Annotated in this window: 54 protein-coding genes (2 of these 54 cut by a window edge); 10 read left to right on the forward strand and 44 right to left on the reverse strand. The window is 70.6% G+C overall.

The annotated features are described in order from the left end of the window. The 13 genes from gltB to hisI all read right to left on the reverse strand — a co-directional run. Nucleotides 1–3,439, reverse strand: the 5' portion of a protein-coding gene (gltB, locus tag NGB36_RS12985; RefSeq protein ID WP_255920380.1) for a glutamate synthase large subunit. Its footprint begins 1,145 nt before the window's first position; 3,439 of the gene's 4,584 nt are visible here — the first part of the coding sequence; it begins with the start codon at nucleotides 3,437–3,439; the stop codon falls past the left edge of the window. Between the two features lie 325 nt (nucleotides 3,440–3,764). Continuing rightward, a complete protein-coding gene (locus NGB36_RS12990) occupies nucleotides 3,765–4,517 on the reverse strand; it encodes a VIT1/CCC1 transporter family protein (RefSeq protein ID WP_255920381.1) in 753 nt (250 codons plus the stop codon). A gap of 197 nt (nucleotides 4,518–4,714) precedes the next feature. Next, nucleotides 4,715–5,650: a prolipoprotein diacylglyceryl transferase gene (gene lgt / locus NGB36_RS12995; protein WP_255920382.1), complete on the reverse strand. Its 936-nt coding sequence runs from the start codon at nucleotides 5,648–5,650 to the stop codon at nucleotides 4,715–4,717. Nucleotides 5,651–5,695: 45 nt separating this feature from the next. After that, entirely contained in the window at nucleotides 5,696–5,920 is a 225-nt protein-coding gene (locus tag NGB36_RS13000; RefSeq protein WP_255920383.1) for a hypothetical protein, read from the reverse strand. An 83-nt stretch (nucleotides 5,921–6,003) separates the two neighbouring features. Then, nucleotides 6,004–6,819: a tryptophan synthase subunit alpha gene (gene trpA, locus NGB36_RS13005; RefSeq protein WP_255920384.1), complete on the reverse strand. Its 816-nt coding sequence runs from the start codon at nucleotides 6,817–6,819 to the stop codon at nucleotides 6,004–6,006. Further along, entirely contained in the window at nucleotides 6,816–8,078 is a 1,263-nt protein-coding gene (gene trpB / locus NGB36_RS13010) for a tryptophan synthase subunit beta (RefSeq protein ID WP_255920385.1), read from the reverse strand. Before trpB ends, trpA begins: the two co-directional genes overlap by 4 nt. Before the next feature lie 229 nt (nucleotides 8,079–8,307). Continuing rightward, nucleotides 8,308–8,493: a tryptophan biosynthesis modulator TrpM gene (gene trpM, locus NGB36_RS33420; protein ID WP_255920386.1), complete on the reverse strand. Its 186-nt coding sequence runs from the start codon at nucleotides 8,491–8,493 to the stop codon at nucleotides 8,308–8,310. Nucleotides 8,494–8,497: 4 nt separating this feature from the next. Further along, complete coding sequence (gene trpC / locus NGB36_RS13020) at nucleotides 8,498–9,307, reverse strand: indole-3-glycerol phosphate synthase TrpC (RefSeq protein ID WP_255920387.1); 810 nt, start codon at nucleotides 9,305–9,307, stop codon at nucleotides 8,498–8,500. 237 nt (nucleotides 9,308–9,544) lie between these two features. Further along, nucleotides 9,545–10,006 (reverse strand): DUF2752 domain-containing protein, encoded by a 462-nt coding sequence (locus tag NGB36_RS13025; protein ID WP_372509423.1) that lies wholly within the window; start codon nucleotides 10,004–10,006, stop codon nucleotides 9,545–9,547. A 46-nt stretch (nucleotides 10,007–10,052) separates the two neighbouring features. Next, entirely contained in the window at nucleotides 10,053–10,286 is a 234-nt protein-coding gene (locus NGB36_RS13030; RefSeq protein WP_255920388.1) for an HGxxPAAW family protein, read from the reverse strand. A 109-nt stretch (nucleotides 10,287–10,395) separates the two neighbouring features. After that, nucleotides 10,396–11,109 carry a TIGR02234 family membrane protein gene (locus NGB36_RS13035; protein WP_372509424.1) on the reverse strand — a complete coding sequence of 238 codons (714 nt, stop codon included), beginning with the start codon at nucleotides 11,107–11,109 and terminating at the stop codon, nucleotides 10,396–10,398. 57 nt (nucleotides 11,110–11,166) lie between these two features. Then, nucleotides 11,167–12,717 carry an anthranilate synthase component I gene (locus tag NGB36_RS13040; RefSeq protein WP_255920390.1) on the reverse strand — a complete coding sequence of 517 codons (1,551 nt, stop codon included), beginning with the start codon at nucleotides 12,715–12,717 and terminating at the stop codon, nucleotides 11,167–11,169. A gap of 11 nt (nucleotides 12,718–12,728) precedes the next feature. Next, nucleotides 12,729–13,097, reverse strand: coding sequence for a phosphoribosyl-AMP cyclohydrolase (hisI, locus tag NGB36_RS13045; protein ID WP_255920391.1), 369 nt, complete (start codon nucleotides 13,095–13,097; stop codon nucleotides 12,729–12,731). A gap of 89 nt (nucleotides 13,098–13,186) precedes the next feature. On the opposite strand from hisI, the gene NGB36_RS13050 reads away from it, so the two are divergent. Next, nucleotides 13,187–13,744, forward strand: a complete 558-nt coding sequence (locus NGB36_RS13050) for a hypothetical protein (RefSeq protein ID WP_255920392.1) — start codon at nucleotides 13,187–13,189, stop codon at nucleotides 13,742–13,744. A gap of 33 nt (nucleotides 13,745–13,777) precedes the next feature. After that, the gene (locus NGB36_RS13055) at nucleotides 13,778–14,407 is read left to right on the forward strand and encodes a TIGR03085 family metal-binding protein (RefSeq protein ID WP_255920393.1); all 630 of its coding nucleotides are present in this window, start codon (nucleotides 13,778–13,780) and stop codon (nucleotides 14,405–14,407) included. 17 nt (nucleotides 14,408–14,424) lie between these two features. Here NGB36_RS13055 and hisF read toward each other — a convergent pair whose 3' ends face one another. Genes hisF through hisD form a run of 8 tightly spaced genes read right to left on the reverse strand, consistent with a single transcriptional unit; the run spans nucleotide 14,425 to nucleotide 20,274 of the window. Beyond that, the gene (gene hisF / locus NGB36_RS13060; protein ID WP_255920394.1) at nucleotides 14,425–15,195 is read right to left on the reverse strand and encodes an imidazole glycerol phosphate synthase subunit HisF; all 771 of its coding nucleotides are present in this window, start codon (nucleotides 15,193–15,195) and stop codon (nucleotides 14,425–14,427) included. Further along, nucleotides 15,192–15,629, reverse strand: a complete 438-nt coding sequence (locus NGB36_RS13065; protein WP_255920395.1) for a RidA family protein — start codon at nucleotides 15,627–15,629, stop codon at nucleotides 15,192–15,194. Before NGB36_RS13065 ends, hisF begins: the two co-directional genes overlap by 4 nt. After that, nucleotides 15,626–16,378 carry a bifunctional 1-(5-phosphoribosyl)-5-((5-phosphoribosylamino)methylideneamino)imidazole-4-carboxamide isomerase/phosphoribosylanthranilate isomerase PriA gene (gene priA / locus NGB36_RS13070; RefSeq protein WP_255920396.1) on the reverse strand — a complete coding sequence of 251 codons (753 nt, stop codon included), beginning with the start codon at nucleotides 16,376–16,378 and terminating at the stop codon, nucleotides 15,626–15,628. The genes NGB36_RS13065 and priA overlap by 4 nt, the downstream gene beginning before the upstream one ends. Before the next feature lie 13 nt (nucleotides 16,379–16,391). Next, nucleotides 16,392–17,027, reverse strand: a complete 636-nt coding sequence (gene hisH / locus NGB36_RS13075) for an imidazole glycerol phosphate synthase subunit HisH (protein WP_255920397.1) — start codon at nucleotides 17,025–17,027, stop codon at nucleotides 16,392–16,394. A gap of 39 nt (nucleotides 17,028–17,066) precedes the next feature. Further along, nucleotides 17,067–17,219, reverse strand: coding sequence for a CG2302 family histidine operon protein (locus NGB36_RS13080; protein WP_255920398.1), 153 nt, complete (start codon nucleotides 17,217–17,219; stop codon nucleotides 17,067–17,069). Between the two features lie 3 nt (nucleotides 17,220–17,222). Continuing rightward, nucleotides 17,223–17,813: an imidazoleglycerol-phosphate dehydratase HisB gene (gene hisB / locus NGB36_RS13085; RefSeq protein ID WP_255920399.1), complete on the reverse strand. Its 591-nt coding sequence runs from the start codon at nucleotides 17,811–17,813 to the stop codon at nucleotides 17,223–17,225. Beyond that, the gene (locus NGB36_RS13090) at nucleotides 17,810–18,931 is read right to left on the reverse strand and encodes a histidinol-phosphate transaminase (RefSeq protein WP_255920400.1); all 1,122 of its coding nucleotides are present in this window, start codon (nucleotides 18,929–18,931) and stop codon (nucleotides 17,810–17,812) included. The genes hisB and NGB36_RS13090 overlap by 4 nt, the downstream gene beginning before the upstream one ends. Then, complete coding sequence (gene hisD / locus NGB36_RS13095) at nucleotides 18,928–20,274, reverse strand: histidinol dehydrogenase (RefSeq protein ID WP_255920401.1); 1,347 nt, start codon at nucleotides 20,272–20,274, stop codon at nucleotides 18,928–18,930. The genes NGB36_RS13090 and hisD overlap by 4 nt, the downstream gene beginning before the upstream one ends. Nucleotides 20,275–20,465: 191 nt before the next feature. On the opposite strand from hisD, the gene NGB36_RS13100 reads away from it, so the two are divergent. The 4 genes from NGB36_RS13100 to NGB36_RS34125 all read left to right on the forward strand — a co-directional run bounded on the left by NGB36_RS13100 (nucleotide 20,466) and on the right by NGB36_RS34125 (nucleotide 23,495). Further along, the gene (locus NGB36_RS13100) at nucleotides 20,466–22,016 is read left to right on the forward strand and encodes an oxidoreductase (protein ID WP_255920402.1); all 1,551 of its coding nucleotides are present in this window, start codon (nucleotides 20,466–20,468) and stop codon (nucleotides 22,014–22,016) included. A gap of 71 nt (nucleotides 22,017–22,087) precedes the next feature. After that, on the forward strand, nucleotides 22,088–22,807 hold the full coding sequence (locus tag NGB36_RS13105) for an LON peptidase substrate-binding domain-containing protein (protein ID WP_255920403.1): 720 nt from the start codon (nucleotides 22,088–22,090) through the stop codon (nucleotides 22,805–22,807). A gap of 21 nt (nucleotides 22,808–22,828) precedes the next feature. Further along, on the forward strand, nucleotides 22,829–23,341 hold the full coding sequence (gene ybaK / locus NGB36_RS13110) for a Cys-tRNA(Pro) deacylase (protein ID WP_255920404.1): 513 nt from the start codon (nucleotides 22,829–22,831) through the stop codon (nucleotides 23,339–23,341). Between the two features lie 79 nt (nucleotides 23,342–23,420). After that, nucleotides 23,421–23,495: a hypothetical protein gene (locus NGB36_RS34125; RefSeq protein WP_504979623.1), complete on the forward strand. Its 75-nt coding sequence runs from the start codon at nucleotides 23,421–23,423 to the stop codon at nucleotides 23,493–23,495. A gap of 2 nt (nucleotides 23,496–23,497) precedes the next feature. On the opposite strand, the gene NGB36_RS13115 is transcribed toward NGB36_RS34125, so the two are convergent. The 4 genes from NGB36_RS13115 to NGB36_RS13130 all read right to left on the reverse strand — a co-directional run bounded on the left by NGB36_RS13115 (nucleotide 23,498) and on the right by NGB36_RS13130 (nucleotide 27,446). After that, nucleotides 23,498–24,187 carry a DUF2567 domain-containing protein gene (locus tag NGB36_RS13115; RefSeq protein ID WP_255920405.1) on the reverse strand — a complete coding sequence of 230 codons (690 nt, stop codon included), beginning with the start codon at nucleotides 24,185–24,187 and terminating at the stop codon, nucleotides 23,498–23,500. Between the two features lie 93 nt (nucleotides 24,188–24,280). Continuing rightward, nucleotides 24,281–25,087 (reverse strand): ABC transporter permease, encoded by an 807-nt coding sequence (locus tag NGB36_RS13120; RefSeq protein WP_255920535.1) that lies wholly within the window; start codon nucleotides 25,085–25,087, stop codon nucleotides 24,281–24,283. A 32-nt stretch (nucleotides 25,088–25,119) separates the two neighbouring features. Continuing rightward, nucleotides 25,120–26,145 (reverse strand): ABC transporter ATP-binding protein, encoded by a 1,026-nt coding sequence (locus NGB36_RS13125; protein ID WP_372509425.1) that lies wholly within the window; start codon nucleotides 26,143–26,145, stop codon nucleotides 25,120–25,122. Between the two features lie 65 nt (nucleotides 26,146–26,210). Beyond that, entirely contained in the window at nucleotides 26,211–27,446 is a 1,236-nt protein-coding gene (locus NGB36_RS13130; protein ID WP_255920406.1) for an NYN domain-containing protein, read from the reverse strand. Between the two features lie 284 nt (nucleotides 27,447–27,730). On the opposite strand from NGB36_RS13130, the gene NGB36_RS13135 reads away from it, so the two are divergent. After that, nucleotides 27,731–27,913, forward strand: a complete 183-nt coding sequence (locus NGB36_RS13135; protein WP_255920407.1) for a hypothetical protein — start codon at nucleotides 27,731–27,733, stop codon at nucleotides 27,911–27,913. Between the two features lie 63 nt (nucleotides 27,914–27,976). Here NGB36_RS13135 and dnaE read toward each other — a convergent pair whose 3' ends face one another. Continuing rightward, nucleotides 27,977–31,534, reverse strand: coding sequence for a DNA polymerase III subunit alpha (dnaE, locus tag NGB36_RS13140; protein WP_255920408.1), 3,558 nt, complete (start codon nucleotides 31,532–31,534; stop codon nucleotides 27,977–27,979). A 249-nt stretch (nucleotides 31,535–31,783) separates the two neighbouring features. Here dnaE and NGB36_RS13145 point away from each other — a divergent pair, with 249 nt between their 5' ends. After that, a complete protein-coding gene (locus tag NGB36_RS13145) occupies nucleotides 31,784–32,440 on the forward strand; it encodes a hypothetical protein (protein WP_255920409.1) in 657 nt (218 codons plus the stop codon). 54 nt (nucleotides 32,441–32,494) lie between these two features. Beyond that, nucleotides 32,495–33,283: a thioredoxin domain-containing protein gene (locus tag NGB36_RS13150; RefSeq protein ID WP_255920410.1), complete on the forward strand. Its 789-nt coding sequence runs from the start codon at nucleotides 32,495–32,497 to the stop codon at nucleotides 33,281–33,283. A gap of 7 nt (nucleotides 33,284–33,290) precedes the next feature. Here NGB36_RS13150 and NGB36_RS13155 read toward each other — a convergent pair whose 3' ends face one another. The 4 genes from NGB36_RS13155 to NGB36_RS13170 form a co-directional block, all read right to left on the reverse strand. After that, complete coding sequence (locus NGB36_RS13155) at nucleotides 33,291–33,932, reverse strand: dienelactone hydrolase family protein (RefSeq protein ID WP_255920537.1); 642 nt, start codon at nucleotides 33,930–33,932, stop codon at nucleotides 33,291–33,293. A gap of 20 nt (nucleotides 33,933–33,952) precedes the next feature. Continuing rightward, nucleotides 33,953–34,894 carry an RluA family pseudouridine synthase gene (locus NGB36_RS13160; protein WP_255920411.1) on the reverse strand — a complete coding sequence of 314 codons (942 nt, stop codon included), beginning with the start codon at nucleotides 34,892–34,894 and terminating at the stop codon, nucleotides 33,953–33,955. A gap of 22 nt (nucleotides 34,895–34,916) precedes the next feature. Beyond that, a complete protein-coding gene (gene lspA / locus NGB36_RS13165) occupies nucleotides 34,917–35,489 on the reverse strand; it encodes a signal peptidase II (RefSeq protein ID WP_255920412.1) in 573 nt (190 codons plus the stop codon). Nucleotides 35,490–35,578: 89 nt separating this feature from the next. After that, the gene (locus tag NGB36_RS13170; protein ID WP_255920413.1) at nucleotides 35,579–36,529 is read right to left on the reverse strand and encodes a TraR/DksA family transcriptional regulator; all 951 of its coding nucleotides are present in this window, start codon (nucleotides 36,527–36,529) and stop codon (nucleotides 35,579–35,581) included. Nucleotides 36,530–37,144: 615 nt separating this feature from the next. On the opposite strand from NGB36_RS13170, the gene ileS reads away from it, so the two are divergent. Next, nucleotides 37,145–40,279 carry an isoleucine--tRNA ligase gene (gene ileS, locus NGB36_RS13175; protein WP_255920414.1) on the forward strand — a complete coding sequence of 1,045 codons (3,135 nt, stop codon included), beginning with the start codon at nucleotides 37,145–37,147 and terminating at the stop codon, nucleotides 40,277–40,279. A gap of 146 nt (nucleotides 40,280–40,425) precedes the next feature. Here ileS and NGB36_RS13180 read toward each other — a convergent pair whose 3' ends face one another. The 14 genes from NGB36_RS13180 to NGB36_RS13245 all read right to left on the reverse strand — a co-directional run. After that, on the reverse strand, nucleotides 40,426–41,562 hold the full coding sequence (locus NGB36_RS13180) for a DivIVA domain-containing protein (protein ID WP_255920415.1): 1,137 nt from the start codon (nucleotides 41,560–41,562) through the stop codon (nucleotides 40,426–40,428). Nucleotides 41,563–41,608: 46 nt separating this feature from the next. After that, the gene (locus NGB36_RS13185) at nucleotides 41,609–41,893 is read right to left on the reverse strand and encodes a YggT family protein (protein ID WP_255920416.1); all 285 of its coding nucleotides are present in this window, start codon (nucleotides 41,891–41,893) and stop codon (nucleotides 41,609–41,611) included. A 92-nt stretch (nucleotides 41,894–41,985) separates the two neighbouring features. Continuing rightward, nucleotides 41,986–42,546 (reverse strand): cell division protein SepF, encoded by a 561-nt coding sequence (locus NGB36_RS13190; RefSeq protein ID WP_255920417.1) that lies wholly within the window; start codon nucleotides 42,544–42,546, stop codon nucleotides 41,986–41,988. 148 nt (nucleotides 42,547–42,694) lie between these two features. Beyond that, on the reverse strand, nucleotides 42,695–43,414 hold the full coding sequence (locus NGB36_RS13195) for a YggS family pyridoxal phosphate-dependent enzyme (protein WP_255920418.1): 720 nt from the start codon (nucleotides 43,412–43,414) through the stop codon (nucleotides 42,695–42,697). Then, the gene (pgeF, locus tag NGB36_RS13200; protein ID WP_255920419.1) at nucleotides 43,411–44,163 is read right to left on the reverse strand and encodes a peptidoglycan editing factor PgeF; all 753 of its coding nucleotides are present in this window, start codon (nucleotides 44,161–44,163) and stop codon (nucleotides 43,411–43,413) included. The genes NGB36_RS13195 and pgeF overlap by 4 nt, the downstream gene beginning before the upstream one ends. A 19-nt stretch (nucleotides 44,164–44,182) precedes the next feature. Beyond that, nucleotides 44,183–45,427, reverse strand: a complete 1,245-nt coding sequence (gene ftsZ / locus NGB36_RS13205; RefSeq protein WP_255920420.1) for a cell division protein FtsZ — start codon at nucleotides 45,425–45,427, stop codon at nucleotides 44,183–44,185. A 298-nt stretch (nucleotides 45,428–45,725) separates the two neighbouring features. Further along, a complete protein-coding gene (locus NGB36_RS13210) occupies nucleotides 45,726–46,565 on the reverse strand; it encodes a cell division protein FtsQ/DivIB (protein WP_255920421.1) in 840 nt (279 codons plus the stop codon). A gap of 121 nt (nucleotides 46,566–46,686) precedes the next feature. Then, a complete protein-coding gene (gene murG, locus NGB36_RS13215; protein ID WP_255920422.1) occupies nucleotides 46,687–47,781 on the reverse strand; it encodes an undecaprenyldiphospho-muramoylpentapeptide beta-N-acetylglucosaminyltransferase in 1,095 nt (364 codons plus the stop codon). A gap of 6 nt (nucleotides 47,782–47,787) precedes the next feature. Next, on the reverse strand, nucleotides 47,788–49,221 hold the full coding sequence (gene ftsW / locus NGB36_RS13220) for a putative lipid II flippase FtsW (protein WP_255920423.1): 1,434 nt from the start codon (nucleotides 49,219–49,221) through the stop codon (nucleotides 47,788–47,790). A gap of 56 nt (nucleotides 49,222–49,277) precedes the next feature. Further along, nucleotides 49,278–50,798: a UDP-N-acetylmuramoyl-L-alanine--D-glutamate ligase gene (gene murD / locus NGB36_RS13225; protein WP_255920538.1), complete on the reverse strand. Its 1,521-nt coding sequence runs from the start codon at nucleotides 50,796–50,798 to the stop codon at nucleotides 49,278–49,280. A gap of 8 nt (nucleotides 50,799–50,806) precedes the next feature. Beyond that, a complete protein-coding gene (mraY, locus tag NGB36_RS13230; RefSeq protein WP_255920539.1) occupies nucleotides 50,807–51,871 on the reverse strand; it encodes a phospho-N-acetylmuramoyl-pentapeptide-transferase in 1,065 nt (354 codons plus the stop codon). Beyond that, nucleotides 51,871–53,295, reverse strand: a complete 1,425-nt coding sequence (locus tag NGB36_RS13235; protein WP_255920424.1) for a UDP-N-acetylmuramoyl-tripeptide--D-alanyl-D-alanine ligase — start codon at nucleotides 53,293–53,295, stop codon at nucleotides 51,871–51,873. Before NGB36_RS13235 ends, mraY begins: the two co-directional genes overlap by 1 nt. Next, complete coding sequence (locus NGB36_RS13240; protein ID WP_372509426.1) at nucleotides 53,292–55,016, reverse strand: UDP-N-acetylmuramoyl-L-alanyl-D-glutamate--2,6-diaminopimelate ligase; 1,725 nt, start codon at nucleotides 55,014–55,016, stop codon at nucleotides 53,292–53,294. The genes NGB36_RS13235 and NGB36_RS13240 overlap by 4 nt, the downstream gene beginning before the upstream one ends. Before the next feature lie 69 nt (nucleotides 55,017–55,085). After that, nucleotides 55,086–56,772, reverse strand: the 3' portion of a protein-coding gene (locus NGB36_RS13245) for a peptidoglycan D,D-transpeptidase FtsI family protein (protein ID WP_255920426.1). 263 nt of this gene lie beyond the right edge of the window; the window shows 1,687 of its 1,950 coding nt (coding positions 264–1,950); its start codon lies off the right edge, out of view; the stop codon is at nucleotides 55,086–55,088.

Here is a 56,772-nt window from a genome sequence, read left to right on the forward strand (position 1 = left end):
GGTGGCACACGCGCATCATCACGCAGCCGGAGACCACCAGCGGTGCGGTGGCGAAGCCGAACTCCTCGGCGCCGAGCAGCGCGGCGATGACCACGTCACGGCCGGTCTTCAGCTGGCCGTCGGTCTGCACGACGATGCGGTCGCGCAGGCCGTTGAGCAGCAGCGTCTGCTGGGTCTCGGCGAGGCCGAGCTCCCAGGGGCCGCCGGCGTGCTTGAGCGAGGTGAGCGGGGAGGCGCCGGTGCCGCCGTCGTGGCCCGAGATGAGCACGACGTCGGCATGGGCCTTGCTCACGCCCGCCGCGACCGTGCCGACGCCGACCTCGGAGACCAGCTTCACGTGGATGCGGGCCTGAGGGTTGGCGTTCTTCAGGTCGTGGATGAGCTGGGCGAGGTCCTCGATCGAGTAGATGTCGTGGTGCGGCGGCGGGGAGATCAGGCCCACGCCCGGTGTGGAGTGCCGGGTCTTGGCCACCCACGGGTACACCTTGTGGCCGGGCAGCTGGCCGCCCTCGCCGGGCTTGGCGCCCTGCGCCATCTTGATCTGGATGTCGTCGGCGTTGACGAGGTACTCGCTGGTGACGCCGAAGCGGCCGGAGGCGACCTGCTTGATGGCGCTGCGTCGGGACGGGTCGTAGAGGCGGTCCGGGTCCTCGCCGCCCTCACCGGTGTTGGACTTGCCGCCCAGCTGGTTCATGGCGACGGCGAGGGTCTCGTGCGCCTCGCGGCTGATCGAGCCGTACGACATCGCACCGGTGGAGAATCGCTTGACGATCTCGGAGACCGGCTCGACCTCCTCGATCGGGACGGCCGGCCGCTCGCCGGCCTTGAGGTTGAACAGGCCGCGCAGCGTCATCAGCCGCTCGGACTGCTCGTTGACCCGGTCGGTGTACTTCTTGAAGATGTCGTAGCGGCGCGAGCGCGTGGCGTGCTGCAGCCGGAAGACCGTCTCGGGGTCGAACAGGTGCGGCTCGCCTTCGCGGCGCCACTGGTACTCGCCGCCGATCTCCAGGCGTCGGTGGGCCGCGGCGATCCCGGAGGCCGGGTACGCCTTGGCGTGGCGCGCGGCGACCTCGTCGGCGATGACGTCGATGCCGACACCGCCGATCTTGGTGGTGGTGCCGTGGAAGTAGGTGTCGACGAACGAGGCGTCGAGGCCGATCGCCTCGAAGACCTGGGCGCCGCGATAGGAGGCGACGGTGGAGATGCCCATCTTGGACATCACCTTCAGCACGCCCTTGCCCAGTGCCTTGATGAGGTTCTTGATCGCTGCCTCGGCCTCGATCCCGTCGAGGAAGGTGCCGGCGCGCACCAGGTCCTCGACCGACTCCATGGCCAGGTACGGGTTGACGGCGGCCGCGCCGTAGCCGACGAGCAGCGCGACGTGGTGCACCTCGCGCACGTCACCGGCCTCGACGAGCAGGCCGACCTGGGTCCGCGTCTTGGTGCGGATCAGGTGGTGGTGGACGGCGGAGGTGAGCAGCAGCGAGGGGATCGGCGCGTGCTCGGCGTCCGAGTGACGGTCGGAGAGCACGATGAGGCGGGCGCCGTCCTCTATGGCGGCGTCGGCCTCGGCGCAGATCTCGGCGAGCCGCGCGGACAGCGCCTCGCCGCCGCCGCTGACCCGGTACAGGCCGGAGAGCGTGGCGGCCTTCAGGCCGGGCATGTCGCCGTCGGCGTTGATGTGGATGAGCTTGGCCAGCTCGTCGTTGTCGATCACCGGGAACGGCAGGGTGACGTTGCGGCAGGAGGCCGGGCTCGGCTCCAGCAGGTTGCCCTGCGGGCCGACCGCGGAGATCAGCGAGGTGACCAGTTCCTCGCGGATGGCATCCAGCGGCGGGTTGGTCACCTGCGCGAACAGCTGGGTGAAGTAGTCGAACAGCAGCCGCGGGCGCTCCGAGAGCGCGGCCATCGGCGAGTCGGTGCCCATCGAGCCGATCGGCTCGGCGCCCGCCTTGGCCATCGGCGCGAGGATGACGCGCAGTTCCTCCTCGGTGTAGCCGAAGGTCTGCTGGCGGCGGGTGACCGAGGCGTGGGTGTGCACGATGTGCTCGCGCTCGGGGAGGTCCTTGAGGTGGATGAGCCCGGCGTCGAGCCACTCGCCGTACGGCTTCTCGGCGGCGAGCTCGGCCTTGATCTCGTCGTCCTCGATGATCCGGTGCTGGGCGGTGTCGACCAGGAACATCCGGCCCGGCTGCAGGCGGCCCTTGCGGACCACCTTGCCGGGGGCGATGTCGAGGACGCCAACCTCGGAGGAGAGCACGACGAGGCCGTCGTCGGTGACCCAGTAGCGGCCGGGGCGCAGGCCGTTGCGGTCGAGCACGGCGCCGACAAGGGTGCCGTCGGTGAAGGTGACGCAGGCCGGGCCGTCCCAGGGCTCCATCATCGTGGAGTGGTACTGGTAGAAGGCGCGCCGGGCCGGGTCCATGGATTCGCTGAGAGTGGGGCTCTCCCACGCCTCGGGGATCATCATCAGCACGCTGTGCGGCAGCGAGCGGCCGCCGAGGTGCAGCAGCTCCAGCACCTCGTCGAAGGAGGCGGAGTCCGAGGCGCCCGGGGTGCAGATGGGGAAGATCCGCTCCAGGTCGCCCTTGATCAGCTCGGAGGCCAGCTGCGACTCGCGGGCACGCATCCAGTTGCGGTTGCCCTGGACGGTGTTGATCTCACCGTTGTGGGCGACGAACCGGTACGGGTGGGCCAGCGGCCAGCTGGGGAAGGTGTTGGTCGAGAAGCGCGAGTGGACGAGCGCGATCGCGGTGGCGAACCGCCGGTCGGACAGGTCCGGGAAGAACGGCTCCAGCTGCCCGGTGGTGAGCATGCCCTTGTAGACGATGGTGCGTGCGGACAGCGACGGGAAGTAGACGTCGACCTCCCGCTCGGCGCGCTTGCGCAGCACGAAGGCGCGCCTGTCGAGCTCGATGCCCTCCCGCTCGCCGGTCGCGTCGGCGACGAAGAGCTGGGAGAAGTAGGGCATCGTCGAGCGTGCGGTGGCGCCGAGCAGCTCGGGTGCGACGGGGACCTCGCGCCAGCCGAGGACCTGCAGGTTCTCCTCGGAGGCGATCCGCTCGACCGCGTCGAGGGCCTTGGCGCGGGCCTCGTCGTCCACCGGCAGGAAGCCGATGCCGACGGCGTAGCGGCCGGCCGCCGGGAGTTCGAAGTCGGTCACCTCATGCAGGAATGCGTCCGGAATCTGGAGCAGGATGCCCGCGCCGTCGCCGGAGTCCGGCTCGGAGCCGGTGGCGCCGCGGTGCTCCAGATTCCGCAGGACGGTCAGCGCCTGCTCCACGAGCGCGTGGCCTGCCTCGCCGGTGAGGTCTGCCACGAAGCCGACGCCGCAGGCGTCGTGCTCGTTGCGGGGGTCGTACATCCCCTGCGGGGCGGGACGCCCGTCCATGTGGGCCCAGCTGGCGCCGGGCTCGGAGTGCGTGGACGCGATCCGCATCGGCTCTCCCGTCGTCGTGGCTCTGTAGTGCCGGAAAGCACTGTGTGCCGGAACTGTGGAAACTGTCACGGCGCAACAGGGACGACGCTGGCCCTCTGCGATTTCGTGCAGGTTACATGATGACCGAGATCCCGAGAAGTGGATATCGGCTCTCACCATGTGGACTATGAGGTGTGCGACATGACCTGGACGGACCCGCGTCGCCCCGTGACAAGCGGGCGACACTGCCCGCAGCGTTACCCACTGATGCCCCGCCGCAAGCGCCCCGAAACGCACGGGTAACAAAAACGTCTGGGAGCGGTTGGGAGGGCTGCGGGCCCGCGACTCAGGAGACGGCGGTGCCGAACAAAGTGCCCAGAAGGAACGTAACGCCTGCGGCGGCCCCTCCCAAGACTAGCTGGCGAAGACCGCTGAACCACCACGAACGGGCGGTGACCCTGGCCACCACCGCACCGCACCCGAAAAGACCGATCAGGGCGAGTAGCAGCGCAGGCCACAGGCTGTGGGCCCCCAGCAGGTACGGCAGCACCGGCAGCAGCGCCCCGGCCGCGAACGAACCGAACGACGAGACGGCGGCGACCACCGGGGACGGCAGGTCGGACGGGTCCACCCCCAGCTCCTCGCGGGCGTGTATCTCCAGCGCCTTGTGCGGGTCGGTCGACAGCTGGCGTGCGACCTCGGCGGCCAGCTCGGGCTCGACGCCCCGCGCCTCGTAGAGCGCCGCGAGCTCGCGCTGCTCGTCGTGCGGGTTGCGGTGCAGCTCGCGCAGCTCCACCGCCAGCTCCGCCTCGACCAGCTCGCGCTGGGACGCCACCGAGGTGTACTCCCCCGCGGCCATGGAGAACGCGCCCGCCGCGAGTCCGACCAGGCCCGTGATCACGATGGTGCGCGTCGCGACATGGCCGCCCGCGACACCGGTGATCAGCGCCAGGTTGGACACCAGGCCGTCCATCGCCCCGAAGACCGCAGGACGGAGCCAGCCACCGTTGACGTCGCGGTGGCTGTGGTGGCTCACATGGAAGTCCAGAATGTTGGCATCGCTCCCGGCGTCCTCAGTGTTCTCAACGGCCGTGGACATGATCTATGGCTCCTTCCGGGCCGGGGTTCGCATTCCCGGCTCGCCTCCCCGACAGGTCGAAGATAAGCACGAGAGCGAGATCGCTGCCAGCAAGGAAAGCCTCTCCGAAGTGCGGAAACGACGACCGCCGGGCCCTTGTGGGGCCCGGCGGTGGTGGCTTCGTACAAGCCCGGTGCGGCCTTGGTACGACCGGCCGCTCAGGGTTTGTTGGACGCCCCTGCGTCGGCTTCCTCCTGCCCGGCACGGCTGTCGGAGCCTTCCTCCTCCTCGGCGTCCGGCCCGGTGCTCGCCGTGTCCGATCCGACCGCAGCCGGCTCGACCACGGTCTCGCGGCCCGGACGGCGCTTCGCGGAGATGACGATGTAGAGCACCGCGAGGACGAAGACGACGATCGAGGTCCAGTCGTTCAGCCGCAGGCCGAGGATGTGGTGGGCATAGTCGACGCGCATGTGCTCGATCCAGAACCGCCCGACGGTGTACGCGGCCGCGTACACCGCGAACGCCCGGCCGTGCCCGAGCTTGAACCTGCGATCCGCCCAGATCACCACGACGGCGACGATGCAGATGTCCCACAGCGATTCGTAGAGGAAGGTCGGCTGGTACAGGCCGATGTCCGGTGTGGCGAGCGGACGGTGCGCGGGGTCGATCTCGAGTGCCCACGGCAGGTGGGTGGGGCTGCCGTACAGCTCCTGGTTGAACCAGTTGCCCCAACGGCCGATGCCCTGCGCGATGGCGACACCGGGTGCCACGGCGTCCGCGTACGCGGGCAGCGGAATGCCCCGGCGACGGCAGCCGATCCACGCCCCGACGGCGCCGAGGGCGACCGCGCCCCAGATGCCGAGCCCTCCGTCCCAGACCTTGAAGGCGTTGACCCAGTCGCGGCCCGGCCCGAAGTAGAGCTCGTAGTCGGTGATGACGTGGTAGAGCCGCCCGCCGACCAGTCCGAACGGCACGGCCCAGACAGCGATGTCGGCGACGGTGGTCTTCTGGCCGCCACGGGCGGCCCAGCGCTTCCCGCCCAGCCAGACGGCGACGAAGACGCCGATGATGATGCAGAAGGCGTACCCGCGCAGCGGAATGGGGCCGAGGTAGAGCACGCCCCTCGACGGGCTGGGGATGTATGCGAGGTCCATGACGATGACGACGCTACCGCGCGCGGGCGGCCGCGTGGCAATCGGCTAGGCCATGGGTCGGTAAATCGGGCCGGTAAATCGCCCCTCAGGGGCCCCGGAGCTCTCCCGTTCGTCGCTCATGACGATGCTGATCGCCGCGATGACCACCAGCAGGACGAGGACGACCGACGCCAGCAGCCCGGTTCTGCGGCGCCTGGCAAGCACCCTCTCGCGCAGCTCGCGCTCGCGCTCCGCACGCTCCCGTGCGCGGTCGTGGTCGTTCCGGCTCACCCCCCGATTAACCCTCCGGAAGACGGCCCGGGACGCGGCTTCCCGCGCACCGGGCCGCCCATTCGCCCGAAGGGATCAACGGTTCAGCCGCGCTTGCGGACGCCTTGGGCCAGTTCCGCGGCGAGTGCGCGGATGCTGTCGAGACCGGAGGGCGTGTCGCGGGCGTCGAGCATCCGTTTGACGAATGCGGAGCCGACGATGACCCCGTCCGCGAAGCCGGCCACCTCGGCCGCCTGCTCGGCGTTGGAGACCCCGAGCCCGACGCACACCGGCAGTTCGGTGGTGGCGCGCGTACGCCGTACCAGGTCGGCGGCCTGCGCCCCGACCGACTCCCGCGTGCCGGTGACGCCCATCAGCGAAGCGGCGTAGACAAAGCCCGAGCCGGCCGCGGTGATGGTGGCCAGCCGCTCGTCGCGGCTGGACGGCGCGACGACGAAGACCGTGGCCAGGCCGTGACGCTCGGCGGCCTTCCGCCACACTTCGGACTCCTGCACCGGCAGGTCGGGCAGGATGCAGCCCGCTCCGCCGGCCTCGGCGAGATCGGCGGCGAAACGCTCGGGCCCGTAGTGGTCGACCGGGTTCCAGTAGGTCATCACCAGCACCGGCGCACCGGTGGCGGCGTGCACCTGCCGCACCGTCTCCACCACGTCCACGATCTTCACGCCGCCGCGCAGCGCGATGTCGTCTGCGGTCTGGATCACCGGACCGTCCAGCACCGGGTCGCTGTGCGGCAGGCCGATCTCGACGATGTCGCAGCCGCCCTCGATGATCGCCACCGCCGCGGCCACTGCGTCGGTGACGGTCGGGAAACCGGCCGGCAGATAGCCGACGAGCGCGGCCCGGCCCCCGGCCTTCGCCGCCGCCAACGACCGCTCCAACAGCTCGATGGTGCCGCTCACTTCGCCTCCACCCCTTCCTGCCCATCGGCCGGCTCGTTGTCGTACAGCCCGAAGTAGCGGGCCGCGGTGTCCATGTCCTTGTCGCCGCGCCCGGAGAGGTTGACCAGGATCAGGCCGTCCCTGCCGAGCTCACGACCGAGTTCGAGCGCGCCGGCCAGCGCGTGGGCGGACTCGATCGCCGGGATGATGCCCTCGGTCCGCGACAGCAGCCGCAACGCCTGCATCGCCTCGTCATCGGTGACCGGCCGGTACTCCGCCCGCCCGGTGTCCTTCAGATACGAGTGCTCCGGCCCGATCCCCGGATAGTCCAGCCCCGCCGAGATCGAGTACGGCTCGGTGATCTGACCGTCCTCGTCCTGCAGCACATACGACCGCGAACCGTGCAGGATGCCCGGGTCACCGGCGGTCAACGTCGCCGCATGCTCCCCGGAGGCCACCCCGCGCCCGGCCGCCTCCAGACCGACCAGCCGCACCCCCTCGTCCCCCAGGAACGCATGGAAGATCCCGATGGCGTTCGAGCCGCCGCCGACACACGCGGTGACCGCGTCCGGCAACCGGCCCGTGCGCTCCAGGATCTGGCGGCGCGCCTCGACACCGATGACCCGGTGGAAGTCACGCACCAGCGCCGGGAACGGGTGCGGGCCCGCAGCGGTGCCGAACAGGTAGTGCGTATGGTCGACGTTGGCGACCCAGTCACGGAACGCCTCATTGATGGCGTCCTTCAACGTCCGGCTGCCCGAGGTCACCGAGACGACCTCCGCGCCGAGCATCCGCATCCGCGCGACGTTGAGCGCCTGCCGCCGGGTGTCCACCTCGCCCATGTAGACGGTGCACTCCAGACCGAACAACGCACAGGCGGTGGCGGTGGCCACGCCGTGCTGCCCCGCGCCGGTCTCGGCGATCACCCGCGTCTTGCCCATCCGCTTGGTCAGCAGCGCCTGACCCAGCACATTGTTGATCTTGTGCGAGCCGGTGTGGTTCAAATCCTCACGCTTGAGGAAGACCCGTGCACCCCCCGCATGCTCGGCAAACCGCCTGACCTCCGTCAACGCGCTCGGCCGGCCGGCGTAATTCACCAGCAGATCAGACAGCTCCGCAGCGAAAGCAGGATCCGTCCTCGCCTTCTCGTACTCGGCGGCGACCTCATCAACGGCGGCAACGAGCGCCTCCGGGATGAACTTCCCGCCGTATGCGCCGAAATACCCCTCGGCACTGGGGACCCGACCCTCCGGGTCCGGGATGAACAAGTCGGTGGACATCCGGTCAACTCCTCGACGAGGCCCGTTCGCCCCGTGCGTCGTCATGATCAGCGTCTGCTGTGGTCCGGTTCCCGGTGATTGCGACACTAGCCCGCACGGCACGCCTGCGCGGCGCGCACCGACGCGCGCCGCGTGCGTCCGCTCCCGCCGGACGACCCGGGCGGGATGCGCCGGACGCGGCCATCCGCATGCTGCACAGCAGCCGCCCCTGCCGGGACGGAGCCGCACGTCAGGCCGTTGTCGCCTCGCGGCGCCATCGCCTGCCGTTCACCTGGCCGGGTTCGCAGCCGATCACGTAGCGCACGCGGCGTCCCAGCACGCGACGCGCGGGCGCACGGCAGCCACGCGGCCGGCAGCCGCGCCGCAGGGGCGCATGGGCGTGCCGGTCGGTGTCAGGGCAGACGGAACGGGCCACGGCGTCAGTCCCTGCCGTGGCGCAGGGCCGGGTGGGCACCCGCGGCGACCAGGTCGGCCACCGCCGCCTTCGGGTCACGGCCGGTGACCAGCGACTCGCCCACCAGGACCGCATCGGCGCCGTCGTTGGCATAGGCGATCAGGTCGTGCGGCCCCCGCACACCCGATTCGGCGACCTTCACGATGCGGTCGGGGATCTCCGGGGCCACCCGCGCGAACGCACCCCGGTCGACTTCGAGGGTCTTCAGGTCACGCGCGTTGACACCGATGACCTTCGCCCCGGCCGCCACCGCCCGGTCGACCTCCTCCTCGTCGTGCACCTCCACCAACGGCGTCAGACCGATCGATTCGGCACGCTCGACCAGCGAGACCAGTGCCTCCTGGTCCAAGGCCGCAACGATCAGCAGCGCCAGGTCCGCACCGTAGGCACGCGCCTCCCACAGCTGATACGAGGTGACGATGAAGTCCTTGCGCAGCACCGGGATGTTGACCTTGGCCCGGACCGCTTCCAGGTCGGCGAGCGAGCCGCCGAAGCGCCGCTGCTCGGTCAGCACACTGATCACCGCCGCGCCACCCGCCTCGTAGTCCGCGGCGAGCCCGGCCGGATCCGCGATCGCGGCCAGCGCACCCTTGCTCGGACTGGACCGCTTGACCTCGCAGATCACCTTGACGCCCTCGCCGCGCAGCGCCGCAACGCCATCCTTGGCCGCGGGAGCCTTGCCGGCCCGCTCCTTGAGCTCATCGAGGGATACCCGCGCCTGCCGCTCAGCAAGGTCGGCACGGACTCCATCGATGATCTCATCGAGCACACTCACGCGAGCGGTCCCCTTCCGGGCTGGTGGTGACGTAGCGGTTCCGACAACGCAGGTTCCGACAACGAACGGGCGGATCCGTGCTGCTCAGGTAGTGCGATGGTAGCCGCCGGAGGGCCGGGATCCGTCATCCGGTGGCCACGGTCCCACTTCGTGGACACGTGGCGACTTATCACCACATACATCCAATACAGCCGATACAGCCGGTCACGGCCACCCGGGCAGCGACCGCGGGCGCCTCTACGGTGCCAGGGCCGCGCCGAACGGCACATTCCGCACGACGGTGAAGATCAGGACGACCGCACCGAGTCCCCACCACACCGCCCGTGGCACCTGGATCCGCTGCGGGCGGCCACGCACCTCGCGGGAGAGCCAGAGGACCCAGAGCACCGCGGCGGCGCCGTACCCGATGACCGCGAGCACGTTGTCGTGGACCGCGGCGCCGAACTGGCCGTGCGCGACGGCATAGGCGCTGCGCAGACCGCCGCAGGCGGGGCAGTACCAGCCCGTCAGGTACAGGAACGGGCAGACCGGGTAGTGGCCCGGGTGGTTCGGATTGACCGTCGCAACGTACGCCCACGCCGCCGCCACCCCGGCGAGTGCGCCCAGCGGTGTGGCCGCCCGGCGCAGCACCGAGCCGTGCGGCGGCTCCGGCGGGGCTGCGGCGAAAGCGGGACCGGGATTGGGCGGCGTCGGCGACACGTGTCGATTCTCCCCCCTGATCGAAGCCTCCGGCAGGCCCGGCGGGTCAGTTGCCGCCGGCCGTACCCGTCGCGCGGGCCTTCTCGGGCAGCGGCTGGCCGAGGCCCATCTGCCGCATGACCATGCCCACGATGCCGCCGAGGGCAACCACGACAAGCCCGGCCCAGAAGCCGACCGGCTCCGCAGCCACCACAAAGACCGACGAGATGCAAAAGCCGATGAAGGCGATGGTGACCCCGGTCCAGGCGGCCGGGGTGTGTCCGTGGTGGTTTCCCGCCATGAGTGCTCCTTGAAATTCCGCTCTGCGCCGACTGGGTGGCGCGCGACACTTCCACCATTGTCACCCGGCCCCGGAACGCCTCGTCCCCGGGGCCCCTGAGATCTTGGCCTCAGAGGCGGTCGGTGGGGTCCTCGCCGCGGTCGAGAGCCTTCCACATCTCCTCCGGGCGCTCCGGGTCGGGTGTGCTCCGGGGGCTGCGGGTCTTGCCGGCCGCGCCGCCGCCCCGCTCGTAGCGTGCGGACATCGCAGGCCAGTGCGCGCCGCGCGCGAGGGCGAGCAGCCCGGCGGCCAGCAGCAGCACGCCGCCGAACACCGCAACCCACGGCCAGCCGGTGTGCGCGATGTGCTGGACGGTCGTACCGCTCAGCCCGCTCGCCTTGGCGGCGGCCGCATCGAGCGCGCTGGTGTCGCCCGCTCCGGCCGCGGCGGAGGCGATGGTGCCGGCGCCGCACAGCGCGAGCAGGAGGCAGACCACGAGCCGCCCCGCACGGCGTACGGCGAAGACGGCGACGAGTGCAGCAAGGCCGACCAGGGCGAGCGCGTCGGGAAGTCCGGTGACGGCCTTGCCGGTCGCGGTGACCTGCAGCTGTCCGCCCGCCGAGGCGGCGGCGCCGATCGTCCAGGTCCTGCCCGCGGCGAGGAGGACGAGTGCGGAGCCCGCGGCGCCCAGCAGCAACGCCGCGGCCAGGCTGCGGCGGCCGGATCCGCGGCTGCGGGAGGTTCCTGCTTCGGGTCCTGCTTCGGGTCCTGCTTCGGGTCCTGCTTCGGGTCCGTCAGCGGATCCTTCGGCGGAACGGGGCTGGGGAACGGCGGCGGCACTCACGCCCTCCACTATCGCAACTGCCCTGCCCGCGTTCGCGTGCGGGGCCCGAGTGCGTGCTCAGACCGCGCCGGGACGGGATGCGCCGCCGAGCCGGTTCGCCGTGGCGACCGCCCGCAGCACCGCCGCCGCCTTGTTGCGGCATTCGGTGTCCTCGGCCACCGGATCGGAGTCCGCGACGATGCCCGCGCCCGCTTGGACGTACGCCGTGCCGTCCCGCAGCAGCGCGGTGCGGATCGCGATCGCGGTGTCGGAGTCACCGGCGAAGTCCAGATAGCCGACGGCGCCGCCGTACACACCGCGCCTGGTCGGCTCCAGCTCGTCGATGATCTGCATGGCCCGCGGCTTGGGCGCGCCCGACAGGGTGCCGGCGGGGAAGCACGCGGTCAGCACGTCGAAGGCGGTGCGGCCCCCGCCGACCGTTCCGGTGACGGTGGAGACGATGTGCATCACATGGCTGTAGCGCTCGATGGACATGAAGTCCACGACCTCGACGCTGCCCGGCTCGCACACCCGCCCGAGGTCGTTGCGGCCGAGGTCGACGAGCATCAGGTGCTCGGCGCGCTCCTTGGGGTCGGCGAGAAGCTCGTCGGCGAGCGCCTGGTCCTCCTGGGGGGTGGCGCCGCGCGGCCGCGTCCCGGCGATGGGGTGCACCATCGCCCGGCCGTCCTCGACCTTGACCAGCGCCTCGGGAGAGGAGCCGACGACGTCGAAGACGCCTCCGTCCGCGCTGGGGAACCGCAGCAGGTACATGTACGGGCTCGGGTTGGTGGCGCGCAGCACGCGGTACACGTCGAGGGCGCTCGCCGGGCAGGGCGTCTCGAACCTCTGCGAGGGCACCACCTGGAACGCCTCGCCCGCCCGGATCCGCTCCTTGATGTCCTCGACCGCCTCCTGGAAAGCCGGGCCGCCCCACAGCGGGCTGAACTCCGGCAGCTGAGGCGGCGGCAGCTCGCACGCCGTCGTGTCGAGCGGGCGGGCGAGGTCGGCGGCCATGGCGTCGAGCCGGGCTACGGCGTCGGCGTACGCCTCGTCGACGCCGGTGTCCAGGTCGTTGTGGTTGATCGCGTTGGCGATCAGCAGCACGGTGCCGTCCCAGTGGTCGAGCACCGCGAGGTCGGAGGTGAGCAGCATCGTCAGCTCGGGCAGGTGCAAGTCGTCCTTGCCGTGGTCGCCGATGCGTTCGAGGCGGCGTACGACGTCGTAGCCCAGGTAGCCGACCATGCCGCCGGTGAACGGCGGCAGGGCGCCTGCGGAGTGCAGGTCGCGCGGGGTGTGCAGGGTCTCGACGGTGGCGCGCAGCGCCTTCAGCGGATCACCGTCGATGGGTACACCGATCGGCGGGGTCCCCAGCCAGTGCGCCTTCCCGTCCCGCTCCGTGAGCGCCGCGGAGCTGTGCACGCCGACGAAGGAGTAGCGCGACCAGGAACGGCCGTTCTCTGCGGACTCCAGCAGGAAGGTGCCCGGCCGCTCGGCGGCGAGTTTGCGGTAGAGCCCGATCGGTGTGTCACCGTCGGCGAGCAGCCGCCGGGTGACCGGGATGACTCGGCGGTCCCTGGCCAGGGCGCGGAATCCTGCAAGGTCGGGGGATGCGGTTCCCGTCGTCGTCATGGCAGCGCAGCCTAGCTGTACTGGTGATCGTCGAGTGGCAGCCGGTCGGCGTCGAAGCAGGTGCGGTCGCCGGTGTGGCAGGCGGCGCCGAGCTGGTCGACCTTGACGAGCACGGTGTCCCCGTCGCAGTCCAGGGACACCGACTTCACGTGCTGCACATGGCCGGAGGTGTCTCCCTTGACCCAGTACTCCTGGCGGCTGCGGCTCCAGTACGTGCAGCGGCCGGTGGTCAGGGTGCGGTGCAGCGCCTCGTCGTCCATCCAGCCGAGCATGAGCACCTCACCGGTGTCGTACTGCTGGGCGATGGCGGGGACCAGGCCGTCGGCGTTCCGCTTCAGGCGGGCGGCGACGGCGGGATCGAGGCGTGAGGCATCCGGCATGCCCCCTATTGTGGCCCGTCCGGGGGCCGATCGGGAAAAGCCCGCAAGCGCACTGTCGGCGGGCTGTGACCATGGGGCATGCTGCGCACATGGGTTTCCCGGCGTCCGGCGCAGGCGGTACGGGCAACGGCCCGGAGCGAAGCGAGCCCCCCGTTGGCGGGATCGTGGTCGGCGCGCTGCTGGTGCTCGCTGTCGTCATCGGCGGGATCGTGTGGCTCGGCCACGACGCCGGCACGGGCCCGGGCCCGACCGGGCACGGCCCGCCCCCGTCGTCCTCGGCGACGCCGCCCCCGTACGTGGCGCTGAAGCCGGGGACGTGCTTCGACACACCGGGGCTCAACAGCCATGTGGCACGCGAGACCGTGCGCCCCTGCACCGCGCCGCACGACGCGGAAGTGATCTCCGACGAGACGCTGACGGGCAGCTTCGCCACCGAGAAGCAGCTGCAGGTCAAGGTGCTCGCACTGTGCGACCCGGACACCAGGCAGCGAATGCGGAGCATCCCGGAAAACGGCAGGTCGTACTACGCGTATGCGATCTACCCGTCGCTGAGCACCTATCAGGTCCAGGGCGAGGACACCGTCTCCTGTGCGCTGACGCTCAGCAATTCGACGGACGGCAAGCAGCTGACCGACCGATTGCCGTAGCAGCTCCGCTCTTCACAGACGTAAGCTGACGCCATGTCGACTCATGCCCAGCGTGAACGTCTTCTCCTCGCCGATCTCCTCGAAAGCGCCGGTCCCGACGCGCCGACGCTGTGCGAGAACTGGACGGCGCGCGACCTGGCCGCCCACATCGTGGTGCGCGAACGGCGCGCCGACGCCGCAGGTCTGGTGATCCCCCAGCTGGCGGGGCGTCTGGAGAAGGCGCACCGGGAGTTCGCGGGCAAGCCGTACGAGGAGCTGATCCAGCTCATCCGCACCGGGCCGCCACGGATGTCGCCGTTCTCCCTCAAGCAGATCGACGAGGCAGCCAACACGGTCGAGTTCTACGTTCACGCCGAGGACGTCAGGCGCGCACAGCCCGACTGGTCCCCGCGCACGCTCGACCCGGTCTTCTCCGACGCGCTGTGGGCACGGCTGGAGAAGGGGGCGCGGGTGCTGGGGCGCAAGTCCCCGGTCGGCCTGGTGCTGCGCCGCCCGGACGGCCAGACCGTGGTCGCCCACCGCGGGACGCCCGTCGTCACCGTCACCGGGGAGCCGGGCGAACTGGTGCTCTTCGCCTTCGGCCGCCAGTCCGCCGCCCATGTCGAACTGGACGGCGACAAGGACGCGGTCGAACAGGTCAAGGAGGCGAAGCTCGGCATCTAGCCGAGCGTTCGGCCTCGCTAACGCACCAGGTGGCCGGCTTCGCGGAGCGTCTGCTTGACCTCGGCGATACGCAGGTCGCCGAAGTGGAAGACGCTCGCGGCGAGCACGGCGTCCGCGCCGGCCGCGATTGCGGGCGGGAAGTCGGCGAGCTTGCCGGCGCCTCCGCTGGCGATGACGGGTACGGTGACGTGCTTGCGCACGGCTTCGATCATCTCGGTGTCGTAGCCGTCCTTGGTGCCGTCGGCGTCCATGGAGTTGAGCAGGACCTCGCCCGCGCCGAGTTCGGCAGCGCGGTGCGCCCACTCGACCGCGTCGATGCCCGTGCCGCGGCGCCCGCCGTGCGTGGTGACCTCGAAGCCCGAGGGCGTCACCGTGCCCTCCGGGCAGCGCCTGGCGTCCACCGAGAGCACCAGCACCTGGCGGCCGAACCGCTCGGAGATCTCGCGGATCAGCTCGGGGCGGGCGATCGCGGCCGTGTTGACCCCGACCTTGTCGGCACCGGCCCGCAGCAGCCGGTCGACGTCCTCGGCGCTGCGCACCCCGCCGCCGACGGTGAGCGGGATGAAGACCTGCTCGGCGGTGCGGCGCACCACGTCGTACGTGGTCTCCCGGTTGCCGGACGAGGCGGTGATGTCGAGGAAGGTGAGCTCGTCGGCGCCCTCCGCGTCGTAGATCTTCGCCATCTCGACGGGGTCGCCGGCGTCCCGCAGGTGCTGGAAGTTGACGCCCTTGACGACACGGCCCTCCGTGACGTCGAGGCACGGGATGACCCGTACGGCCACGCTCATTGCGCTGCTCCTCTGTAAGCCTCTAGTTCGACCTCCACCAGCACGCGCGAGTCGACGAAGCCGGAGACCACGACGAGTGTCGCGGCCGGGCGAACGGAGTCGAACAGCTCCTTGTGCGCGCGGCCCACGGCGTCCACGTCGCGGGCGTGCGTGAGGTACATGCGGGTGCGGATGACGTCGGCGGGCCCGAGGCCGAACTCCTCCAGCGCGGCGAGCGCATTGCGGAAGGCCACCTTCGCCTGCTCGAACGGGTCTCCCTCGCCCTGGAGCACGCCGCCCACCAGCGGCATCGTGCCGGAGACCAGGACCCGGTCGCCGGCCGCCACCGCCCGGGCGAAGCCTATGGTCTCCTCCCACGGGCTGTCGGTCTGGTGGCGGCGCACCCCGGGGGTTCCGGTGGCGGCGGACGGCTGGACGGGCCCGGGTACGATCATGGCTGGGATGCCTCCGAAGCGGTCGACACGGCCTGCAACGCTTCTTCCAGGGTGAACGCGTTGGCATAGAGCGCCTTGCCCACGATGGCGCCTTCGACACCCTCGGGTACCAGCCTCGCGATCGCCCGCAGGTCGTCAAGGGATGAGACGCCGCCGGAGGCGACCACGGGCTTGTCGGTGGCGGCGCACACGTTCCGCAGCAGGTCGAGGTTGGGGCCCTGCAGGGTGCCGTCCTTGGCGATGTCGGTGACGACGTAGCGGGCGCAGCCCTCGGAGTCGAGCCGGGCGAGCGTCTCGTAAAGGTCGCCGCCGTCGCGCGTCCAGCCGCGGCCGCGCAGCGTGGTGCCGCGGACGTCGAGGCCGACGGCGATGCGGTCACCGTGCTCGGCGATCACCTTGGCGACCCACTCGGGGGACTCCAGGGCCGCGGTGCCGAGGTTGACGCGGGTGCAGCCGGTGGCCAGCGCGGCAGCCAGCGAGGCGTCGTCGCGGATGCCGCCGGAGAGCTCGACCTTGATGTCCATCGAGTGAGTGACCTCGGCGATCTGCGCACGGTTGTCGCCGGTGCCGAACGCCGCGTCGAGGTCCACCAGGTGCAGCCACTCGGCGCCGGCACGCTGCCAGGCGAGCGCCGCGGCCAGCGGGTCGCCGTACGACGTCTCGGAGCCGGACTCGCCATGGACCAGGCGGACGGCCTGGCCGTCGCGGACGTCCACGGCGGGGAGAAGTTCGAGGCGGTGCGTCGTCATGGTGTGCGTGGTCCTAGAGGGAGGTGATCCAGTTGGTGAGCAGCTGGGCGCCGGCGTCGCCGGACTTCTCGGGGTGGAACTGGGTGGCCCACAGCGGACCATTCTCCACAGCCGCCACGAACGGCTCGCCGTGCGTGGTCCAGGTGACCTTCGGGGGGTGGAAGGCGTCGCTCGTGGCGTCGAGCTCCCAGGCGTTCACCGCGTAGGAGTGGACGAAGTAGAAGCGCTCCTCCGGGTCCAGCCCGGCGAAAAGACGGGAGCCCTCGGGTGCCTTGACGGTGTTCCACCCCATGTGCGGCACGACGGGCGCCCGCAGCGGCTCCACGGTGCCGGGCCACTGGTCGCACCCCTCGGTCTCCACACCGTGCTCGACGCCGCGGGCGAAGAGGATCTGCATGCCGACGCAGATGCCCATCACCGCGCGGCCGCCGGCGAGCCGCCGACCGATGATCCAGTCGCCGCGTGCGGTCTTCAGCCCCGCCATGCAGGCGGCGAAGGCACCGACGCCGGGGACGAGCAGACCGTCGGCTGCCATCGCCTTGTCGTAGTCGGCGGTGATCTCCACGTCGGCTCCGACGCGGGCCAGCGCCCGCTCAGCGGAGCGGACGTTTCCGAAGCCGTAGTCGAAGACGACCACGCGCTTGCTCATCGGTGTTCCCTTCCCAGTCCGCAGGGGCCGGTCATGCGGCTACAGCCGCAGCAGACCGGCGGCGAGCGACATCACGGCGCCGGCGGCGAGCACCACGATCACGCTCTTGGGCATCTTCTGCTTCCAGAACGAGTAGACCCCGCCGAGAAGGAAGAGGCCGAGCAGGATCAGCAGTGTGGCGGCGGTACTCATCGTTTACAGGGCGCCCTTGGTCGAGGGGATTCCGGTCTGCCGCGGGTCGATCTCCGAGGCATAGCGCAGGGCTCGGGCGAGCGCCTTGAACTGGCATTCGACGATGTGGTGCGCGTTGCGTCCGTACGGCACGTGCACGTGCAGCGCGATCTGCGCCTGTGCGACGAAGGACTCCAGGATGTGCCGGGTCATGGTGGTGTCGTACGAGCCGATCATCGGCGCCATGCCCTCGGGCTCGGTGTGCACCAGGTACGGGCGGCCGGAGAGGTCGACCGTCACCTGGGCCAGCGACTCGTCCAGCGGGACGGAGGCATTGGCGAAGCGGACGATGCCGTGCTTGTCGCCGAGCGCCTGCTTGAAGGCGGCGCCGAGGGCGAGCGAGGTGTCCTCGATGGTGTGGTGGCTGTCGATGTGCAGGTCGCCGTCGGTCTTGACGGTGAGGTCGAAGAGGCCGTGGCGGCCGAGCTGGTCGAGCATGTGGTCGTAGAAGCCCACGCCTGTTGAAACAGCTACATCGCCCTTACCGTCGAGATTGATCTCGACGACAACGGAGGTCTCCTTGGTGGTGCGTTCCACGCGGCCCACGCGGGTCATGTGCTCGGGGTCTCCTTCTTGATCGCGCGCACCGCATCGAGGAACGCGTCGTTCTCGGCCGGGGTGCCAGCGGTGACCCGCAGCCAGCCCGGTACGCCGTTGTCCCGGACGAGGACGCCGTGGTCGAGGATGGCCTGCCAGGCGCTGTGGCTGTCCTCGAACCGCCCGAACTGCACGAAGTTGGCGTCGGAGTCGGTGACCTCGTAGCCGATGGCGCACAGCTCCTCGACGAGGCGGTCGCGCTCGGCCTTGAGCTCGTCGACGTACCCCAGCAGGGTATCGGTGTGCTCCAGGGCGGCGAGCGCGGTGGCCTGGGTGACGGCCGAGAGGTGGTAGGGCAGCCGCACCAGCTGGACGGCGTCGACGACGGCCGGGTCGGCGGCGAGGTAGCCGAGGCGCAGGCCCGCCGCGCCGAAGGCCTTGGACATGGTCCGGGAGAGCACCAGGTTGGGCCGGCCCTCGATCAGCGGCAGCAGCGACGGGCGGTGGCTGAACTCGACGTACGCCTCGTCGATCACCACGAGCGCCCCGGCGGTGTCCGCCTTGGCGGCCTGGGCGGCCTCGTAGAGGGCGAGGACGGTCCCGGCGTCCACGGCGGTGCCGGTCGGGTTGTTCGGGGAGCAGATGAAGACCACGTCGGGCCTGCGCGCCGCGATCTCCGCCGTGGCCGCCTCGACGTCGATGGTGAAGTCGGCGTTGCGCAGGCCGGAGATCCAGCCGGTGCCGGTGCCGCGCGCGATCAGGGCGTGCATCGAGTACGAGGGCTCGAAGCCGAGCGCGGTGCGGCCGGGCCCGCCGAAGGCCTGCAGCAGCTGCTGGATGATCTCGTTGGAGCCGTTGGCGGCCCAGACGTTGGCCGGGGCCACCTCGTACCCGCCGGTGCGGGTGAGGTACCTCGCCAGCTCGGTGCGCAGCTCGACCGCCTCCCGGTCCGGGTAACGGTTGAGCTCACGGGCGGCCTCCCGCACCCGCTCGGTGATCCGCTCGATGAGCGGCTCGGGCAGCGGGTAGGGGTTCTCGTTGGTGTTGAGGCGGACCGGGACGTCCAGCTGGGGTGCGCCGTAGGGGGACTTGCCGCGCAGCTCGTCCCGGATCGGCAGGTCGTCGATTCCGGTCACTGTCCGGGCACCTTCCACTCGCTGTGCCGGTCTTGTCCGCCTCCGGCAAAACGCGCCTTGATCGCCGCGCCGTGCGCCGGGAGGTCCTCGGCGTCGGCGAGGGTGACGACGTGGTGGGCGACCTCGGCGAGGGCGTCGCGCGAGTAGTCGACGACGTGGATGCCGCGGAGGAAGGACTGCACGGACAGGCCCGAGGAGTGGCAGGCGCAGCCGCCGGTGGGCAGGACGTGGTTGGAGCCGGCGCAGTAGTCGCCGAGCGAGACCGGGGCGTACGGCCCGACGAAGATCGCGCCGGCGTTGCGCACCCGGGCGGCGACCTCGCCGGCGTTCTCGGTCTGGATCTCCAGGTGCTCTGCGGCGTAGGCGTCGACGACCTTCAGCCCCTGGTCGAGCGTGTCGACGAGGACGGTCGCGGACTGGGTGCCGGACAGCGCCTCGGTGATCCTGGCGACGTGCTTGGCGGCCGCGACCTGGGCCTCCAGCTCCTTGTCGACCTGATCGGCGAGCTCGGTGGAGGTGGTGACCAGTACGGCGGCGGCGAGCGTGTCGTGCTCGGCCTGGCTGATCAGGTCGGAGGCGACGTGTGCGGGGTCGGCGGTCGCGTCGGCCAGGATGGCGATCTCGGTGGGGCCGGCCTCGGCGTCGATGCCGATACGGCCCTTGAGCAGGCGCTTGGCGGCCGCGACCCAGATGTTGCCGGGACCGGTGACCAGCTGCGCCGGGCGGCACTCGTCGGTGCCGTACGCGAACATGGCGATCGCCTGGGCGCCGCCGGCCGCGTACACCTCGTCGACGCCCAGCAGTGCGCAGGCCGCGAGGATCGTCGGGTGCGGGAGCCCGTCGAAATCACGCTGCGGCGGGCTGGCCACGGCGAGGGACTCGACGCCCGCCTCCTGGGCCGGGACGACGTTCATCACCACGGAGGAGGGGTAGACGGCCTTGCCGCCGGGCACATACAGGCCCACCCGCTCCACCGGCACCCACCGCTCGGTGACCGTGCCGCCGGGCACGACGTGGGTGGTGTGGTCGGTGCGCCGCTGCTCGCCGTGGACGAGCCGCGCCCTGCGGATCGACTCCTCCAGAGCCGTACGTACGGCCGGATCCAGACGGTCGAGGGCGCGGGTGAGCGCCTCGGCGGGCACGCGGACCCGCTCGATCTCGACACCGTCGAACCGCTGCGCATAGTCGATCAGCGCCGCGGTGCCGCGATGCTGCACGTCGTCGCAGATCGGCCGCACCTTCTCCAGGGCGGCCTCGACGTCGAGCTCGGCACGGGGCAGCAGGTCACGGTCGATGCCGCCTTCGGGGAAGGCGTCGCCGCGCAGATCGATTCGGGAGATCACGCCCTCAAGTGTAGAGATGCCGCGCGCCCGCCGTTGCGGAGCTCCACTGAGTGAGATGCGCCGCGTCCACCGGACGCCTGTCATGACCGCGGCACAGGAGTGGCCGGATCCGGCCATTCGGCGTACCCGTGGGAGGCGGGAACCGCTAGGTTGCCGATCGGGATGATCACCGTGTTCGGGGAGGGACGGCTGTGACCGAGCCGCAGGGCCTGACATCCACCGAGGAACATCTCTGGGAGACCTTCCGCCGTGGCGACCTGTGCGACGTGCGCACCGGCGACCCGGAGCTCGACGACCCCACCGCACAGCACGACTGGGGCCCCGAGCGCACCGTGCGAGCCGAGATCATCGCACGGCTGCTGCTCGACGGGCCGCCGCACGAGCCCGGCCGGGTGGCGGCGCTCAAGCTCGCGGGCGCCGCGATCACCGGCCTGCTCAACCTCGCCGGCGGCCGCGTCGTGCCCTATCTGGAGCTGCGCAACTGCCGTTTCGACACCGAAATCCGGCTGCCCGAGGCCCACTTCGCGACGATCCGGCTCATCCGCTGCGCGATTCCGCGGTTCGAGGCGGCGCGGCTGGCCACGGCAGGTGATCTTCATCTCGTGCAGTCGACGATCGAGGCCGGCATCCGCCTCACCGATGCGCACATCGGCACCGATCTTCTCCTCAACCAGATGACCGTGCGCCGGGACCGCAACGGACGCGCCGTCTCCGCCGACGGACTGACGGTGGGTCAGGACGTGGAGGCCGAACTGATCACCGCCGACGGGGAGATCAGCCTGCGCAGCGCCCGCATCGGCGGCCGGCTGAGCCTGCGCGGCAGCGAGTTGCGCAACCCGGGCGGGCGGTACGCGCTCAACGCGGCGCGCGTCACGGTCGAGCACACCCTCTACCTCAGTTCGGGCTGGACGAGCGGCTACTACGGGGGCGGCACACCGCCGATGGGCGTCCGCACCCGCCGTTTCGTCGCCGAGGGCGGAATCCGGCTCGACGACGGGCGGTTCGGCAACGGCATCATCGCCGACAAGGCCCGGTTCCTGCTCAGCGGCGCACAGCAGCTGTCGCTGCGCCGGATTCAGACGCCCGAACTGCGGCTCGCCCTCGAAGAACCTCCGTCGGGGCGGATCTCGCTCGCCGGTGCGCGGGTCGGCAATCTCACCGACGCCCAGTCGAGCTGGCCCAGCGCCGGGCGCATCGACCTCGCCGGGTTCACCTACGAGACGATCGCCGCCCACGGCTCGTTCCCGCTGCACCGCAGGATCGCCTGGCTCGCGGACGCCACCCCCGAGTACAACCCGGAGCCCTACGAGCACCTGGCGCAGGCGCTGCGCGGCGGCGGCGAGGACAACGATGCCCGCGAAGTGCTGCTGGCCAGGCAGCGCAGGCGGCGCGAGACGCTGCCGCTGGCCGGCACGGTGTGGGGCTATGTGCAGGACATCACGGTCGGATACGGCTACCGGCCGGGCCGGGCCGCGCTGTGGCTCGCGGTGCTGTGGGCGGTCGGTACGACGTATTTCGCGTGCGGTCCGGCGCCGCTGCCCGTCGACGAACACGCGTGGCCGCACTGGAACCCGGCGCTGTTCTCCCTCGACCTGCTGCTTCCGTTCGTCGATCTCGGGCAGAGCCATGCCTGGCGGCTGGCGGGGACGGCGCAGTGGGGGGCCACGGTGATGACGCTGGTGGGCTGGATCCTGGCGACGACGGTCGCGGCGGGAGCCTCGCGGCTGCTGCGCCGCGGCTGACGCCCGGCTCCTTACGGCTCCTGCGGCTCCGCCTGACTTCCCCGCCCGCGGGGCGCATAGGCTTGCGTGCTGTGACCGTTCGTCTGCCGCTCTTCCCCCTCGGCTCGGTGCTCTTCCCCGGGCTTGTGCTGCCGCTCAACATCTTCGAGGAGCGGTACCGGGCGCTCGCCCGCGATCTGCTGGCGATCCCCGAGGACGAGCCGCGGCAGTTCGGCGTCGTGGCGATCCGGGACGGTTCCGAGGTGGCGCCGAGCGGTCCGGGCGTCACGGACTCCGGGCCCGCGGCAGGCTTCGGACCGGACCTGAGCACGGCGCTGCACCAGGTCGGCTGCGTCGCCGACACGGCCTCGTTGAGCGAGCGGGAGGGCGGCGGCTACGAGCTGGTGGCCACCGGCACCACGCGCTTCCGGTTGCTGTCGGTGGACACCGGCGGACCGTATCTGGTGGGCGAGGTCGAGGAGTTGCCCGAGGAGCCGGGCGAGGGAGCGGGGTCACTGGCGGGCGCGGTCGAACGGGCCTTCCGCACCTACCAGAAGCAGCTCGCCGGTGCGCGTGAGCGCACCCTGTCCGCGTCGCAGGAGCTGCCCGACCGGCCCTCCGTGCTGTCGTATCTGGTGGCGGCCGCGACCGTGGTCGAAGTGCCGGTCAAGCAGCGGCTGTTGGAGGCTGCGGACACGGCGACGCGGCTGCGGGAGGAACTGAAACTCCTGCGCCTGGAGACCGCGGTGATCGGTAAGCTCCCGTCGCTGCCGGCGATCGAGCTGACCCGGCAGCCGACCAACCGCAACTGATCACCCACCGGAGGCGGCACCGTGGGCAGGAAGGCGAAGGCGAAGGCGAAGGAGGCCGGGTCGGGGTCCACGCCCGCGACGGCGGCGCTGGCTGCGGCCGGTGTGGAGTTCACCGTGCACTCCTACGACCACGATCCGGCAGCCGCGTCATACGGCGAGGAGGCCGCGCAGGCCATGGGTGCCGCCCCCGAGCGCGTCTTCAAGACCCTCGTCGCGGATGTGGACGGCGCGCTGACGGTCGGGGTGGTGCCGGTCGCGGGGTCGCTGGATCTGAAGGCACTTGCGGCGGCGGCCGGAGGCAAGCGCGCCGCGATGGCCGATCCTGCGGCAGCGGAGCGCACCACCGGTTACGTACGCGGTGGCATCTCACCGCTCGGGCAGCGCAAACGGCTGCGCACCGTCGTCGACGTCTCGGCGCTCGATCACGCGACCGTGTTCGTCTCGGCGGGACGGCGAGGTCTCGAGGTGGAACTGGCCCCGCAGCTCCTGATCGAGCTTACGGACGCCGTCACCGCCGCCATCGGCCGCGCCTGACCCTCGACAGCCTGGCAGGTGCGGCGCACGCTAGCAGCAGGAGCGCGGGCGAGCGCCCCGCGCGGAGAGGCGGGAACCGATGTCGAAGCGGACTCGCAAGCGCAAGTGGCGGCTGAAGAAGCGCCACGCCAACCACGGACACCGTCCCGCGTGACGTCACCCCTCGCGGGGCGGCTGCTCGCCCGGCGCAGGCGACGCAGGTGACGAGGACGAAGGCGCCGGTGGGGTGGACCAGCCGTCCCACCGCGTCGGCGCATGCTCGCCGTCCCGCTGTTCATCGCGCGGGCCGAAGGCCGAGGTGAGCGCCAGGAAGACACCGGTCGCCGCGATCGGCCAGGCGAGCAGCGCCGCCTTGGCGCGCAGTTGCAGCGGCGCGTAGAAGACCTTGCCCGCGCCCACCAGCTTGGCGTGCGCGACGACGTTCTGCGTCGGGCCGAGCAGGATGCCGATCCGCCACGCGATGAGCGAGGCGGCCACGGCGCCGACCGCGAGGCCGATGACGACGGCCACTCCCCCGGCGCGCCGCCACCAGAAGACCGCACCCGCGCTCAGCGCGCCGAAGCCCAAGCCCATCAGGGTGAACCAGCCGTCCGCGCCGACCGACTGCTCGCCCTCGGAGTCCTTCAGGTAGACCGCCGTGCCGTCGGAGATCAGCGGCACCTGCGGCGCCGCCCACCACCACACCACTGCGAGCACCACTCCGAGCACCGCCACGCCGAGCGCGATGAGGGCGCCGTCGCGCACCTCACGGCCGACGTCGGGACGCTCGTCGGGGCTGCCGACGCCGCCCGAGGGGACGGGCGGGTGCGGTGGCTGCTGGTCGTGCGGTGTAAGCGGTGCGGTCACTCGTCCATCGTGCCAGGTGCGGCCCGCCCGTCTCCCACCGCCACCCTCAGCGGAGGCGCTTCGCGCCCCTGTCATGCCTGCGGTCGCACGGGATCACCTGCAGGCGGCCCTGCGGTACGCCCATGTCGCGAGGGCGAGCGAGGCCATGCCCACCGCCGCGCACACGGCGAGGTCGCCGAGGACGGCGAACCAGTCCGGTGCGGCGGCAAACGTGCGGGCGAAGGCCTCGACCCCGTACGTGGACGGCAGCAGGTCGCGTGCGTAGGCGACGGGTGACGGCATGTGATCGGCGGGGAGCACCCCGAGCAGCAGCGCCGCCGACATCCCCAACTGGCCCGCGAGCGTGGCGAGTTCCTGGCGCGGCGCGAGCAGCCCGAGCGCCGCGCCGAGCCCGGAGAGGGCTGCACCGGCCAGCGGCACCACGGCGGCGAGCACCCACAGGTTGCCGAGCGGCAGATGGAACAGCAGGCAGCCGACGCCCGCCGTGACAAGCGTCCCCGGCACGGTGAACGACGCGTAGGCCGCCGCCGCCCCCAGCACCACGGAGGCAGGGGGCACCGGCAGCGTCGCGTAGTGGTCGAGGCCGCCGGAGGCCCGCAGCTGCCCGAAGTACTGGGCGAGCAGATTGAGCGCGACGAACGCGACGACCAGCACGCTGGAGCCGGAGACCACCGCGCGCGCCGCCTCGGAGCCCGCGCCGACGACACCGCGCATCAGGACCATGATCCCGACGGACTGGAATGTCGCCACGAAAAGCAGCGGGATGCGGGCCACCTTCGCCCGCGACAGCTGCGCCCGGTAGACGGCGCCGAGCGCGGGCAGCAGCCCGGCCCGCGGTGCGAGCGGCGCTGCGTGGTCCGCGGCCTCCCCGTCGTCGTGGTCGAGGCGGGGACCCGGCACCGCGGGCCACGGAGTCCGTGCGGACAGAGTGCTCACGCCTTCACCAGGCCCTTCCGGCGTCCGCCGAGCGCCAGGTAGACGTCCTCCAGGCTCGGCGTCGCGAGCGTGAAGTCGTCGAGCGCGGCGAAGGCGGGACCGCCGGTCACCGTCGCGACCACGCCTCGCGCCTCCTCCTGTGCCATCCGCAGCGTCCAGCGGCGCCCGGCCGCCTCCGCACTCTCCCCGAGCGCGGCAATCTCCGCCAGGTGCAGCGGCGGCTCGTCCCGCCACACCAGGTCCAGCCGCACGTCGCCTTCGACCATGGCCTTGAGACCGGAGGGGGTGTCGCATGCGATGACCCGCCCGTCGTCGATCACCGCGACCCGGTCCAGGACCGTCTCGGCCTCCAGCACGTTGTGGGTGACGAGCAGCACGGTGGTGCCGCGCTCGGCGCGCCGCCGGTCAATGGCCGCCCAGACCGCGCGGCGGGCGACCGGGTCCATTCCGGTGGTGGGCTCGTCGAGGACGAGCATCGGCCGGCCCCCCACGAGCGCGGCGGCGAAGCAGGCGAGCCGCCGCTGCCCGCCGGACAGCCGCTTCAGCGGGCGGCAGGCGAGCCCGGTGAGCTCCAGTTCCTCCAGCACGGCGTCGCGTTCGCTGCGTGCGGTACGCGGGTCGAGGCCGCGCAGCCGTCCGGTGGTCTCGGCGGCGAGGGCGACGGTCAGCTCGTCCAGCGCGGTCGACTCCTGCCCGAGGTATCCGATGAGGCGGGCGGCGCGGTCGGGGTGGGCGACCAGGTCGTGGCCGAAGAGCCGGATGGAGCCGGCGTCCGGCCGCAGCAGGCCGGTCAGCTGGCGCACCAGTGTCGTCTTCCCGGCACCGTTGGGCCCGAGCAGCCCGAAGATCTCGCCCTGGCCGACGTCGAGGTCGATGCCGTCGTTGGCACGGACGGCGGGCGGCGCGGCGGCCTTGCGACCGCGTCCGGCCGGGTATGTCTTGACCAGCCCGCGCACGGTCCACACCGTCCCGCGGTCGGTGGCCGCCGAGGGGACTGCGGCCGGTGGGGTGCCCGTACTCACGAGCAACGAGGGTACGCGCCGCTGCTGTGGCCCGTCCCTCCGGGGAAGGCCCTGGGCATCGGGCCCTACTCGCCGGCCGTGCTGTTCTCCGCGACCTGGCGTGCGTCGACCTCGCGCCAGAAGCCCGCCCGGATGGCGTAGCGGTCGTGCTCGTCGATCTGGTCGTCCTTGTGCGCGAGCAGACCGAAGCGGGCGGCGTAGCGAAGCAGTTCGCCGTCGATGCGGTGCGGGACACGCGGGTACTCGCCGGAGAGCTGCTGCAGCAGGGAGCGGTCGATGAGCCGGTCGATCCAGCGGCGGGCGAAGACCTGGCCGACCTCGAAGGGGTCACCGCTGACGGTGGTGATGTCCTCCTCGCGGTCCGCCCAGCGCTGTTCGGCGGTGGTGAGCTGGGCGAGGGTCGGCAGGCCGGCGTCGGCGGCCTCGCTCGCCGCCGCGCGTTCGATCCAGCCCTTCTCCGACGACCAGCGCAGCGTGGCGGCGGCCGGCCCGTGCCGGTCGGGCTGCGCGGTGGCCACGCCGCGGCTGAGCCCCGCCAGGTCCTTGGGCGTGGGGACGCCGGGCTTGCCGGCGGTGGCGCCCGTACCGGGCGCGGCTTCCTGGCCGTTGGCCGCCTTGGCTGCCTCGGCCGCCGCCGTGGTGGATGCGGACGGCTTCGCGGGCTCGGCGGGCAGCGCGGACTCCGGCAGCGGGGCGGAGAGGATCGCGGCGATCTCGGGACGCGGGCTGGGCGGCGCGCAGATACCGGGCGCCTCGCGGGCCTGCATCGCGCGGGTGATCCACTCGCGGTCGAGGACGCGCCGCTCGTCGGCCTCGGCGACGAGGTCCTCGGACTGGTTGTAGTCGCCGTCGGCGGCCTGCACCGCCCACAGGTGGACGGCGACGCCGTGTTCCTTGGCGGACATCATGCCGGGCAGCAGATCGCCGTCCCCGGTGACCAGCACGACATCGCTGCAGGCACGATTCCTCGCGAGTTCGGAGAGCTCGGCGTGCATGGCCGCATCGACGCCCTTTTGGGCCCAGCGGCCGTCGGAACGAGTGAGGGCACCCAGCCGTACCGTGACGCGCGGCATGACGCGCAGCCGCCGGTGCTCGGGCTGCGGCACCCGGTCGGGGGCACCGTCGAACCAGTAGATCCGCAGCAGCGGCCGGCCGGTCTCGCGCTCGGCGCGTTCCCGCAGGCCCTGGACGATCGCGGCGTGGTCCACGGTGATCCGGGACCGCGAGGGCTCTCCGGCAAGCAGGCTCGCGGCAGCGCCCAGGAGATAGCCGGCGTCCACGAGGACGACGCAGCGGTCCACTTTCCACCCTCTTTCGTACGTCCGGTCGCCCCCGGCAGCTATTCCTTGAGTCTGCCCGACCCGCCGGGGGATGTAAGCCGAACCCGATCATCGGCGTGGCGGACGAGGTGTCGCACGCCGGCGGAGTCAGCCCATACGGCGAGCCACTACCCGTCGTATGCCCATCGAACGACCGAAATGCGACTTTCGTTCCGTCGTGCAAGTCTGAGTTCGCGCAAGCAGGGGGTCGTCCCCGCGAAAGCGCCCCACAGGCCATCGTCCGAGATCCAACAGGAGGCACGATCATGGCCAAGAACAAGAACCAGAAGCAGGAACGCCGTCAGCAGCAGCCGATCGAGAACCGCAGCGCCGAGATGCGCGGCCAGGAGCAGGTCAAGGCCGCTTCCGCGGAGCCGCAGCAGGACGTTCTGTCGGCCGATGCGCCGAATATGTCGCGCAAGAAGCAGAAGAGACTCGGCCACAACTGACCGTTTTCACACGGCAGTCGTGGGGGCGCGCCCGCAACGGTCGAGGGCGCGCCCCCTCGCGCGTCAGCTCGCCCGGTCGGCGGCGCCGAGGCAGGCGGGGCCGAGCAGCTCCTTCAGGTCGCCGAAGAGAGCGGGGTCGGGGTCGACCCGGTGCCGGTCGAGGCGGAGCACGGTGGTCTTGCGGGCGCCCTGGAGCCGTACCCGTACCTCCGTACTGCCCTTGTGGCTGGCCAGCACCTCGCCCAGCCGCGCCACCAGCGGCGGAGTCACCTTCACCGTCGGGATGGAGATGGTCACCGGTGCGTTGACGGACGCCTCGGACAGGTCGGGGACCATCAGCTCCATCGCGACCAGCCTCGGCACGTCCTCACGCTTGTCCAGGCGGCCCTTGACGAAGACCACCGCGTCGTCGACCAACTGGGTGGAGACCAGCTGATAGGTGGCGGGGAAGAACATGCAGTCGATGGATCCGGCGAGGTCCTCGACGGTGGCGATGGCCCAGGCGTTGCCCTGCTTGGTCATCTTCCGCTGCAGTCCGGAGATGATGCCGCCGATCGTCACGATCGCACCGTCGGCGTAATCACCGCTGGTGAGCTGGCCGATGGCGGCGTCCGTCTTGTCGTTCAGCACATGCTCGATGCCGAAAAGCGGGTGGTCGGAGACGTACAGGCCGAGCATCTCGCGCTCCTGCGCGAGCAGATAGGCCTTCTCCCACTCGATGTCGGAGAAGGTGACGTCGAGCCCGAACCCCGGTTCGTCCTTGCCGTCGTCGTCGCCCATGCCGCCGAAGAGGTCGAACTGGCCCTCGGCCTCCTTGCGCTTGATCTGCACCACGTTGTCGATCATGGACTCGTAGTGCTCGGTCAGGCCGCGCCGGGTGTGACCCATCTCGTCGAACGCGCCCGCCTTGATGAGCGATTCGACGGTCCGCTTGTTGCAGACCACCGCCTCGACCTTGTCGAGGAAGTCGGGGAAGGAGGTGTACTTCCCCTTGGACTTGCGGCAGCGGATGATCGAATCGACCACGTTCTGGCCGACGTTGCGCACCGCCGTGAGGCCGAAGAGGATCACCTCGTCGCCCTGGGCGGTGAAGTTGGCGTCCGACTCGTTGACGTTGGGCGGCAGCACCTTGATGCCCATCCGCCGGCACTCGTTGAGGTAGATCGCCGACTTGTCCTTGTCGTCGCGCACCGAGGTGAGCAGTGCGGACATGTATTCGGCCGGGTAGTTCGCCTTCAGGTACGCCGTCCAGTACGTGACGAGGCCGTACGCGGAGGAGTGGGCCTTGTTGAAGGCGTATCCGGCGAACGGCACGAGCACGTCCCAGACCGCCTGGATCGCCTCGTCGGAGTAGCCGCGATCCCGCATGCCCTTCTGGAACGGGATGAACTCCTTGTCGAGGACTTCCTTCTTCTTCTTGCCCATGGCGCGGCGCAGCAGGTCGGCCTGGCCGAGCGTGTAGCCGGCGAGCACCTGTGCGGCCTTCTGCACCTGCTCCTGATACACGATCAGGCCGTAGGTGATGTCCAGGACCTCTTTGAGGGGCTCCTCCAGCTCCGGGTGGATCGGGGTGATCTCCTGCTGGCCGTTCTTTCGCAGCGCGTAGTTGATGTGCGAGTTCATGCCCATCGGGCCCGGCCGGTAGAGGGCCGAGACCGCGGAGATGTCCTCGAAGTTGTCGGGCTTCATCATGCGCAGCAGCGAGCGCATGGGGCCGCCGTCGAACTGGAAGACACCGAGCGTGTCACCGCGGCACAGCAGCTCATAGGTCTTGGGGTCGTCGAGCGGCAGCGAGAGCAGCTCGATGTCGATGCCCTTGTTGGCCTTGATGAGCTTGACCGCGTCATCCATGATCGTCAGGTTGCGCAGGCCGAGGAAGTCCATCTTCAGCAGGCCGAGCGACTCACAGCTCGGGTAGTCCCACTGCGTGACCTTCACGCCGTCGTTCTTCGGCTGGAAGATCGGCACGTGGTCGGTGATGGTCTCGCTGGACATGATCACACCAGCGGCGTGCATGCCCATCTGCCGGACCAGGCCCTCGATCCCCCGGGCACCGTCGATGATCTTCTTGGCGTCCGGCTCGTTCTCGTAGATCGACCGGATCTCGCCCGCCTCGCTGTAGCGGGGGTGGCTGGGGTCGGTGATGCCGGAGAGCGGGATGCCCTTGCCGAGCACGTCGGCGGGCATCGCCTTGGTGAGCCGGTCGCCGACCGCATACGGATAGCCGAGCACCCGCGACATGTCCTTGATCGCGGCCTTCGCCTTGATGGTGCCGTAGGTGCCGATCATCGCGACCTTGTCGGCGCCGTACTTCTCGGTGACGTAGCGGATCACCTCGCCGCGCCGGCGTTCGTCGAAGTCGATGTCGACATCGGGCATGGAGACGCGCTCGGGATTGAGGAACCGCTCGAAGATCAGGCCGTGGTCGATCGGGTCGAGGTCGGTGATGCCCATCGCGTAGGCGACGATCGAGCCCGCCGCCGAGCCACGGCCCGGGCCCACGGCGATGCCGTTGTTCTTCGCCCACATGATGAAGTCCGCGACCACCAGGAAGTAGCCGGGGAACCCCATCTGGATGATGATGTCCATCTCGTACTCGGCCTGCTTCTGCCGGTCCTCGGGGACACCGCCCGGGTAGCGGCGGGCCATGCCGCGCCGCACCTCCTCCTGGAACCAGCTGACCTCGGTGTAGCCCTCGGGCACGTCGAAGCGCGGCATAAGGTTCTTCGGTTCGAACCAGCCGGTCGTGTCGATCTGCTCGGCGACGAGCCGGGTGTTGGCGCACCCCTGCTGCCAGGCGTCGGAGGAGTCGATGGCGTACATCTCCTCCGCCGACTTCAGGTAGTAGCCGGTGCCGTCGAAGCGGAAGCGGTCGGGGTCGGAGATGTTCTTGCCGGTCTGGATGCACAGCAGCGCGTCGTGCGAGTCGGCCTCGCCGGCATACGTGTAGTGCGAGTCGTTGGTGACGATCGGCGGGATGCCGAGCTTCTTTCCGATCTCCAGCAGGCCCTCACGGACCCGGCGCTCGATCTCGATGCCGTGGTCCATCAGCTCCAGGAAGTAGCGGTCCTTGCCGAAGATGTCCTGGTACTCGGCGGCCGCCTTCAGCGCATCGTCGAACTGGCCCAGCCGCAGCCGCGTCTGCACCTCTCCCGAGGGGCAGCCGGTGGAGGCGATCAGCCCTTGCGACCACTGGGCGATGGACTCCTTGTCCATGCGCGGCCACTTGATGAGCCAGCCCTCGGTGTACGCGTCTGAGGAGAGCCGGAAGAGGTTGTGCAGGCCCGTCTTGTCGGCGGCCCAGATGGTCTTGTGCAGATACGAACCGCTCGCGGAGACGTCATCCCGCTTCTGGTGCGGCTGGCCCCAGGTGACCTTGCGCTTGTTGCGCCGCGACTCGGGGGCCACGTAGGCCTCGATCCCGATGATCGGCGTGACGCCGGCGCTCTTCGCCTGATGGAAGAAGTCGTACGCGCCGTGGAGGTTGCCATGGTCGGTCATGGCGATGTGCGACATGCCCATCTCCTGGCATGCCTCGAACATGTCCTTCAACCGTGCGGCACCGTCCAGCAGCGAGTACTGGGTGTGAACGTGCAGGTGCGTGAACGGCTGCTTGGTCACCAGGCGGGCCTTCCGTAGCGAGAACGGTCAATCGAAGAGCGCGACAGATTGACCCTACCGCTGCGGGCGCCCCGGTCGCCGCCATCCGACGCACGCCGCACGGCATGGCGTTTCCGCAGGTCAGCGACGGCCGGGCAGGGGCATGGCCGATAGATCGCGAGGTCAGGGCGGCGGTGCTCGGCACTCGCCCGAGGGATCGCCGCCGATCCTTAGGCGACGCCTACAGCAGGACATGGCACACTCTGCCCCATGGAGGGGACGCCACAGCTCAGGGAGGTGCGCGCCGCGCTGTTCGCCGCGGTGTGCACGACCCTGTCATGCACCTCTCACGTGATGCTGTCACGGATGCCCCTCCCGGTCACGACGGTGGCGGTCGTCTACGTCGCCGTCTTCGCGCTCGCCTACACGCTCGCCGGGCGCGAGCGCGGGTTCCGGCCGATCGCCGCGCTGCTCGTACCTCTGGAGCTGTGCGCGGACACGCTGTTCACCGCCGGGCAGCACACCTGCTACGGCCCTGCGGGCGGTCCCGTGACCGGGCCGCTCGCCTCCTTCGGCGCCGATCTGATCTGCAACGGCGGACGGGTCGGCACCCCGCTGGCGGGCGGCGCACCCGTCACCGCCGACCGCGCGCTGCCCTGGCTGCTGCTGAGCGCGCACGTCACCGTGGGGCTGCTCGCCTCCTGGTGGCTGCGGCGCGGTGAGGCCGCGGTGTACCGACTCCTGCGCGCCGCAGCCTCGTGCGCCTACCGGCCGCTCGCCCTGGCGGCCGCGGTGGTGCGTGCCCATGCGGGCGTCCCGCCCCGGCCGGCCGCGCGCTGCACGGGCGCCGCGCCCGCGGTGCCGGCGCTCCCGCTCCTGCTGCATTCCGTCATACGTCGCGGACCTCCCTGCCTGGCCACCGCCTAGGCCACAGGAACGTATCCGCGAAGCAACCACCACCTTGACGGAGTTTTGATCATCATGAGCAACAAGAACAGCTGGGAGAACAAGTCCTCGGCCCGCGAGCGCCTCAAGGCGGAGCGCGCGAAGCAGGCGAAGCGCGAGAAGGTGCGCCGCCAGCTCTTCGCAGTGGGCGGGGTCGTCGTCGTGATCGCGATCGCGGCCGGCGTCGCCGTTGCGGTGTCGAGCTCCGGGGGCTCCAAGACAGTGACCGTCCCCGCCAATGCCTCCGGCACCAACGGCACGACGGTGATCTACGGCAACGCCAGCGCCAAGCACACCCTGCACCTGTTCGAGGACCCGCGCTGCCCGATCTGCGCGCAGTTCGAGCAGCAGGACGGCCAGGCCGTGCTCGCCGGCGCCGACGCCGGCAAGTACAAGATCCAGTACACGTTCGGCACCTTCCTCGACGGCAACCTGGGCGGCACCGGCTCGATGAACGCGCTGAACGCCCTCGGCGCCGCGCTGAACGTCAGCCCGGACGCCTTCATCAAGTTCCACACCGCGATCTACTCGGCGAAGAACCACCCCGACGAGAAGACCGACAAGTTCAGCGACAACAACTACCTGCTGAACATCGCCGACCAGGTCCCCGCGCTCAAGGGCAACACCGTGTTCCAGAACGCGGTGAAGAACGGCACCTACAGCGGCTGGGCGAGCAAGATGTCCGACTCCTTCAACAGCAGCGGCGTGCAGGGCACTCCGACCGCTCAGCTCGACGGCAAGCAGCTGAACGTGGTGACCAACACCGGGATCATGCCGGCCGCTCAGCTGGAACAGAGCATCAACCAGCAGATCGGCTCGAAGTAGCGGCCGCCTAGAGGTCGGCGAGGAAGTCCAGGGCCGTGGACCAGGTGCGTTCCGCGGCCTCCTCGTCCCAGTCCGGCAGCTCGGGGTCGGTGTAGAGGTGGCCGGCGCCGCGATAGCGGTGCACCTCGACATCGGCCCCGGCCCGCCGCATTCGCAGGTACCAGGCGTTCAGCCAGTCGTCCGGCTCGAACGGATCGGGCTCGGCGACATGCAGCTGGACGGGGATGTCGGTGGCGGCGTCGTCGGCGATGTCGGACGTGCCGTGCAGCAGGAGCAGCCCGCGGGCGCGCTCGTCGGCGAGCGCGAGGTTCTGTGCGACCGAGCCGCCGAGCGAGAAACCCGCATAGACCAGACCCGCCCGTCGCCCCCTGGCCTCCGGAGGGGGCACCTCCCCTGCCCGGAGGGCCATGGGGGAGGCGGACCCCAAGTGCGGGGCAGCGGCCCTCACCGCGCGCGTCAGCAGCTCTTCACGTCCGATCTCGTCCTTGATCGCCACACCCTCCTCGGGCGTCTGCGCGGTGCGTCCGTCGAAGAGGTCGGGGACGTGCACCTCATGGCCGGCAGCGCGCAGCCGGTCGGCCGCAGCGTGCACCGCGGGCCGCAGCCCGTACATGGAGTGGAACAGGATGATCGTCTCGTTGGCGCCCATGGCGTGGCCCTCCTCCCCCGTCACGCGCTCTCCGCGCGCACCGTCTCCAGCGCGAACTCCAGGTCGTCCGGGTACGGGCTGACGAACTCCACCCAGCGGCCGTCCGCCGGGTGCTCGAAGCCTAGGCGCACGGCGTGCAGCCACTGGCGGGTGAGCTTCAGCCGCTTGGCCAGGGTCGGGTCGGCGCCGTAGGTGAGGTCGCCGACGCACGGGTGGCGGTGTGCGGCCATGTGGACCCGGATCTGGTGGGTGCGGCCCGTCTCCAGCTTGATGTCGAGCAGGCTGGCGGCGCGGAACGCCTCGATGAGGTCGTAGTGGGTGACGCTGGGCTTGCCGTCGGCGGTCACCGCCCACTTGTAGTCGTGGGTGGGGTGGCGGCCGATGGGGGCGTCGATGGTGCCGCTCAGCGGGTCGGGGTGGCCCTGTACGAGGGCGTGGTAGCGCTTGTCGACGGTGCGCTCCCGGAACTGCTGCTTGAGCACGGTGTACGCCAGCTCGGACTTGGCGACCACCATGAGACCGGAGGTGCCGACGTCGAGCCGGTGCACGATGCCCTGGCGCTCGGCGGCGCCGGAGGTCGAGACCCGGAAGCCGGCCGCGGCGAGCCCGCCGATGACTGTGGGGCCGCTCCAGCCGGGGCTGGGATGGGCGGCGACGCCCACGGGTTTGACGACGACGACGATGTCCTCGTCGTCGTGGACGATCTCCATGCCCTCGACAGGCTCGGCGACGACCTGCACCGGCGCCGCGGGGGCGGGCATCTCCACTTCCAGCCACGCGCCACCGTGCACCCGGTCGGACTTCCCCGCGGCAGCGCCGTCAACGAGCACCTTGCCCTCGGCTGCGAGCTCGGCGGCCTTGGTCCGGGAAAAGCCGAACATGCGGGCGAGGGCGGCGTCCAGGCGCTCGCCTTCGAGGCCGTCGGGAACGGGCAGGGTGCGGATCTCGGGAAGGGTGCTCACCCGAATGAGTATGCCGGAGGCTCTAGTCCCGGTTTACCGAGCCGTCCGGGTCGAGGCCGCGGAAGGAGAGCCAGACGATCAGGAAGCCGCCGCAGACGATCGCGGAGTCGGCGAGGTTGAAGACGGCGAAGTGCGCGGGTGCGATGAAGTCCACGACCTCGCCGCGGAAGATCCCCGGGGAGCGGAAGATCCGGTCGGTGAGATTGCCGAGCGCACCGCCGAGCAGCAGGCCGAGCGCGATCGCCCACGGCACGCTGTAGAGCTTGCGGGCGAGCCGGGCGATCACCGCGATCACCGCGAGGGCGATCAGCGTGAAGACGATCGTGTACGCCTGTCCGATGCCGAAGGCCGCGCCCGAGTTGCGCACCGCCTCCAGCTGCAGATACGTGCCCAGCACCTGGATCGCCGGATGGTTCTCCAGGTGCTGCACCACAACGGTCTTGCTGGCGAGGTCCAGGGCGTACGCGAGCGCCGCGATGGCGAGCAGCACGGGGATCTTCCGCCTGCCCTGTGGGGCAGGCTGTTCCGACTCCTCGTCCTCAGCCTGCGTAGGTTCGAAACCTGGCGTACCGATGGTGCGCTCCGCCTTCGTCACGTGAGTCCCTCAGCCTCGAGTCCCGCGCCAGGGGCTGGCCTGACGGGAACGAGCGTACGGCACCGCAGCGAGCTTGGTGTCCGGACCGGTCAGCGGCGCTCCTGCCGCTGCTTGCACTCGACGCACAGGGTGGCCCTGGGGAAGGCCTGCATCCGCGCCTTGCCGATCGGTTTGCCGCAGGACTCGCACAGCCCGTAGGTGCCGACGTCGAGGCGTTCCAGCGCGTGCTCGGTCTGTCGCAGCATCTCGCGCGCGTTGTTGGCGAGGGACATCTCGTGCTCACGGGAGATGTTCTTGGTGCCGACGTCCGCCTGGTCGTCGCCGGCTCCGTCGCCGGAGTCGCGCATCAGCCCGGAGATGGCCTCCTCGGAAGCGTGGATCTCACTGCGCAGCCGCTCCATCTCCTCGAGCAGCTCGCCGCGCGCCTCCGCGACCTCCTCGGGCGTCCATGGCTCCTCGCCCGGCCGTACGGCGAGGGCCCCGGGCTCCACGGGGACGACGGGCTCCGCGGCGGCACGTGCTGCCGGGAATGCGGACGCCTCGGTCGCGGCCGCGCGGGCCGCTGTCTTCTTCGCAACCACCGTCTTGGCTCCCGTCTTCTTCGCGGCCGCGCTCTTCTTCGCGGCCGTCGCCCTGGTGGAGGTGGTGCCCTTGCCCGCCGCCGGAGCGGCCCTCTTGGCAGCCGTTTTCTTCGCGGCGGACTTCACGGCGGTCTTCGCGGCCCCCGTTTTCTTGGCGGCCGTCTTCTTGGCGGCCGTCTTCTTCGCCGGCGCCGCCTTCTTCGCGGCTGTCGTCGTCGGCGTCTTCTTGGTGGCCACGGTCTTCTTGGTCGCGGCCTTCTTGGTCGCGGCCTTCTTGGTCACGGTCTTCTTTGCGGCCGCTTTCTTCGCCGGCGCCGCCGCCTTCTTCGCCTTCGCATGCGAGTCCGGGGTCGCGGTGGCCTTCTTCGAGCCCCTTGGGGCGGACGCCGCCTTCTTCGCCGCGGCCGACGCCTTCTGCGTCGGCCGCGTCGCCTTCGCGGCGGTCTTCTTCACCACCATGGACGCGGCCCCTTCACATTTTGTGACCTTGCGCGCGAATCGTGCCGGAACGATAAATCGACTCCGAGCCCGCGGCAACGGGGCACGCCGCCCGGTCGGCCTGCCATGGCCTGTCTCGTCAGGCAGGTCTGCATCCGTTGTGCCCAGCTCACCGTGGTGTAATCCGATACGCCCATGTAACGCCGTATACCGGACCCCTGGTTCCCGCATGTCGCCATTCGGGTCATGACACCACTTCCCCCGCTGCCTGCCATCCACTCCTCGATTGCGACCGAACCCCTCCTCCGGCCGGAAACCCGGAAGAGCATGCTCACGACTCGCCGTACACTGGGGCACAGCGAGAGGCGCGGAAGGGGACGAGTAGCGCCGTACGCAGCCATGAGCGACCCGGGGACGGTGCGAGCCCGGGGGTGTGCGCGGCGTGAACATCACCCCGGAGCCGCCGGAAGAAACCCGTCCCCCGGGACGGGCGAGTAGAACCGGCATCGCGACCCCAATGAGGGGGCCGTGGACGCAGTGCGCGTCCCGCGGCCAAGGAGGGTGGTACCGCGGGAGCAGACGCTCTCGTCCCTCCGACGGAAGACGCGAGTGACATCTCCGCCGGAGGACGATCCGATGCCGCAGTACCGACCGGTGCCCGCCCAGGTAGACCTGCCCGCCCTCGAACACGAGGTGCTCACGTTCTGGCAGGAGAACAAGGTCTTCGCCCGTTCCCTCGAGCAGAGCGAGGGCCGGCCGGAGTGGGTCTTCTACGAGGGTCCGCCGACCGCTAACGGCATGCCCGGCGCCCACCACATCGAGGCTCGCGTCTTCAAGGACGTCTTCCCCCGCTTCAAGACCATGCAGGGCCACCATGTGACCCGTAAAGCCGGCTGGGACTGCCACGGCCTGCCGGTCGAGCTCGCGGTCGAGAAGGAGCTGGGCTTCACCGGCAAACAGGACATCGAGGCCTACGGCATCGCCGAGTTCAATGCGAAGTGCCGCGAATCGGTCACCCGCCACACCGACGCCTTCGCCGAGCTCACCAGGCGCATGGGCTACTGGGTCGACCTCGACCAGGCCTACCGCACCATGGACCCCGACTACATCGAGTCCGTGTGGTGGTCGCTGAAGCAGATCTTCGACAAGGGCCTGCTCGTCCAGGACCACCGGGTGGCGCCCTGGTGCCCGCGGTGCGGCACCGGCCTGTCCGACCACGAGCTGGCGCAGGGCTACGAGACGGTGGTCGACCCCTCGGTCTTCGTCCGCTTCCCGCTCACCTCGGGGCCGCTCGCAGGCGAGGCGTCGCTGCTGGTCTGGACGACGACACCGTGGACCCTGGTCTCCAACACAGCGGTCGCCGCGCACCCCGACGTGACCTACGTCGTGGCCACCGACGGCGAGGAGAAGCTCGTCGTCGCCGAGCCGCTGCTCGGCAAGGCGCTGGGCGAGGGGTGGACGGCCACCGGCCAGTCGTTCACCGGGCGCGAGCTGGAACGCTGGACTTACCGGCGCCCCTTCGACCTCGTCGCCATCGAGGACGCCCACTACGTCGTCAACGCCGACTACGTCACCACCGAGGACGGCACCGGTCTCGTCCACCAGGCCCCGGCCTTCGGTGAGGACGACCTCAAGACCTGCCGCGCCTACGGCCTCCCGGTGGTCAACCCGGTCAATCCGGACGGCACGTTCGCCTCCGACGTCCCGCTCGTCGGCGGCCGGTTCTTCAAGAAGGCCGACGAGTCGCTCGTCGCCGACCTCGACGCGCGCGGCCTGCTCTTCAAGCACGTGCCGTACGAGCACAGTTACCCGCACTGCTGGCGCTGCCACACCGCGCTGCTGTACTACGCGCAGCCGTCCTGGTACATCCGCACCACCGCGATCAAGGACAAGCTGCTCCGAGAGAACGAGAAGACCAACTGGTACCCGGAGTCGGTCAAGCACGGCCGCTACGGCGACTGGCTCAACAACAACATCGACTGGGCGTTGTCGCGGAACCGCTACTGGGGCACCCCGCTGCCGATCTGGCGCTGCGAGGAGGGCCATCTGACGTGCGTCGGCTCGCTGGCTGAGCTTTCGGGGCTGACCGGCTCCGACCAGAGCGGACTCGACCCGCACCGCCCGTACGTCGACCACGTGACGTTCCCCTGTCCCACCTGCGGGACCACGGCGACGCGTGTCCCGGAGGTCATCGACGGCTGGTACGACTCCGGTTCGATGCCCTTCGCGCAGTGGGGGTACCCGTACCGCAACAAGGACGTCTTCGAGAAGAGCTACCCGGCCCAGTTCATCTCCGAGGCGATCGACCAGACCCGCGGCTGGTTCTACACGCTCATGGCGGTCGGCACCCTCGTCTTCGACAAGTCCTCGTACGAGAACGTCGTCTGCCTCGGCCACATCCTCGCCGAGGACGGCCGCAAGATGTCCAAGCACCTGGGCAACATCCTCCAGCCGATCCCGCTCATGGACCAGCACGGAGCGGACGCGGTGCGCTGGTTCATGGCCGCCGGCGGCTCGCCTTGGGCGGCACGGCGCGTCGGCCACGGCGCCATCCAGGAAGTGGTCCGCAAGACACTGCTCACCTACTGGAACACCGTCGCCTTCCAGGCGCTGTACGCCCGCACCTCGCAGTGGGCGCCCTCCGCGGCGGATCCCGCGCCCGGCGAGCGGCCGCTGCTCGACCGGTGGCTGCTGGGCGAGGTGAACATGCTCGTCCGCCAGGTCACCGAGGCACTGGAGAGCTTCGACACCCAGCGCGCGGGCAAGGCGCTCTCGTCGTTCGTCGACGACCTGTCCAACTGGTACGTACGCCGCTCGCGCCGCCGGTTCTGGCAGGGCGACAAGGCGGCGCTGCGCACCCTGCACGACGTCATCGAGACGGTGACGCGACTGCTCGCGCCGCTCGTCCCGTTCATCACCGAACGCGTCTGGCAGGACCTCGTGGTGCCGACCACCCCGAATGCCCCGGATTCGGTCCATTTGTCCACATGGCCCACGCCCGACGAGTCCCTCATCGACCCGGCGCTCTCCGCCCAAATGGCGCTGGCCCGGCGCCTGGTGGAGCTCGGACGGGCGACGCGTGCCGAGTCCGGTGTCAAGACACGCCAGCCGCTCTCCCGCGCCCTGATCGCGGCGAACGGATTCGAGACGCTCCCCGACGGGCTCCGCGAGCAGATCGCCGAAGAACTCAACGTCAGTGAGCTCGCGCCGCTCTCCTCCGTGGACGGTTCGCTCGTCGACACCACCGCAAAGGCCAACTTCCGCGCCCTGGGCAAGCGTTTCGGGAAGGGCACCCAGCCGGTGGCGAAGGCCATCGCGGCCGCCGACGCCGCCGCGCTCTCGCTCGCGCTGCGCGAGGGCACGGCCACCGTCGAGGTCGACGGTGAGACGATCACCCTTTCACCGGATGAGGTGATCATCACCGAAACCCCGCGTGAGGGATGGTCCGTTGCCTCCGAGTCGGGCGCAACGGTGGCCCTGGACCTGGAGATCACCCCGGAGCTGCGCCGCGCCGGACTCGCCCGCGACGCGATCCGCCTGGTCCAGGAGGCCCGCAAGAACTCCGGCCTCGACGTCGCCGACCGGATCGCCGTGCGGTGGGACACCGCCGACGGCGAACTGGCGGAGGCCCTCACCGAGCACGCGGCCCTCATCGCCGACGAGGTGCTGGCCCTGGACTTCGCCCGAGGCGAGGCGGACGACGGCTATGGCGAGCCCTTCACTGACGAGGCGCTCGGCTTGACGTTCCGGCTGCGCAAGACCGAGGGCTGACAACCGCAGCGAAGGGGCCGGGGCCTTCGGGCCTCGGCCCCTTCGACGTTTCCGGGTTCCCGGCGATGCGCAACCGTGCGCAACAACGGGCCGGGCCCCGAGGAGAGTCGATCCCCTGGGGCCCAGCCCGGCAGAACGTCCGAGGACTAGTTGTCGTCCTCGTCGATGAGGAACCCGCGCATCGGCGTCGGTGCCTGCTGCAGCGGCTGCGGGCCCTGTGGCCGCACCGGCGCCATCGGCTGCGTCATCGCCGGCGACATCTGCTGCTGCCCGCCGTACGTCTGGTTGCCGCCGTGGCCGCCCATCTGCTGGCCGCCGTAGGTCTGGTTGGACCCGGCCGAGTGCCCCATGGCGCCCGCACCGGCGCCGGCCGCGGCCAGCCCGCTGCCCATCGTGGAGCCGCCCATCGTGGACGAGGACGGCAGCGACGCGGTCGCCGGCGTCCGCGGCGGTGCAAGCGAGTCGTCCGCCTGGTTCTCCAACTGGCGCAGCTGGCTCTCCAGGTACGACTTCAGCCGCGTGCGGTACTCGCGCTCGAAACCGCGCAGGTCCTCGACCTTGCGCTCCAGCGTGGCGCGCGCGGACTCCAGCGAGCCCATCGCCACGCGGTGCTTCTCCTGCGCGTCCCGCTCGAGCGCGTCCGCCTTCGCACGGGCGTCACGCTCCAGACCCTCGGCCCGGCTGCGGGCCTCGCCGACGATCTTGTTCGCCTCGGAACGTGCCTCAGCGATGGCCTGGTCGGCGGTCTGCTGGGCGAGCGAGAGCACACGAGCGGCGCTGTCGCCGTGCGGGCCGCCCTGCTGCTGCATGGGGTGACCGCCCTGCTGCATCGGATGCCCCTGGCCCATCGGGCCGCCCATCGGCCCCTGGCCCATCGGACCGGGGCCCATCGGACCGGGGCCCATCGGACCGGGGCCCATGGGGCCCTGCGGGCCGTGCTGTCCGCTCGGCCCGGCCGGCAGCTGAGGTGCGCCGGACAGCTGGGGCGGGCCCATCTGCTGCTGCGGCGGCACCGGCTGCGGTCCGGATATGGCAGCGGGCACCGGAGCGCCCTGGCGATCCTGCGGCTCGGGCGGCTTGCGCATGCCCTGCTGCTGGTTCTGGGCGGCGGCCCGGGTGGCGGCGGCGAGTTTGGCGCGCAGGTCCTCGTTCTCCCGCAGCAGCCTGGTGAGCTCCGCCTCGACCTCGTCGAGGAAGGCGTCGACCTCGTCCTCGTCATAGCCTTCGCGGAGGCGGACGGTCGTGAACTGCTTGTTACGAACGTCCTCGGGGGTCAGCGGCATCTCTTCACCTCAACGTGATCGTCGGCAATTGGCAAGACCGTATCGTTCACAGCCTGGCCACGACGGAGATCAGGATGTAGACGATGATCATCAGTACGAAGAAGGACAGGTCGAGCGCCACGCCCCCGAGACGCAGCGGCGGGATGAACCGCCGCAGAAGCTTGAGTGGCGGATCGGTGACAGTGTAGGTGGCTTCGAGAATGACCACCATGGCCTTGCCAGGACGCCACGAACGTGCGAACTGGAAGACGTAGTCCATGACAAGTCGGAAAATCAGGATGATCAGGTAGCAGTACAACGCGATGTAGAGCACCTGCAGTGCGACGCCCATCGCGCTCCCCTCTTCCCTGCTCTCCGCCGGTCCTGTCGGTCCCGCCGGTCCGATTCCGCATGGTGTTCCGGTCTCAGCTTGTGCTCAGCTTCTCAGCTCTGGTTGAAGAACCCGCCCTCGGCGATCCGGGCCTTGTCCTCCGCCGTGACATCGACGTTAGCAGGCGACAGCAGGAAGACCTTCTGCGTCACCCGTTCAATGCTGCCGTGCAGACCAAAGACCAGACCCGCGGCGAAGTCGACAAGACGCTTCGCGTCCGTGTCGTCCATCTCCGTCAAGTTCATGATCACTGGGGTGCTCTCACGGAAGTGTTCCCCGATCGTACGGGCTTCGTTGTACGTACGGGGGTGGAGCGTCGTGATCCGGTAGGGCTCCCGTTCGGACACGACCTTGGGCATGATCACCGGTGCGTTCTTCTCCAGAGTGCGGCGTTCAGGTGTGATGGATGCCACTGGGGCGATCCGTGGCTCACGAGGCGCCGGCGCATGCACGATTCGCGCCGGTTCCTCCTGTTGCGGCTGGTGTTGCCGGCGTACCCGCTCGGGTTCCGGCTCGGGCTCGAACTCGTCGTCGGGGTCGAACCCCGGGCCGTCGTACCCATCGTCCTCCACGAGGCCGAGGTAGACCGCCATCTTGCGCATCGCGCCGGCCATGCTCTGCGTCCTCCGCTCTGTGGTGGATCAGCTCCTGGTGACCGGGCCGCCGGGAGCCGGGGATCCACGGGGTCGGCTCCGGCGGCCTGACTGCTTCTGCCGCGGGCCTAACCATATTTTCTGCTGTGGTCCGACTTGTTTGGTGACGTTACCCGAGCCTGGGACGGACTCCGAGCACCGCAGTCCCGACGCGTACATGTGTCGCACCCGCGGACACTGCCTCCTCGAGGTCCGAACTCATCCCTGCCGAGACCATGGTTGCAGCAGGATGACTCTCGCGCACCGAGGTTGAGATTTCCATCAGCCGGTCGAAGGCAGCGCGTGGATTTCCCGCGTACTCACCGGCAAGTGGCGCTACCGTCATCAGCCCGTCAATGCGCAGCCCCGGTGCCTGAGCTACGGCGTCGGCGACCGCGAGCACATCGGCGGGAGCGGCACCGCCTCTGCCGCCCAGCGATCCTGACGGGGCGTCAAGCGCGACCTGGACCAGGCATCCGATCTCTCGTCCCCGCCGCACCGCGGCCGATGACAACGCCTCGACGAGCCGCAACCGGTCGACCGAGTGCACCACATCGGCATAACCCATCACGGATCTCACCTTGTTTGTCTGCAATTGACCGACAAAGTGCCACTGAAGATCGAGGTCGGAGCAGTCGGCGGCCTTCGGCTTCGCTTCCTGGTCGCGGTTCTCCGCGACGTCCCGCACGCCGAGTTCCGCGAGAAACCTCACATCGCTCGCCGGATAGGTCTTGGTGACCACGATCAGGGTCACATCCTTGCGCTCCCGGCCCGCCGCCTCGCAGGCAGCGGCGATGCGCTCTTCGACCCGGGCCAGATTCGCGGCCAGTTGGGCCTTTCTCTCCGTCATCTCACGTCCACGTCCACGTCCACGTCCAGCCAGACATAACCGGCGAGCCGTCCCGTGGTGCGCTCCCTGCGGTACGAGAAGTGGTCCGCCGACTCCAGGGTGCAGACCCCGGCCCCGGTCACGTCCTGCACCCCGACCCCGGCGAGTTGCCCGTGCACCCCGGCGGCCACGTCCAGCGCCGGGGTCCCCCAGCTTGTCGTCGACCGGGCCTCGGGGGCGACAGCGGCGACCTGTTCGCGCATCGCCTCGGGCACCTCGTAGCAGTGTCCGCAGACGGCGGGGCCGGTGACGACGGTGATGCGTTCGGGTCTCGCGCCGAGGCCGGCCATCGCCTCGACGGCCGCAGGCACGACCCCCTTGACCAGACCCGGGCGACCCGCGTGCGCCGCGCCGACCACCCCGGCAACCGGATCGGCGAGCAGGACGGGAACGCAGTCCGCGGTCAGCACGGCGAGGGAGAGTCCGCGGCGCGTGGTGACGACGGCGTCCACCGCGGGAACTTCGCCGTCACCCCAGGGGGCGGCCACCACGGCCACATCGTTGCCGTGCACCTGGTTCATCCAGACCACGGCGGCCGGGTCGAGGCCGAGCGCCTTCGCGGCCAGTTCCCGGTTGGTGTGCACGGCGGCCGGGTCGTCGCCGACCGCGCCGCCGAGATTGAGCGTGTCGTACGGAGCGGCGCTCACCCCGCCCCACCGGTCGGTGAAGGCGAAGTGGGCGCCGCTGACGTCGTGTCTGTGTCCTATCACTACGGTCTCTGGGGCCGATCTACTTCAGGAAGTCCGGTACGTCCAGCTCCTCCGCCTGGCTGTCCGGGTACGACGGACGGGCCGGCGGCACGTGAGGCGGGCTGAGAGGAGCCGCGGGGGCCTCGGCGCTCGGCGTGGTCTCCGGCTCCTCCTCCCGGGGCGTGAGCGACCCGAGTCCGGCGAAGGACGGGCGGGCGGGCTCGGCCGGCTGGCTGCCGATCCGGGGCGGCGGGGTGGTCGCGCCCGCGCTGCCCGAGAGGTTCTCCTCGCGCCCGGCGTACGAACCCAGTACCTTGTCGCGGTTCTTGGGGGGCGGCTGCCCTCCGTCAAACCCGGCGGCGATGACGGTGACCCGCACCTCGTCGCCGAGGGCGTCGTCGATGACCGCACCGAAGATGATGTTCGCCTCGGGGTGCGCGGCCTCGCTCACCAGCTGGGCGGACTCGTTGATCTCGAACAAGCCGAGGTCGGAGCCGCCGGAGATGGAGAGCAGCACGCCCCGGGCGCCGTCGATCGACGCCTCCAGCAGCGGCGAGGAGATGGCCATCTCGGCCGCTGCCACCGCACGGTCGTCGCCGCGCGCCGAGCCGATGCCCATCAGCGCCGAACCGGCCTCCGACATCACGGACTTCACGTCCGCGAAGTCCAGGTTGATCAGGCCGGGTGTGGTGATGAGGTCGGTGATGCCCTGGACACCGGAGAGCAGCACCTGGTCCGCCGACTTGAAGGCGTCCAGCACGCTGACCTGACGGTCCGAGATGGACAGCAGCCGGTCGTTGGGGATGACGATGAGGGTGTCGACCTCGTCGCGCAGGTCCGCGATGCCGTCCTCGGCCTGGTTGGCGCGTCGGCGTCCCTCGAAGGTGAACGGCCGGGTGACCACGCCGATCGTCAACGCGCCCAGCGAACGGGCGATGTTGGCGACGACGGGTGCGCCGCCGGTGCCGGTGCCGCCGCCCTCGCCCGCGGTGACGAAGACCATGTCGGCCCCCTTGAGGACCTCCTCGATCTCCTCGCGGTGGTCCTCGGCGGCCTTGCGGCCGACATCGGGATTGGCGCCGGCGCCGAGGCCGCGGGTGAGTTCGCGGCCGACGTCGAGCTTGACGTCGGCGTCGCTCATGAGCAGGGCCTGCGCATCGGTGTTGATCGCGATGAACTCGACGCCCTTGAGCCCGACCTCGATCATCCGGTTGATGGCGTTGACGCCACCGCCGCCGATACCGACGACCTTGATGACTGCGAGGTAGTTCTGCGGTGCTGCCACGTCGAAGGCCTCTCGCCTCGAGTTACGTGTCGTCGCCTCGCGAAGTCGCGCTGCGCCGACGGATGCCGATGGGACGGTCCGGACGCCGACCCGAACCCTAACCCTGAGGTTTAGGGTTACCAGTATGTCTGTTCCTCGTGTCCTTTGGGACAGGACACTAAGTCGACAAGCGGTTCGCGTTCAACGAACACGCCGAACCTCCCGCTTTTCTTTTGACCCTATGTGATCACGCCCGAAGCGGACGAACCGGGGTGGCGGGCCTCCGTAGCACCCGCCGACGCAGTCCGCTGATGCAGCATTAACTCCCTGATGAAGCGGGATCACTGGGGGCGCTCACGTCGAAGTGCTTCGCACCTCCGGCCGCCTTCATCAATGCGAGGAGCGACGCCGCCTTCTGCGCGTCGTCCTGCGGGCTGCCCCACATCACCGTCCGGCCGCCGGACAGTTCCAGCGAGATGCCGTCGAAGGATTCCACTTGGATGGCTTGCGTCTGCTTCTGTACCGATTGGGGGAGATCGGCGATGACCTGTACCGCCGCATGGAGAAGGTTCTCCGTTCCGAAATAGCGGTTGGTCTCCGAGACTCCTGCGCCGGTCGTCGGCGCGGTCAATTCCACCTGCGGAACTCCGGGCGGAGCGGTGCTGTCCGTGGCATAACGGACACCCTGTGCGTCCACTTCGATGAAGTTTCCACCGTTTTTGAGAGCCACTTTTGGAGTTCGCTCGGTCACTTCCAGCGCGATGGTGCCGGGCCAGGAGCGCACCACGCCCACCGACGCGATCCTCGGCAGCCGCAACCGCAGCCGCGCCTCGACGGCGCCGGCGTCGATGGAGACCAGCGGGACGCCGAGCTTCACCGACGCCGCCGCCCTCACCTCGTCCTGGGTGAGCACCCGGACCCCGGTCACCTCGACCTTGCGAACGCGCAGCCAGGGTGAACCGTAGAGCAGCCAGCCGCACCCGGCGACCGCGATGACGAGCAGGAGCGCCAAGGCGGCGCGGCGCCGGGGCAGCGTGCGGCGTTCCGGGCCGTTCTCCGGCGGCCGCGGTCCCCGCCGGCGGACCCGGCCGACGTCACGTGGCTCCGCCTGCCTGACGCGGCCGCGGTCCCCGCGCTGCACTGTCGTCGGTCCGGCCACGCTGCCCTCCTACGGTTGCTGCCTGCCCGCGCTCCGTCGGCGGAATTCACCGTCCGCTTCTCCGGCCTCCCCCTGCCTCACGGCGGGGGACCCCCTTCGCCTGCTCGCGCGCGTCGCTCACCTATGCTGCCCGGCCGGCGGCGACAGCCTCGTGCACCATGCCGACGAGGAGTTCATCGGCATCACGACGGCCGAATTCCGCGGCGGCGCGGGACATCTCGTACAGCCGGTGCGGATCGGTGAGCACCGGCAGCACGTTGCCGAGCACCCACTCCGCGGTCAGCTCGGCGTCGTCGACGATCAGGCCGCCACCGGCCTTGACCAGCGGCTGGGCGTTGAGGCGCTGCTCGCCGTTGCCGATGGGAAGCGGTACGAACGCGGCCGGCAGCCCGACGGCGGAGAGTTCGGCCACCGTCATCGCGCCGGCCCGGCAGAGCATCATGTCGGCGGCGGCGTAGGCGAGGTCCATCCGGTCCACGTAACCGACCGGGATGTACGGGGGCATGCCGGGCATGTGCTCCACCCGGGGCAGCTCGTTCTTCGGGCCCACCGCGTGCAGGATCTGGATGCCCGACTGCTGCAGCCGCGGAGCGACTGCCTGGATCGTCTCGTTCAGCCGCCGCGCGCCCTGTGAGCCGCCGGAGACGAGGAGGGTCGGCAGGTTGGGGTCGAGCCCGAATGCGGCGCGCGCCTCGGGGCGCACGGCAGCGCGGTCGAGGGTGGCAATGGAGCGCCGCAGCGGGATGCCGATGTAGCGGGAGCCGCGCAGCTTGCTGTCCGGGGTGGACACGGCGACGGCGTGCGCGTACCGCGAGCCGATCTTGTTGGCCAGGCCGGGCCGGGCGTTGGCCTCGTGGACGACGATCGGCACGCCGAGCCGCTTGGCGGCGAGATAGCCGGGGAGCGCCACATAGCCGCCGAAGCCCACGACGCAGGAGGCCTTGGTGCGCTCCAGGACCTGCTCGGCCGCCTTGATGGTACCGCGCAGCCGTCCCGGGACGGTGATCAGCTCGGGGGTGGGCCTGCGGGGCAGGGGGACGGCGGGGATCAGGGCCAGTTCGTAGCCGCGCTCCGGGACGAGCCTGGTCTCCAGGCCCCGCTCCGTACCGAGTGCCGTGATCCCCACGGTCGGGTCCTGCCTGCGCAGGGCGTCCGCGAGGGCGAGCGCGGGCTCGATGTGACCGGCGGTCCCCCCGCCGGCGAGAACGACATGCACCGAAATTCACCGCTTCCTTGACGCCCGCCGCTTGACGAGACGTCTCATGCTCCGAGTCATTGCCCCCGTCGGAAAACGCTGCCCCCGCGCCGCCAGCGCCGCTCGCGCCGCAGGCTCGTTTCTCGCGAATGAGATCATCAGCCCGACCGCGAACATGGTCGGCAGCAGGGCCGACCCCCCGTAGGAGAACAGCGGGAGCGGGACCCCGGCGATCGGCAGCAGACCGAGCACCGACCCGATGTTGACCACGGCCTGGGCCGTGATCCAGGTGGTCACGCCACCCGCGGCGAACCTGACGAAGGGGTCCTCCGTGCGTCCGGCCACGCGGATACCCGCATAGCCTAGAGCCGCGAAGAGACCGAGTACCGACAGCGTCCCCGCGAGGCCGAGTTCCTCCCCGGTCACGGCGAAGATGAAGTCGGTATGCGGTTCGGGCAGTTGACCCCATTTTTCCACACTTGCGCCGAGCCCCTTGCCGAACCATCCGCCGGAGGCGAGTGCGTAGATTCCGTGCACCGCCTGCCAGCACTGGTCGTCGGGACCGACGTCGGTAGCGCCGATGCACGCAAACCGGCCCATTCGGTGCGGACTGGTCTTGATCAGCACGACGGCGACCGCCCCGGCGACGCCGAGCACCCCCGCGAACAGTCGCGTCGGGGCTCCCGCGAGCCACAGCAGCCCGAAGAGCATGGCGGCGAGGATGATGGCGGTGCCCATGTCGCCGCCGAGCAGCACGAGGCCGAGGATGAGGAAGACCATCGGCACCAGCGGCACGAGCAGGTGCTTCCACTGAGCGAGCAGGCGTTTGTCGTATTTACGTGCCAGCAGGTCCGCGCCCCACAGCACGACGGCGAGCTTGCCGAACTCGCTGGGCTGGACCTGGAACGAGCCGCCCAGCACCAGCCAGTTCTGGTTGCCGTTGACGGTCTTGCCGATCCCCGGTACCTGGACGAGCACCATCAGGAAAATCGATCCGGCGAGCAGCGGGTACGCCAGCGATCTAAGCAGCCGTACCGGCATCTTCGCGGCGGCCACCAGCAGTACGGCACCGATGGCCGCGGCGAGCAGCTGCTTGCGGAAGAAGAACGTGGACGGCAGTCCGTTCTGCAACGCCTCGATCTGTGAGGCGGAAAAGACCATGACCAGGCCGAGCACGATGATCAGCAGGCTGCCGCCGATGATCAGATAGTAGGCGGTCAGCGGCCGGTCCCAGGCCCGGCGGGCGCGGGCGAACGTCGTCCGGGCGCCGCGCAGTGCGCTGCCACGGCGCGGCGCCGGTCGGGCGGTCCGTGCGGAAGCGGGCCCCGTCATCCCGGGTCCGGCCGGCCGCGCCACGGTGCGGCCGCCCGCCATGACTTGTCCGTCGCTCACCCGCATCCGCTCGGCACCCGTCCGGGGCCGGCGTTCGCCGCTGCGGGCGGCGGAGCGGTCGGCCGTCATGCGCTCCCCTCCATCGGTGCGTCGCGCCGGGTCCTCGGCGACGCGGGGACGACCGGCTAGTGGTCCTGCTGTTGGTCCTGCTCTCCCTGCTGCGGTGCGGGCGGGCCCGCGATGGCGCGTACGGCGTCGGCGAAGGCGTCGCCGCGCTTGCCGTAGTTGGCGAACATGTCCATGGAAGCGCAGGCGGGGGCCAGCAGGACGGTGTCGCCGGGCCGGGCGAGTGCCCGCGCGGCGTCGACCGCCGCGGCCATCGCCCCAGTGTCGGTCCGTTCCAGGTCGACGACAGGGACCTCGGGCGCGTGTCGCCGAAGCGCTTCGGCGATCACAGCCCGGTCCGCGCCGATCAGGACGACGCCGCGCAGGCGCTTGGCGGATTTGATGACGATCTCGTCGAAGGCGGCGCCCTTGGCAAGGCCGCCCGCGATCCACACGATGGGCTCGTACGCGGCGAGCGACGCCTCGGCGGCATGGGTGTTGGTCGCCTTGGAGTCGTCGACGTAGTCGACGCCCTCCACGTGGCCGACGTGCGCGATGCGGTGGGCGTCGGGCCGGAAGGCGCGCAGCCCGTCGCGGACCGCCTTGGGCTCGACCCCGTACGCACGGGCGAGCGCGGCGGCGGCCAGCGCGTTGGCGATGTTGTGCGGGGCGGGCGGGGTCACGTCGGAGACCTCGGCGAGCTCCTGGGCGTTGCGCTGCCGGTTTTCGACAAACGCCCTGTCGACGAGAATCCCCTCGACGACGCCCAGTTCGGAGGGGCCGGGGGCGCCGAGGGTGAAGCCGACCGCGCGGCAGCCCTCCTCCACGTCGGCGGCGCGGACGAGTTCCTCGGTGGCGGGGTCGGCGGTGTTGTAGACGCAGGCGACCCGGTTGCCCTGGTAGATGCGGCCCTTGTCAGCGGCGTACGCGGCCATCGAACCGTGCCAGTCGAGGTGGTCGGGGGCGATGTTGAGCACGGCGGCGGAGTGGGCGCGCACCGAGGGGGCCCAGTGCAGCTGGTAGCTGGACAGCTCGACGGCGAGCACGTCGTACGGGACGCCGGAGAGCACCACGTCCAGGATCGGGGTCCCGATGTTGCCGACGGCGGCGGTGCGCAGACCCGCGGCGGCGAGGATCGAGGCGAGCATCTGGACGGTGGTGGTCTTGCCGTTGGTGCCGGTGACGGCGAGCCACGGCGCGGCACCCGTCCGCCGCCCGCCCCTGGCCTGCGGCATGGGGGACCCCGCGCCCTCAACCGAGGCGTTGCGCGCCGCTGCCACATCCTCGCGCAGCCGCCAGGCGAGCTCCACATCGCCCCACACGTCGATGCCCGCCTGCGCAGCGGCCGTGAACAGCGGGCTGCTGGGCTTCCAGCCGGGCGAGGTGACGATCAGGCCGGTGCCGTCCGGCAGGGTCTCGCCGTCGCCGAGTCGGACCGCGATCCCCTCCTTCTCCAGCTCGCGCGCGGTCTCCCGCTGCCGCTCGCCGTCACCGCCGTCGACCACCGTCACGCGGGCGCTGAGCCCCGCCAGGGCGCGCGCGGCGCTGACGCCGCTGACGCCGATGCCCGCGACGGTGACGTGCTTGCCGGAGAAGTCCATCGCGTCACTCACTTCGCTGCCACGAAGCCCGCGTAGAACAGGCCGAGGCCCACGGCCATGCACATGCCCTGGATGATCCAGAACCGGACGACGACCAGGACTTCGCTCCACCCCTTGAGTTCGAAGTGGTGCTGGAGCGGTGCCATGCGGAAGACGCGCTTGCCGGTGAGCCGGAAGGACCCGACCTGGATCACGACCGAGGCGGTGATCAGGACGAACAGGCCGCCGAGGATGGCGAGGAGCAGTTCGGTGCGCGAGCAGATGGCAAGGCCCGCGAGCGCGCCGCCGAGCGCCAGCGACCCGGTGTCACCCATGAAGATCTTGGCGGGTGAGGTGTTCCACCACAGGAAGCCGAAGCACGCACCCATCAACGCGGCCGCGACCACCGCCAGGTCGAGCGGATCTCGTACGTCGTAGCAGCCGGGTCCCGCGGTGAGCGGGTTGGCGCAGGACTGACCGTACTGCCACACCCCGATGACGGTGTACGCGGCGAAGACCATCACCGAGGCGCCGGTCGCCAGACCGTCGAGTCCGTCGGTGAGGTTCACGCCGTTCGACATCGCCAGGATCATGAACAGCGCCCAGATGACGAAGATCACCGGGCCGATCGACCAACCGAAGTCCTGGGTGAAGGAGAGCTTGGTGGAGGCGGGGGTGGCGCCGCGGGCGTCGGCGAAGTTCAGCGAGAGGATCGCGAAGGCGATGCCGACGATGAGCTGTCCCGCCATCTTCGCCTTGGCCCGCAGACCGAGGCTGCGCTGCTTGACGATCTTGATGTAGTCGTCGAGGAAGCCGACGAGCCCGAGACCGGCAAAGAGGAAGAGCACCAGCAGGCCGGAGAGGGTCGGTTTCTCGGAGGTGATGATCTTCGTTACGGCGTAGGCGACGAGCGTGGCCAGGATGAAGGCGATGCCCCCCATGGTGGGGGTACCGCGCTTGCTGTGGTGGGCCTTGGGGCCGTCGTCACGGATGAACTGCCCGTAGCCCTTGCTCGCCAGCAGTTTGATCAGCAGCGGGGTGCCGATGAGGGAGAGGAACAGTCCGAGCACGCCGGAGATGAGGATCTGCTTCATCACGCGATGACCTCGCCCTCGGTGGTCTCGACCAGCGCGTTCGCGACGCGCTCCAGGCCCACCGATCTCGATGCCTTCACCAGCACGACGTCCCCCGGGCGCAGCTCATTGCGCAACAGGTCGATCGCCGCCTCCGCGTCGGACACGTGCACCGACTCCTCACCCCACGAACCCTCGTTCTTGGCGCCCATGTCCAGCCAGGCTGCCGCCTGGCCGCCCACGGCCACGAGCTTGCTGACGTTGAGCCGAACGGCAAGCCGTCCGACCGCGTCGTGCTCGGCGAAGGACTCCTCGCCGAGCTCGGCCATCTCGCCGAGCACCGCCCACGTGCGTCCCCCCTGCCGCCGTGAGGCTCCGCTCATGGCGGCGAGGGCGCGCAGCGCGGCCCGCATGGAGTCGGGGTTGGCGTTGTAGGCGTCGTTGACGACCGTTACGCCGTCCGGCCGCTCGGTGACCTCCATGCGCCAGCGTGAGAGCGTACCGGCCTGCGAGAGGGCGGCGGCGATCTCCGGGACCGGCATACCGAGTTCACCGGCGACGGCGGCAGCGGCGAGCGCGTTCGACACGTGGTGCTCACCGTACAGGCGCAAGGTCACCTGGGCGCACCCGGAGGGTGTGCGCAGCGTGAACTCCGGGCGTCCGCGATCGTCCAGGCGGATGGACTCGGCGCGTACGTCCGCTTCGTCGGACTCGCCGAAGAAGACGGTGCGGGCCCGGGTACGGGAGGCCATCGCGCGCACCAGGGGGTCGTCGGCGTTGAGCACGGCGACGCCGCCGGACTCCGCGTCGGGCAGTGCCTCGACCAACTCGCCCTTCGCCCGGGCGATCTGCTCGCGGCCGCCGAATTCGCCGATGTGGGCGACGCCGACGTTGAGCACCACGCCGATGCGGGGCGGGGTCAGACGGGTGAGGTAGCTGATGTGGCCGATGCCGCGGGCGCCCATCTCCAGGACGAGGTGGCGTGTGGTCTCGTCCGCCCGCAGCGCGGTGAGCGGCAGCCCGAGCTCGTTGTTGAAGGAGCCCGGAGTCCACACGGTGGGGGCGAGCTTCTCCAGCAGCTGGGCCATCAGGTCCTTGGTGCTGGTCTTGCCGGACGAGCCGGTGAGCGCGACCACGGAGGTTCCGAGGCGCTCGATGACGTGGTTGGCGAGCGCGCCGAGCGCCGTCTGCACGTCGTCGACGACGATCGCCGGCACACCGACGGGCCGGGCGGCGAGTACGCCGACGGCTCCGGCGTCGACGGCGCGCTGCGCGAAGTCGTGCCCGTCCACGCGCTCACCGGGGAGCGCGGCGAACAGCCCGCCCGGCCGCGCCTCGCGGGAGTCGATCACCACCGGACCCGACACGCGGACCTGCGGGTGGGGTATGTCGTGCATGCTCCCGCCGATCGCCTGCGCGACCTCGGCGAGGGTGAGTGCGATCACTGCTGGTCCTGGTCCTTCGCTCGCAGGTGCTGACCCTGATGTCCGTGATGAGCGAGGGCCGAGTTCTTGATCGCCTCGCGCAGCACTTCCCGGTCGTCGAAGGGGCGAACCACTCCGGCGATGTCCTGGCCCTGCTCATGGCCCTTCCCTGCGACCAGCACCGTGTCGCCCGGCTGCGCGTTCGCGACGGCCACGGCGATGGCGGCGGCCCGGTCGGGCTCGACGGTGACATGGCCGCGCTCGTGCGCCGGCACCTCGGCGGCCCCGGCCAGCATCGCGGAGAGGATCGCGAGCGGGTCCTCGGAGCGCGGGTTGTCCGAGGTGAGGACGGCGGTGTCGGCGAGCCGAGCGCAGGCGGCGCCCATCGGCCCGCGCTTTTGTTGGTCGCGGTCGCCGCCGCAGCCCAGGACGATGTGGATGCGTCCCTCGGTCACCTTCCGCAGCGAGCGCAGCACGGACTCGACGGCGTCGGTCTTGTGGGCGTAGTCGACGACCGCGAGGTAGGGCTGGCCCTCGTCCACCCGCTCCAGCCGGCCGGGGACACCGGGCACAGCGGCGACGCCGTCGGCCGCGGTACGCGGGTCGATGCCGGCGGTGACCAGGGCGGTGACGGCGGCGAGTGCGTTGGCGACGTTGAACGGGCCGGGCAGCGGGGCACGGGCGGCGATGCGCTCGCCCTTCGGGCCGACGACGGTGAAGGTGGAGCCGACCGGGCCGAGGGCGACGTCCTCGGCGCGCCAGTCGGCGTCCGGGTGACCCTCGGCGGAGTAGGTGGTGACGGGGACGGAGGCCTCCTTGACCAGCCGCTGCCCGTACTCGTCGTCGAGGTTGACCACGCCGAGACGGCTTCGGCGCGGTGTGAACAGCTGTGCCTTGGCCTGGTAGTAGTCCTCCATCCCGGAGTGGAACTCCATGTGCTCCGGGCTGAGGTTGGTGAAGACGGCCACGTCGAAGACGGCGCCGTCGACGCGGCCGAGCACCAGTGCGTGGCTGGAGACCTCCATGGCCACCGCGCGGACGCCCCGTTCGCGCATCACCGCGAAGAGCGCCTGCAGGTCGGTGGCCTCGGGGGTGGTGCGCTCGCTCCTGAGCCGCTCCTCGCCGATGCGCGACTCGACGGTGCCGATCAGTCCCGTGCAGCGGCCGTAGGCGGCGCGCAGGCCACCCTCGACGAGGTAGGCGGTGGTGGTCTTGCCGGAGGTGCCGGTGATGCCGATCTGCAGCAGGTCGTGGCCGGGATCGTCGTAGATGGCGGCGGCGAGCGCTCCCATCCGGGCCCGCGGCTCGTCGGTGACGAGCACGGGCAGGCCGGTCGCGGCGGCGCGCTGGCGGCCCGCCGGGTCGGTCAGCACCGCCACCGCGCCGCGTTCGGCGGCCTGGGCGGCGAAATCCGCGCCGTGGAAGCGGGCGCCGGGCAGCGCAGCGTACAGGTCGCCGGGCCGCACGGCGCGCGAGTCGTGCGTGATGCCGGTCGCCGGGGCGCCGGCGGCTGGAATCGGCGTGCCGAGGTGCTCTGCCAGCTCCGCGAGCGGCTTGGGGCGCACCTGGGCCGGGCGGGGCGAGCCGGGGCGGGGCTCCGGGGCGTCCTGCCGGTGTGGGAACTGATCAGCGTGTGGCACGGCGGTGAGGTTACCCGTCTGTCGGGGTTCCCGGCCAAAAGGGCCCTGGTCCCGGGGGTCACCGCCGGTTCCACCTGGCGTCCCGTTTGTGATCGTTGTCACGCCTGTGTCACTGCTTCCACTGCGTACCGCTTCCGTACTGTTTCCGACTGCTTGGCCACTGTTCGACCGCTACTGGAACTCGACGGGCAGATTGGCCGACGGGGTTCCCGTCGGCGGGACCTGCAGCGATTTCAGGGCGAATTCCATCACCTGCTTGAAGACGGGCCCGCAGATGCTGCCGCCGAAGTGGCTGCCGACGGTGGGGTTCTGGATCACGCAGGAGATGGTCACGCGCGGGTCGTCGGCCGGGGCGAACCCCATGAACGAGGAGGTGTAGCCACGGTACGTCCCGGTGGCCGGGTCCACCCGGTTGGCCGTGCCGGTCTTGCCCGCGACGTTGTAGCCGTCGATCCGGGCCGAGATGCCGGTGCCCTCCTCGTTGCCGACCACGGACTCCAGCATCTGCGCCACCGCCTTGGCCGTCTGCTCGCTGACCACACGCCGCTCCGGCGGCGCCGGGGCCGGCGTGTACTGGCCGTCCGGGCCGACGGAGCCCTTGACCAGGCTCGGCTGGATCCGCACGCCCCCGTTGGCGATTGTCGAGTAGATCGAGGTGGCCTGCAGTGCGTTCACGGACAGGCCCTGACCGAAGGGGATGGTGTACTGCTGCGAATCGCTCCAGTCCTTGGGCTTCGCCAGGATGCCGGGGGTCTCGCCGGGGAAGTTCAGGCCGGTCGGCTGCCCGATCCCGAACTTCCGCAGATAGGAGTAGAGCACCTGGTTGGCCTGGGGCTGGGTGGGGCCGAGTTCGCCGGTGGCCTCGATGGTGCCGATGTTGCTGGACTTGGCGAGCACTCCGTTGAGGGTGAGGTCCCAGGTGCCGTGGTCGACGTCGTCGTGGAAGACATGGTCGCCGCGCTGGAGGGTGCCGGGGACGACGACGTGGGTCTCGGGGGTGGCGACGCCCTGGTTGATGATGGCGGACATCGACATCAGCTTGCTGACGCTGCCGGGCTCGTAGGCGTCCTGCACCGCAGCGTTGCCGAAGGCGGACGGGTCGGCGTGCGCGATGTCGTTGGGGTCGAAGCTGGGGGCGTCGGCCATGGCGAGGATCTGGCCGGTGCGCGGGTCCTGGACGACGACGTAGCCGCGGTCCGCGTGAGACGCCTTCACCTGGGCGGTGATCGCGCTCTGCGCGGCCCACTGGATGTTGCGGTCGATGGTGAGCTCGACGGTGCTGCCGGGCACGGGGGGCTTCTCCTGGCCGCCCGCGGTGGGGATCAGCTCGCCGCCGGACTGGGCGTAGGTGGCCTGGCCGGGCTGCCCCGCGAGTTCGCTGTTGAGCTCCTCCTCGAGCCCTCCCACGCCCTGGCCCTCGCCGTTGACGAATCCGATGACGGCTGCGGCCAGGTCGCCGTTGGGGTAGATGCGCTTGCTGGTGCTCTGCGCGATGATCCCGGCGAGCAGGCCGGGCGCGCCGCGCTGGGCCGCCTGCTCGGAGAGGGTGTTCTTCAGCTGCTTGATCCGGTCCCAGGCCTGCGGGGACTGGGCGCGGGCGAGCACGACATAGCGGGAGTCGGGGGTCGACAGCTGCCTGGCGATGGTGTCCTGGTCGCCGCCGATGATCGGGGCGAGCAGGCGTGCAGCCTGCTGCGGGGCGTCGCCGACCTTGGACTGGCCGGGGGTGAACAGGTAGGGGTCGGCAGTGATGTCGTATGCGTCGACGCTGGTGGCGAGAGGGGTGCCGTTGCGGTCGGTGATGTCGCCGCGCTTGGCCGGGAGTTCGATCGGCTGGTAGCGGTTGAGGTCGGCCTTG

It is taken from the genome of Streptomyces humicola (genome assembly GCF_024436035.1).
Classification (GTDB): domain Bacteria; phylum Actinomycetota; class Actinomycetes; order Streptomycetales; family Streptomycetaceae; genus Streptantibioticus_B; species Streptantibioticus_B humicola.

What these genes read in the sequence shown, in the direction of transcription:
- NGB36_RS12990 (WP_255920381.1), bottom strand. Translation starts at nt 4,517, where the DNA reads ATGTCCACGGCCGTTGAGAACACTGAGGACGCCGGGAGCGATGCCAAC.
- lgt (WP_255920382.1), bottom strand. Translation starts at nt 5,650, where the DNA reads ATGGACCTCGCATACATCCCCAGCCCGTCGAGGGGCGTGCTCTACCTC.
- trpB (WP_255920385.1), bottom strand. Translation starts at nt 8,078, where the DNA reads ATGTCCACCGACTTGTTCATCCCGGACCCGGAGGGTCGGGTCCCCAGT.
- NGB36_RS13030 (WP_255920388.1), bottom strand. Translation starts at nt 10,286, where the DNA reads ATGGCGGGAAACCACCACGGACACACCCCGGCCGCCTGGACCGGGGTC.
- NGB36_RS13040 (WP_255920390.1), bottom strand. Translation starts at nt 12,717, where the DNA reads ATGACGACGACGGGAACCGCATCCCCCGACCTTGCAGGATTCCGCGCC.
- hisI (WP_255920391.1), bottom strand. Translation starts at nt 13,097, where the DNA reads ATGCCGGATGCCTCACGCCTCGATCCCGCCGTCGCCGCCCGCCTGAAG.
- NGB36_RS13050 (WP_255920392.1), top strand. Translation starts at nt 13,187, where the DNA reads ATGGGTTTCCCGGCGTCCGGCGCAGGCGGTACGGGCAACGGCCCGGAG.
- NGB36_RS13055 (WP_255920393.1), top strand. Translation starts at nt 13,778, where the DNA reads ATGTCGACTCATGCCCAGCGTGAACGTCTTCTCCTCGCCGATCTCCTC.
- hisF (WP_255920394.1), bottom strand. Translation starts at nt 15,195, where the DNA reads ATGAGCGTGGCCGTACGGGTCATCCCGTGCCTCGACGTCACGGAGGGC.
- NGB36_RS13065 (WP_255920395.1), bottom strand. Translation starts at nt 15,629, where the DNA reads ATGATCGTACCCGGGCCCGTCCAGCCGTCCGCCGCCACCGGAACCCCC.
- priA (WP_255920396.1), bottom strand. Translation starts at nt 16,378, where the DNA reads ATGACGACGCACCGCCTCGAACTTCTCCCCGCCGTGGACGTCCGCGAC.
- hisH (WP_255920397.1), bottom strand. Translation starts at nt 17,027, where the DNA reads ATGAGCAAGCGCGTGGTCGTCTTCGACTACGGCTTCGGAAACGTCCGC.
- NGB36_RS13080 (WP_255920398.1), bottom strand. Translation starts at nt 17,219, where the DNA reads ATGAGTACCGCCGCCACACTGCTGATCCTGCTCGGCCTCTTCCTTCTC.
- hisB (WP_255920399.1), bottom strand. Translation starts at nt 17,813, where the DNA reads ATGACCCGCGTGGGCCGCGTGGAACGCACCACCAAGGAGACCTCCGTT.
- NGB36_RS13135 (WP_255920407.1), top strand. Translation starts at nt 27,731, where the DNA reads ATGGCCAAGAACAAGAACCAGAAGCAGGAACGCCGTCAGCAGCAGCCG.
- NGB36_RS13145 (WP_255920409.1), top strand. Translation starts at nt 31,784, where the DNA reads ATGGAGGGGACGCCACAGCTCAGGGAGGTGCGCGCCGCGCTGTTCGCC.
- NGB36_RS13150 (WP_255920410.1), top strand. Translation starts at nt 32,495, where the DNA reads ATGAGCAACAAGAACAGCTGGGAGAACAAGTCCTCGGCCCGCGAGCGC.
- NGB36_RS13155 (WP_255920537.1), bottom strand. Translation starts at nt 33,932, where the DNA reads ATGGGCGCCAACGAGACGATCATCCTGTTCCACTCCATGTACGGGCTG.
- NGB36_RS13170 (WP_255920413.1), bottom strand. Translation starts at nt 36,529, where the DNA reads ATGGTGGTGAAGAAGACCGCCGCGAAGGCGACGCGGCCGACGCAGAAG.
- ileS (WP_255920414.1), top strand. Translation starts at nt 37,145, where the DNA reads ATGCCGCAGTACCGACCGGTGCCCGCCCAGGTAGACCTGCCCGCCCTC.
- NGB36_RS13180 (WP_255920415.1), bottom strand. Translation starts at nt 41,562, where the DNA reads ATGCCGCTGACCCCCGAGGACGTTCGTAACAAGCAGTTCACGACCGTC.
- NGB36_RS13185 (WP_255920416.1), bottom strand. Translation starts at nt 41,893, where the DNA reads ATGGGCGTCGCACTGCAGGTGCTCTACATCGCGTTGTACTGCTACCTG.
- NGB36_RS13190 (WP_255920417.1), bottom strand. Translation starts at nt 42,546, where the DNA reads ATGGCCGGCGCGATGCGCAAGATGGCGGTCTACCTCGGCCTCGTGGAG.
- NGB36_RS13195 (WP_255920418.1), bottom strand. Translation starts at nt 43,414, where the DNA reads ATGACGGAGAGAAAGGCCCAACTGGCCGCGAATCTGGCCCGGGTCGAA.
- ftsW (WP_255920423.1), bottom strand. Translation starts at nt 49,221, where the DNA reads ATGACGGCCGACCGCTCCGCCGCCCGCAGCGGCGAACGCCGGCCCCGG.
- murD (WP_255920538.1), bottom strand. Translation starts at nt 50,798, where the DNA reads ATGGACTTCTCCGGCAAGCACGTCACCGTCGCGGGCATCGGCGTCAGC.
- mraY (WP_255920539.1), bottom strand. Translation starts at nt 51,871, where the DNA reads ATGAAGCAGATCCTCATCTCCGGCGTGCTCGGACTGTTCCTCTCCCTC.